Source organism: Pseudomonas sp. TZ252 (assembly GCF_056110345.1).
Genome location: NZ_CM148566.1, coordinates 1,455,001 through 1,510,996 on the forward strand (window position 1 = coordinate 1,455,001; position 55,996 = coordinate 1,510,996).

Genomic DNA, 55,996 nt, shown 5'->3' on the forward strand with positions numbered 1-55,996 from the left:
AAACTGGCGTCAACACTTATTTGAAACTTTTATTACGAAACACCGTGACGAGTTCGAAGCCTGGGCAGGCGGCGAGCGATCGAGGGTAGCCGCAGCAGCATGAGCGACGCACCAACCACAGCGTACAGGGTCCACTCCTCCAGGTCTGCCCGCACCACCCAGAGCATGTGCAACAAGCCGAGCCCAAGGATCAGGTAGACCAGGCGATGCAGCTTCTTCCAGCGGCTACCGAGCTTGCGCATGGCGAAGCGGTTGGAAGTGATCGCCAACAGGAACAGGCAGACGAATCCAAGCATTCCCACGATGATGTAGGGACGCTTGCTCAACTCGATGCCCAACTGCCCCCAGTCCAACCCCAGGATGAACACGCAGTAAGCGCTCAGGTGCAGCAGCACATAGGTGAAGCACCACAACCCCAACTGGCGGCGCACGGCGATCCAGCCCGGCCAGCCGCTCAGCTTCTGCAGTGGCGTCATCGCCAGGGTGAGTAGCAGCAATACCAAGGCACCCAGCCCCAGTCGATCGACCAGGGTCTTGCCCGGGTCAGGTCCGAGGGCAAAGATCCAGGCTTGGTACAACCACCAGGCCGGCACCGCCAACGCCCCCAGGAATACCGCAAGGCGCAGATACCAGTAGCGCATCAGTAGTACTTCCTCAGATCCATGCCGCTATAAAGGGAAGCGACCTCACTCCCGTAGCCATTGAACATCTGCGTATCCCGCACATTGGGACTGAACAACCCACTGGGCAGGCGCCGCTCCCGGGCCTGGGACCACCGCGGGTGGTCGACCTGCGGATTGACGTTGGCATAGAACCCGTACTCGTTGGCGGCAATGCTTTCCCAGGTGGTCTTCGGCTGCTCGCGGACCAGACTGATACGCACGATGGACTTGATGCTCTTGAAGCCATACTTCCACGGCACCACCAGGCGCAACGGCGCGCCATTCTGGTTGGGCAACAGCCGCCCGTACATGCCCACCGCCAGAATTGCCAGGGGATGCATCGCCTCGTCCATGCGCAAGCCTTCCATATAAGGCCAGTCGATCACCGAGAAACCGGAGCGTTGGCCGACCATCTGTTCCGGACGCTGCAGGGTTTCGAAACGGACGAACTTCGCCTGCCCATTGGGTTCGACCCGCTTGAGCAGGTCCGCCAGGGGAAAGCCCAGCCAAGGGATCACCATCGACCAGGCTTCCACGCAGCGCAGCCGATAGATGCGCTCTTCCAGTTGGTAGGGTTTGACGAAATCCTCGAGGGCATAGGTACCCGGCTTGCCGACCTCGCCGTCGATCACCACCGACCAGGGCTCGGTCTTCAGGGCCGAGGCGTTTTCCGCCGGGTCGCCCTTGTTCGGCCCGAACTCGTAGAAATTGTTGTAGTGGGTGGCGTCCTTGAATGGCGTGATCGCCTCCCCCTGGACATTCACCGCCTGCCAGTGGGTCTGCGGTAGCTTTTCGGCGAACCAGCCCGGCGCCGGTACCGACTCGACGCCGGCATAGCGCTGCTCGTCGGCAAAGCCCAGGCGTGGCAGGCCGCTGGCCAGCGCCAATCCGGCGAGGGAAGCGCCGAGCAGGCGCCGACGGGACAGGTAGAGGGTTTCGGACGTGACTTCCGACTCGGAACAGTCGGAACGGGAGGGAATCTTGATCAGCATGACGGGCTCCGCAATGACCAGCTTTGTGCCAGTAGACTACGGAGCCCGTTGGAAATTACATCAGCTCGGCTGCTTCCGGCGACGCAGTTGCAGCAGGTATTGCACAGGACCGGAGGCCGCGTAGGCAAGGAACAGCAACAGGAGGATGCGCGGCGGGTCGGTAAAGACCACGGCGAAGGCCAGCACCACGATAAGGATCGCCACGAACGGCACCCGGCCGCGCAGGTCGAGATCCTTGAAGCTGTGGTACTTGATGTTGCTGACCATCAGCACACCGGCGGCGGCGACCAGCAGGGCGACGAGGAAGGCAACCTTGGCGCCCTGGATCTCGAAATCGCTGAACGCCCATACCGTGCCCGCCACCAGCGCCGCGGCGGCCGGACTGGCCAGGCCGATGAAATAGCGCTTGTCGGCCTTGCCGACCTGGGTGTTGAAACGAGCCAGACGCAGGGCTGCGCCCGCAACGTAGATGAAGGCGACCATCCAGCCGACCTTGCCGAGGCTGCCAAGCGCCCATTCGAAGGCGACCAGCGCCGGCGCCACACCGAAGGCGACCATGTCGGACAGCGAGTCATACTCGGCGCCGAAGGCGCTCTGGGTGTTGGTCAGGCGAGCCACGCGGCCGTCCAGTCCATCGAGGACCATGGCCACGAAGATAGCGATGGCGGCGTTGGCGAACTGGCCGCTCATGCCATTGATGATGGCGTAGAAGCCGGAAAACAGGGCCGCCGTGGTGAACAGGTTGGGCAGCAGGTAGATACCGCGGTGACGAACCTTCCGCCCTTCGGCGTCGTGCCCTTCTTCTATATGTTCGTCGATGGGCAGCAGGCTTTCTTCGTCGGAGGCCTTGTTCGGCTCCTCGGGACGTTCACTCATGGACAATTCCTTGGGAACTGATGGGGTACGAATATGCCGACAGCACTTCTGACTAGGAAGACAACTCCGCCGGCCCAGGCTTTATACCAGATCGCCAGGCAAGAACGAAAAAACGCGGCCGGGGCCGCGTTTCTTCGTCTGTCGCCGGAGCCGCTTAGTTCTTGCTCTTGTCGACGATCTTGTTGGCTGCGATCCACGGCATCATCGCGCGCAGCTTCTCGCCGATCTGCTCGATCGGGTGAGCGGCGTTGTTGCGGCGGTAGGCAGTCATCGACGGGTAGTTGGCCGCACCTTCGGTAATGAACATTTTCGCGTACTCGCCGTCCTGGATGCGCTTCAGGGCGTTGCGCATGGCAGCACGGGACTCGGCGTTGATCACCTCCGGACCGGTTACGTACTCACCGTATTCGGCATTGTTGGAGATGGAGTAGTTCATGTTGGCGATGCCGCCTTCGTACATCAGGTCGACGATCAGCTTCAGCTCGTGCAGGCACTCGAAGTAGGCCATTTCCGGCGCGTAACCGGCTTCGACCAGGGTTTCGAAACCGGCCTTGACCAGCTCGACGCAACCACCGCAGAGAACGGCCTGCTCACCGAACAGGTCGGTTTCGGTCTCGTCCTTGAAGGTGGTTTCGATGATACCGGTACGACCGCCGCCGACGCCGCAGGCGTAGGACAGGGCGACGTTCTTGGCGTTGCCGGAAGCGTCCTGGTAGATGGCGATCAGGTCAGGGATGCCACCGCCCTTGACGAACTCGGAACGCACGGTGTGACCCGGTGCCTTCGGCGCGATCATGATCACGTCGAGGTCGGCGCGCGGGACGACCTGGTTGTAGTGGATGGAGAAGCCGTGAGCGAAGGCCAGGGTGGCGCCCTTCTTCAGGTTCGGCTCGATCTCTTCCTTGTACAGGCGGCCCTGGAACTCGTCCGGGGTGAGGATCATGACCACGTCGGCTGCGGCGACGGCGGTCTTCACGTCGGCAACCTTCAGACCGTGCGCTTCGGCCTTGGCCACGGTGGCGGAGCCGCTACGCAGGCCCACGGTGACGTCGACGCCGGAGTCCTTCAGGTTGCAGGCATGGGCGTGGCCCTGGGAGCCGTAGCCGATGATGGCAACTTTCTTGCCCTGGATGATCGAGAGGTCACAGTCTTTATCGTAGAAAACGCGCATGGGAATTCCCCTTCAGTAAGGCCTCGCGGGCCTGCTTTCAGTTCAGATGCTCAGAGTCTTGTCGCCACGGGCGATGCCGGTGACGCCACTGCGGACCACTTCCAGGATCGACGCAGTGCCGATGGCCTGGATGAAGCTGTCCAGTTTGTCGCTGGTACCCGCCAGTTGCACGGTATAGACGCTACTGGTGACGTCGACGATCTGCCCACGGAAGATATCGGTGGTGCGCTTGACCTCGGCGCGCTGGGCGCCCGTGGCCTTGACCTTCACCAGCATCAGCTCGCGCTCGATATGGGCGCTTTCCGACAGATCCACCAGCTTGACCACTTCGATCAGCTTGTTGAGGTTCTTGGTGATCTGCTCGATCACCTCATCGTGCCCCACGGTGGTCAGCGTCAGACGCGACAGGGTCGGGTCCTCGGTCGGCGCCACGGTCAGGCTTTCGATGTTGTAGTTGCGTTGGGAGAACAGGCCGACCACGCGGGACAATGCGCCTGGCTCGTTTTCCAGCAGCAGGGAAATGATGTGTCGCATGATCAGGTACGCTCCGTCTTGCTCAGCCACATGTCGCGCATCGCGCCGTCACGGATCTGCATCGGATAGACGTGTTCGCTGGCGTCCACCTGGATGTCGAGGAAGACCAGGCGATTCTTCATGGCGAACGCCTCCTCCATCTTCGGCTTCAGATCCTTCAGGTCGGTGATGCGCATGCCGACATGCCCGTAGGCTTCGGCAAGCTTGACGAAGTCCGGCAGGGATTCCATGTAGGAATGCGAATAACGGCTGTTGTACTGCATGTCCTGCCACTGGCGGACCATGCCCAGGGCACCATTGTTCAGGTTGACGATCTTCACCGGCAGGTCGTACTGCAGGCAGGTAGACAGTTCCTGGATATTCATCTGGATACTGCCCTCGCCGGTCACGCAGGCGACATCGTCGTCCGGGAAGTTGAGCTTGATGCCCATCGCCGCCGGGAAGCCGAAGCCCATGGTGCCGAGACCGCCGGAGTTGATCCAGCGATTGGGCTTGTTGAACTTGTAGTACTGCGAGGCGAACATCTGGTGCTGGCCGACATCGGAGGTGATGAAGGCATCGCCATGGGTAACCTCGTAGAGCGTCTCGATGACGGTCTGCGGCTTGATGATGCTGCCGTCGCCCTTGTCGTACGGGAACAACCCACGGTTACCACGCCACTCGTCGATCTGCTTCCACCAGGCAGCCTGGGCATCCTGGTTCGGGGTCTCGCCGATTTCCCTGACGATCGCGACCATTTCGGTGAGAACGCTGTCCACCGGGCCGACGATCGGGATGTCGGCCTTGATGGTCTTGGAAATCGACGCCGGATCGATGTCGATGTGGATGATCTTGGCGTTCGGGCAGAACTTCGCCGCACCGTTGATGACCCGGTCGTCGAAACGCGCGCCGACCGCGAGGATCACGTCGCTGTGATGCATCGCCAGGTTGGCGGTGAAGCTGCCATGCATCCCGAGCATGCCGAGGAACTGGCGGTCCGCGCCGGGATACCCGCCGAGGCCCATCAGGGTGTTGGTCACCGGCAGGTTGAGCATCTGCGCCAGCTCGGTCAGCGGCGCCGCGGCATTGCCCATGATCACGCCGCCGCCGGAATAGACCACCGGGCGCTTGGCGGCCAGGAGCATCTCGGCGGCCTTGCGGATCTGTCCCGAGTGACCGCGAACGGCCGGGCTGTACGAACGCAACTTGACCTTCTTCGGATAGGAATATTCGAATTTCTGCGTCGGGTCGCCCATGTCCTTCGGAATATCCACGACCACCGGCCCCGGACGACCGGACTGCGCCAGGTAGAAGGCCTTCTTGATCACCTCGGGAATTTCCGAGGGATGCTTGATGATGAAGCTGTGCTTCACGATCGGCCGGGAGATCCCGACCATGTCGGTTTCCTGGAACGCATCGGTACCGACCATGTTGCTCGGCACCTGGCCCGACAGGATCACCATCGGGATGGAGTCCATGTATGCGGTGGCGATACCGGTGATGGCGTTGGTCGCGCCCGGGCCGGAAGTCACCAGCACGACACCGGGCTTGCCGGTGGCGCGGGCGTAGCCGTCGGCCATATGGGTAGCCGCCTGTTCGTGGCGCACCAGGATGTGGGTCACGTCGTGCTCCTTGAAGAGCGCGTCGTAGATATGCAGGAGGGCACCACCCGGGTACCCGTAGATGTACTTAACGCCTTCGTCGCGCAACGAGCGGACGACCATTTCAGCGCCAGATAAAAGCTCCACGTTTTCACCTCTAGAACGCTATACGGCCACCCAGGGGCGGGCGACCGAAATTCGGTTGGCTGCCCGGCAGAGCATGGGTGACGGTAGTCACCGGCTACGTCAACTGCCGATTGAGCAAACTTGGAAGGGCGCCTGGTGTTACGGAGCTCTTCCACCCAGCGCGAGGTAACGCGAAGCAGGGTGTAACTTTCGGCGCGGGTAGGCACCTCATGGTCTGCCGGAGAGGGGACTGGGTTGCAGACGGCCCGCTACAGCGAGCTTGGATTCTTCGCATTCGTCGAACGCAAGTCAAGCTTTATTCTGAAAATTATCAAAAAAAATTCCAAGGAAGCTGCCATACCCTTCCATAAAAAAGCTGATCAATGACCAAAAACAGATTTTATGGCTAGAAAATTCCGATTTAGAGCAAACTTTTCCAAAATGCCCATGATTCCCGCGAGGACTTGCCACGGCGAGGCCGTCTCCGGCGGCGGTTGTGATGCCGTGCAGCATGCCGCGCTGGCGGATTTGGTTATAGTTAGCCGCAGTTAGCGCATTCCAAGGACTCCGCATGCGACGCATGATCCTCCCGGCCAGCTTGTTGCTCGCCCTCTCCTCTTTCGCCATGGCCGCCCCGATCTACAAATGGGTCGACGCCGAGGGCGTCACCCACTTCGGCGCACAACCGCCGCAAGGTGCGCAAGCGACCACGGTGAATACCCAGACCGCCCCGCCGCCGGACAACTTCCCCCTGCCCCCCTCGACTCCGGCACCGACCATCCAGCAGAAACCGGCCGATCCCGAGCAGAAGGCGATCGACGACAAGGTGAAGCAGCAAGTGGCGAAGGAAGAGGCCGAGCGCAAGCAGTTCTGCGAAGAGACCCGCAACAACCTCGCGCAACTGAAGAACAACCCGCGCGTAAGGGTCGACGAAGGCAAGGGCGAACTCCGTCGCCTCGGCGAGGAAGAACGCCAGGAGCGAATCGCCAAGGCCGAAAAGGCGATCCAGGAGAATTGCCGCTGAGGCGAACACAGCCCCGTCCCGCAGCTGGGGGCTGACCCGGCTCTCCGCCTTGCTTGAAGCAAAGAAAAACCCGGCCTGTAGCCGGGTTTTTCTTTACTGCCGAAGCTTCATGACGGCCCGCCGATCAGCCGGTCGAACTCGCCAAGCGCCGCCAGCAGACCGGCGACTTCCTCGCCACGCTGCGCATAGGCCACCTCGGCCATGGCCAGGATACCCGAGGCTTGCGGCAAGGCGCTGTCGCTTTCGAGAATCAGCTTCATCCGTGGCAGGAAGATCCATTGCAGCCATTGCTCGAGCGCCAGCGTATCCACGCAGAACGGCTCGGGGCTGGCCAGCGCTTCCGGGGCGGGGCTGCTTTCGCTCCACCAGCCGAGGGCACGCAACTCACGCTCGATCAGCAACAACTGGTCGGCCAGCGCATAGACCCGTCGATCCATCAGGAGCTGACCTTGGCCTTCTGCCGGGCCAGCGCAGCGCCGGCGGAGTCTCCCTGCTTCTCCCGCGCCTGGGCGATCAGTTCCCAGAGCCCGGCCTGCAAGGCCGGCCGGCCATTGGCGTAGCTCAAGCCACGGCGCGCGACCTGCTCGGCCTGGGCCGCATCGCCCTGGGCCAGGCGCACCTGGGCCAGGCGATAGAGCACCTGCGGCTCGCGCGGAGCGATGCGCTGGGCTCGCTCGAGGCTGGCGGCGGCGCTGTTCAGGTCGCCACTGCCCTGCTGTTGCTGGGCGGTTGTGAGCATCGCCAGGACCGGCCCGTCCAACTGCTCGTCGGCCGCCAGGCTGCCGGCCGAGCCGGAGGCCGGAATGCCGGTGGGCGCGGAACGACTGGCGCCGCTGGGCGGCATGTTGTAGCTGCCACCCAGCGGTGGCGTGGAGGCGCTGCTGGGCGGAGCCTGGTACTGGGTGCCGGTGCCGAGCGGAGCGCTGCTGATCGGCGCGGCGCCGGACTGCGCCGGGAAAGTCTGGATCGGTGCGGAATTGGCGCCCTGCGGCACCATCACCACCACGCCGGAGTCGCCGCCCTGGGGAATGCCCTGGGTGGCGGCGCCTTGCTGGGTACGCGGTACCTGGGTACGGGTGATGCGGAAACCGCCGCTTTCCTGGTTGGAAACCGGAGTGCCGGAATCCACCACCGGGATCGCCCCATGCTGCGGGCTGGCACAGCCCGCGAGCAGGGCACTGCCGGCAAGCGCGGCGAATACGAAAATCTTCTTCACGTCAGGTCCTCTCGGATCAATTCAGCCAGCCACGTACCCAGTCCATCACCTCGCCGGCGGGGTTCTGGCTCCCGCAGCCTGGGCCCTGGGCGGGCTCGCTGCCACGAATATAGGGCATCTGTACGGCATTCGGGCAATCCGCCGCCGAGCCCTGCCCGGTCTGCGCGTCGACCCAGGCCATCACCACGTTCTCCGGCATCGGCATTTCCAGCGATTGCGGATGCGCCTTGCGCATGAAGCTGGCCCACACCTGCAAGGCACCGGTGGCGCCGGTAAGCGGCGTCTTGCCGTTGTCGTCGCGACCGAGCCAGACCACAGCCTGGAGGTCGCCGCCGAAACCGGAGAACCAGCTATCGCGCGAGTCGTTGCTGGTGCCGGTCTTGCCGGCGAGGGTCAGCGACGACGGCAATTGACTGTACACCGAACGCCCGGTGCCTTCGCGCATGACCCGTTGCATGGCGTTCTGCACCAGGTAGACGGCGCCCGAGTCGAAGCGCTGTTCGACCTGGAACGGATAGCGCTTGAGCGGCTGGCCGTCGGCAGTGAGGACGCTGCGGATCCCCCGCAACGGCGTGTTGAAGCCGCCGCTGGCGATGGTCTGGTACATGGTGGCGACCTCCATCGGACTGAGCGAACCGGCGCCCAGCAGCATCGACGGATAGGCCGGCCAGTCACGGTTGATACCCAGCCGGGCGACGGTCTGCAGCACGTTGGGCACACCGACGTCGAGGCCGAGCTTGGCGGTGGACAGGTTGTAGGAGTTTGCCAGGCCCTGGTACAGGAAGATCGTGCCATGCGAGCGCCGGTCGTAGTTCTGCGGTCGCCAGACCTGGCCGTCCTGGCCTTTCACCGCGAAGGGCTCGTCCTGTACCCAGGTGGTCAGGGTGTACTTGCTCGGCCGCTCGAGAGCGGTCAGGTAGACCGCCGGCTTGATCAGCGAACCGATCGGCCGCACCGCGTCCAGGGCCCGGTTGAAGCCGGCGAAGCGCGGGTCGCGACTGCCGATCAGGGCCTGGATCTCACCGGTTTCCGGATTGGTCACGACCATCGCCGCCTCGACCTGGTCGACCCCCTTGCGCCCACTGAGACGCTTGAGCGTTTCGTTGACGGAGGTCTCGGCCTTCTCCTGCAGGATCGGATCGAAGCTGGTGAAGATGCGCAGCCCTTCCTCGGTCAGGTCCTCGTCGCGGTAGTCCTGGCGCAACTGGCGCTTGACCAGGTCGAGGAAGGCCGGATAGGAGCTGTCGGCCATGCTGCCCTGCCGGGTCACGCCGAGCGGGCGCTGCTTGGCGGCGTCGACTTCCTGCTGGGTCGCCACGCCCTGCTCGGCGAGCACGTCGAGCACCAGGTTGCGCCGCGCCAGCGCACGATCCGGGTAACGCCGCGGGTTGAAGTAGGACGGTCCCTTGACCATGCCGACCAGCAGCGCCACCTGGTCGAGCTTGAGCTCGGCCAGCGGCTGGCTGAAGAAATACTGGCTGGCCAGGCCGAAGCCATGGATCGCTCGTTGCCCATCCTGGCCGAGGAACACCTCGTTGAGATAGGACTCGAGGATGTCGCGCTTGTCGTAGTGCAGCTCCAGCAGCACCGCCATCATCGCTTCGTTGATCTTGCGGCTCAGGCTGCGTTCGTTGCTCAGGAAGAAGTTCTTCACCAACTGCTGGGTCAGGGTGCTGCCGCCCTGGCGCAACTGGCCGGCCGTGGTGTTGACCCACACCGCCCGCGCCACGGACTTCAGCGACACACCATGGTGGTTCCAGAAGTCGCGATCCTCGACCGCGACCAGGGTGTCGATCAGGTAGGTCGGCACCTGGTCGAGCTTGACCAGGATGCGATCCTCATGGTGCGCCGGATACAAGCCGCCGATCAGCAGCGGCTCAAGGCGCGCCACCGCCAGTTCCTTGCCGTTGGCCTGGCTCAGCCCGCTGACGTAGTTGCCGTTGAAGCGCACGCGCACGCGCTGGGCCGGTTCCGCGCCTTCGTAGAACTGGAAGCCACGGGTATTGAGTTCGACCGCGCTGGCCGCCACCGATACGGTTCCAGGGCCGCTCACGCTGGGCTCGCGACGGTAGCCGAGGGCGTCGAGTTCGCGCAGGAAGTCTTCCCTGCTCAGCTTCAGGCCGTTGAACAGCTCCAGCGGGCGGGCATAGACCTTCGCCGGGATGGTCCAGCGCCGGCCGGAGAATTTCTCCTGCACCACGGCATCGAGATAGATGGCGAAGCCGGCGAGGAGCACCAGGCCGACGAGGCCGAGCTTGAGAGCCCAGCCGAGCCATTTGTTCAGGCCGGGTGCCGGGCGTGCTTTGCTGTTACGGGAACGGGGGGATCGGGGACGCGTCATGGCGGCGCATTATACGTACTTTATCCACAGCGGACAGACACCGCATCGGCGGCATCCACGGTCTGCGCGGCCCCGGTGGATAGACGCGGCGGCAGCGCGGCGCATTCGACCGGCGATCCGGCAAATGGTTGCTATCCGCCAGCGAGGTTTGCACTGTCACCCCTTCCCGCCATAATGCGGGTTTTCGCATATTTCAGAGGCAAGGATATCCCGTGAGCCAGACCCTGATCGCCGCCCTGCAGAACCCGGCCCTCTACCCCCACCCGGTGGAGCGCTTCGAGGTCATCGAGACGCACATCTCCTGGGTCCTGTTGACCGGTCCCTACGCCTACAAGATCAAGAAGCCGATGGATTTCGGCTTTCTCGATTTCACCAGCCTGGACAAGCGCCGCTTCTATTGCAACGAAGAGCTGCGCCTGAACCAGCGCCTCACCGACGATCTCTACCTGGAGGTCCTGCCGATCACCGGCAGCGAAGAGGCGCCGCGGATCGGCGGCGACGGCGAGGCAATCGAATACCTGCTGAAGATGCGCCAGTTCCCGCAGGACAACCTGCTGGCGGCAATCCAGGGCCGCGGCGAACTGTCCAACCAGCATATTGACGAACTGGCCGAGCAGATCGCGCACTTCCACCAGAACACTCCGAAGGTGCCGCTGGAGCACCCGCTGGGCACCGCCGAGTCCTGCATGGCGCCGGTGCGGCAGAATTTCGAGCAGGTTCGCCCGCTGCTCAAGGACAAGGCCGACCTGCAACAGCTGGATGCCCTCGAAGCCTGGGCGGAAAGCAGCTTCGAACGCCTGCTGCCGGTGCTCCAGGAGCGCAAGGCGAAGGGCTTCATCCGCGAATGCCACGGCGACATCCACCTGGGCAACGCCGCGCTGATCGACGGCAAGGTAGTGCTGTTCGACTGCATCGAATTCAACGAACCGTTCCGCTTCACCGATGTCTGCGCCGACTTCGCCTTCCTCGCGATGGACCTGGAAGATCGCGGCCTGAAGTGCCACGCTCGACGCTTCGTCAGCCTCTATCTGGAACACACCGGCGACTACCAGGCCCTGGAACTGCTGAACTTCTACAAGGCCTACCGCGCCATGGTCCGCGCCAAGGTCGCGCTGTTCAGCCTCGGCTACCAGACCGATGCCGTGCAGCGCGCCGCGACCCTGCGCCAGTACCGCAACTACGCCAACCTGGCGGAAAGCTACAGCGCCATTCCCTCGCGCTTCCTGGCGGTCACCCATGGTGTCTCCGCGGTCGGCAAGAGCCAGGTGGCCATGCGTCTGGTGGAGGCTCTGGGCGCCGTGCGCCTGCGCTCGGATATCGAACGCAAGCGTCTGTTCGGCGAGCAGCCGGAACACGACAGGGGCCAGTTCGCCGCCGGCATCTATAGCAGCCAGGCCAGCGAAGCGACCTATGCGCACCTTCACCAGTTGGCCGCGAAGATCCTCCAGGCCGGCTATCCGGTGGTGATCGATGCCGCCTACCTGAAGCAGAATCAGCGCCAGGCCGCTTGCCACATCGCGGAAGAAACCGGCGTGCCGTTCCTGATCCTCGACTGCCAGGCGCCCGAAGCGGTGATCGCCGGCTGGCTTGCGCAACGCCAGGCGGAAGGCAAGGATCCGTCCGACGCGACTCTCGACGTGATCCGCACCCAGCAGGCTACCCGCGAGCCGCTGACAGCGGCGGAGACGGTCCAGAGCAAGCGCGTAGACACCCACGACGCGGCCAGCCTCGACGGGCTGGTCGACGGCATTCGCCAGCGCCTGCCCGGTCTCTGAACGAACTGCCATGCCGCCCGCCCCTCCAGGGCGGGCGCCGTGCCGCTGCTCTTCTATACTCACGGCGAGCCTTCTGCACAGGACGCCGCCCATGAACTCGCCCCGTCAGCTCGACTCGCCGCTCTACCAACTGCTCCACGCCGAAGACATCGAAGGCTTCAACCGACAGAAGCCGGCCGACGGCTGGATCGACCTGGCCGGCGGCGACTTCCGCGGCCTCGACCTGCGTCTGCTGGATGCCGCCCGCGTCGACTTCAGCGATGCCTATTTCCGCGGCGCCGACCTGCGCGGCGTGGATCTGCGCGAGGCGCGCCTGGAGGGCGCCAGCCTGGCCCATGCGCAGATATCCGGTACGTATTTCCCGTTGCGCCTGGCGCCGGACGAGATCCGCATGTCGGTGAACTTCGGCACCCGCCTGCGCTACCTGCCGGAGCCCTGAGAAGCGGAAGGACCACGCCAGGCCACGTTTTGCCGGGAGGCCGCTACACTTCTGGCAGGTACCCGGCCGGCTGAGGATCGGTCCCGGACCGCCTACGCCGGATCGTAAGGGCGAAGGTCGCTCGCGTCGGCCATCTCGCTCCATCGCGCCGGCCCTGTCGGCTCCGGACCGGTTCCAGGCAGTTCCGCGCCATCACGCTTCTGAGCGGCATCGCAAGGACCGACGATGAACGACGAACTGCTGAACCTGAAAAACCTCGGGAAAACCTCGACCCAATGGTTGCATGCCGTGGGTATCCACAGCGCCACCGATCTGCGTCGGCTCGGCTCGGTGGGAGCCTATCGCGCGGTCCGCGCGCGCGGCTTCCGAGCCTCGAAAGTCTTGCTCTATGCCATCGAAGGCGCACTCCTCGACGTTCACTGGAACGAGCTGTCCCCAGACCACAAGGCCGCACTGCTCGGCGAGCTGGAGACTTTCCCCGTGCGAAACAAGAGCTAGCTCACACCTGCCACGGGAAGATATTTACTCCCCCCGGGCGCCCACCTATCGTCTCGTGGACGTTCGTACCTCCTCTCCCGACCAGGCAGCTCAAGGAAATGGCCATGTATCTACTCGGCGAGCAACCGGCTTATGCCGACCAATTGATCAATCGCCTGCAGGGAATCCCTCACCGCTTGCTCGAAGGCCTGGCACCCAGCGGCCCCGCCCTGGAACTGGAACGTAGCGACGACCTGGAACGCGAGCTGCCCGCCGACCAGGTATTCCTGGTGGAAAGCGGCCTGCTGCATGCGCTGGTCGACGAACGCCCACTGTTCTACCTCCAGGAAGGCGACCTCCTCGGCCTTCGACGCGGACTCGAGCTCCCCGCCTGCCGGCATGCCAACGAAGAGCCGATCCGCCTGCTGCCCTATTCGCGCGATGCGCTGCTCCAGCACATCCATGCTGACCAGGAACGTCAGGAACTGCTATTGCAGTACCTGATCGGACAGACTGCCCTGCTCGGCGATGCGCTGGCGCACCTGAAGCAGCCGGAAGTCCGCCCGGCCACCGGCTTCCGCCACTTCGCCGCGGGCGAGGCGCTGATCCGCCAGGGCGACGATGCGGATCATGTGTTCATCATCATCGAGGGGCATGCCGAAGCGCTGGTGGACGGCCAGAAAGTCGGCGATGTGCAGAAGGACGAGATCTTCGGCGCCATGGCCGTGTTCACTCGCGAGAAACGCAGCGCCACGGTGGTCGCCAGCGAACCCTGCACGGTGATGGTGATTCCCAAGGAGCAGTTCCTCGGCCTTATGCAGAACAACCCGCGAATCGCCCATAGCCTGATCGAAGGCATGGCCCGGCGGATAGACCTGCTTAACCGGGAAGTGACCCAGCTGCGCCTGCGCCGCAGCGCCTGAGGCCCATTCCAGAGGGCTCGCGACTAGCTAGCAGAAAAGTTTGGCGAAAGCGTTTGACATGGAAATGAGAATCATTATTATGTCACTCAACTGGTCGCGAGATCAGCCGGTAAGCTGAGAGACCCACGCAGTCGGACTCTTCAGATTATCTCCTCATCAGGCTAATCACGGTTTTTGACCCGGCACTTTGCCGGGTCTTTTTTTGCCTGCGATTCGGCCGGAGACGACCGTTCATCGGCTGGCGATGGAATGAATGAGAATCGGCTTGACCTGATAATGAGAATAGTTATTATTACATCAACTGGTCGCGAGGCCAGCAGGTAAGCTGAGAGACCAAGCAGTCGGACTCTTCAGATTATCTCCTCATCAGGCTAATCACGGTTTCGACCCGGCACTTTGCCGGGTCTTTTTTTGCCCGCGAAAACGTAGCGCGATACGCGGCTCCAGGCCTCGCGCCCTTCCTTCAACGTGCCTTCTTCATCTCCGCGCAATAGTCCTTGTCCGGCTGTGCCGGCGTGTACCAGGCGTAGTCGGCCTCACGCGTCGTTACCGCCTGCCCGGCCTCGACCAGCATCAGTACCTGCGCGCCCTTCTCCGCACCAAGGTCGCGCAGGTGGACCGGTACGCCGAGGTCGCGTCGGGCGTGGAAGCTGCCGGCGACGAGCATCGCCGGCAGTGGCGCATCGCGAAGACGCTCGGCCATGCGGCGGTCGCGTTGCTGCTGGACGGCGAGCATCGCCGGCAATTGATCGTCGGGAAGCATGCCGCAGTGGGATTCGCGAATCTGCGCAAGCAGCGGCAGGCGCACGCTGTCACGCCTGGAGGCCGTTCCGGGAAGCGGCGGTCGCTCCCTGTAGATGCGCATGATCTCGCTCCGCTGGAGGTTCGCCGCCAGCAACGGCGCGGGTTGCGCAACCGCCCAGGACACCAGGGGTCCGTACTGCGTCCAGTCCCAACCTTTCTGCCAGTCCAGGGCCTCCTCCAGGTTCGCCACCGGCTTGCCGTTCCCGAGTTGTGCGCGGACCGCATCCACCCGTGGTTGCTGGCCGGGATCGAGCATTTCCAGCAGCAGGCTGCCCTGCGCCCGGTATTCGCCCAGGGCCTGCGCCAGCCACAGCTCCACGGCATGATGATCGGGATTGTCGTGCTTCTCGCCGACGATCACTCGCGGCGCGGCCGCCAGGCGTGCGACCAGTTGCTGCGGGCTCAGCGTCACGCCGCTGCGCAATTCGACGATTCGTCCCGTCTGCGGATCGTCGCGCCCTTCCGCGCTCTGCCAATCAGGCAGCGGCGGCAGTTGGGACTGGCAGCCGCCCAGCAGCAGACAGAAAGCGAACAGGCGAATGCGCATGGCGACTCCTTCAACGGGCGACGATCAGCGGATGACCTCGCTCGGGATGACGCTGGACCAGGACCTCGAGGCCGAACACCGCGCGCAACGGCTCGGGGCGCAGGACTTCCTCGGGCGTACCGAGCAGGTGCGGGCGACCATTCTGCAACAGCAGCAGGCGGTCGCAATAGCGCGCGGCCAGGTTGAGATCGTGGAGGATCACCAGCACCGAGGCACCGCGGCGGGCGAAATCATGCACCGCCTGCAGGGTGGTGTGCTGGTGCAGCGGGTCGAGCGCCGAGGTCGGTTCGTCGAGCAGCAGCACCTGCCCCGGCTCGCCCGGCCACAGCTGCGCCAGCACCCGCGCCAGGTGCACGCGCTGGCGTTCGCCGCCGGACAGCGCCAGGTAGCTGCGCCCGGCCAGATGGCTGGCGTCGGCCGCCGCCAAGGCCTCGGCGACGATCTGCACATCGCGCTCGCGGCCGCTGGAATGGGGCAGCCGACCGAAGCCGACCACCGCCTCCACCGGAAAGGCGAAGCCCAGCGACGAACTCTGCGGCAGCACCGCCAGGCGCTGCGCGCGAGCGACGCCCGGCCAGTCGTCGAGGCCGCGCTCGTCGAGCAGCACCAGCCCTTCGGCCGGCTCCAGTTCGCCACAGAGAGCGCCAAGCAAGGTGCTCTTGCCAGCGCCGTTGGGGCCGAGTACGCCGAGCATCTCGCCAGGCCGCAGCTCCAGTTCGAGGCCTTCCAGTACAGTCTTTCCGCCACGGCGGATGGACAGGTTCTCCACGCGCAGCATCAGGCCCGCCCCCGCAATAGCAGATAAAGGAAGAACGGCGCGCCGATCAGTGCCGTGACGATGCCGATCGGCAACTCCGCCGGAGCCAGCGCCAGGCGCGCCAGCAGGTCGGCAAGCAGCAGGAGAATGGCGCCGGCCATCATCGAGGCCGGCAGCAACGTCCGATGATCCGGACCGGCAACCAGACGGATCAGGTGCGGCACCACCAGGCCGATGAAGCCGATCATCCCCGCCGCCGCCACTGCGGCGCCGACGCCAAGGGCAGTGCAAAGCACCAGTTCGGCCTTCAATCGCTCGACGTCGAAGCCCAGGTGACGGGCCTCGGACTCGCCGAGCAGCAGTGCGTTCAGCGCATCTGCCCGGCGCGGTAGCCAGCAGGCCACCAGCAGCGCCACCAGCAGCAGCGGCCAGAGTCGTGGGTAGCTGGCGCCGTTCAGGCTGCCCAGGTTCCAGAAGGTCAGGGTACGCAAGGTGGCGTCATCGGCGAGATAGGTAAACAGTCCGATCACCGCGCCGGACAGCGCGGTCAAGGCGATCCCTGCCAGCAACATGGTGGCCACGCTGGTCTGGCCATCGCGGCGGCCAAGTCGATAGACCAGCCAGGTCACCCCCAGGCCGCCGCCGAAGGCGCACAGCGACAGCAGGTAGGGCGCGAGGAACGCCGGCAAGCCACCCAGCGAGGCGCCGAACACGATGGCCAGCGCCGCGCCGAGGGCCGCGCCGCTGGACACCCCGACCAGCCCTGGATCGGCCAGCGGGTTGCGGAACAGGCCCTGCATCGCCACCCCGGACAGCGCCAGCACCGCGCCCACGGCCAGGCCGAGCAGGGTCCGCGGCAGGCGGATCTGGCCGAGGATCATTTCCGCCTGGGCCAGGCCCGTTCCATCGAGCGGCAGCCCGGCCAGGCGCAGCGCGGCGCGCAGGGTATCGCCCAGCGGCAGGCTGACGGGACCGAGGGCGAGGGACAACCAGAGGACCAACACGAGCGAAATCCCCAGCGCACCGAACAGCGCGCGGGGGCGAACAACCGATTTCAATGGGCGGCTTCCGTACTCAGCGGTTTCGCGGAAGGATAAAAGGCTGCGGAGAGAGCCGCCAGGCCATCCGGCAGGCGCGGACCGAGGCCGCCCACCAGGAGCGTCGGGTCAAGCACCAGCAGACGCCCGTCACGCGCCGCGCGGGTCGCGGCGAGGCCGGGGTTCTGCTTGAGCAGCGCGGCACGCGCCGCATCACCTTCGAGGCTGCGGTCGGCGATCACCACCGCGACCGGATCGAGCGCTGCCAGGGCTTCCACCGAGATCGGCTTGTAACCCTCATGGGTAGCCAGGTTGCGTGCTCCGGCCCGGTTCAGGACCCAATCGCCGCCGGTATTGCGCCCGGCTACCAGCAACTGACCGCCGGCGTTGCCGATCACCAGCAGGACGCCCGGGGCCGGCTGGCTCTTCTGCGCGGCCGCGATCCAGTCCGCCTGGCGCCGCAGCCGCTGACGATAGTCAAGTTCGGCGGCCTCGGCGCGCTGGGGCACGCCGAGCCAGTCGCCGAGCTTCTTCAGGTTGCTTTCCAGTGCCTCCAGATCCGGCTTGGCGGAGAGGGTCTCGACCCGCACGCCGGCGCCTTCGAGCTGCTTGAGTACCGGCGGAGGCCCCATTTCCTCGGTGCCGATGAGGATATCCGGACGTAACGCCAGCACGCCCTCGGCAGCCAGTTGGCGCTGGTAGCCGACGCTCGGCAACTGTTTCAGCGCCTGCGGATGCTGGCTGGTGGTGTCCACCCCGACCAGCTTGCTCTCGCCGCCCAGCGCCACCACCCATTCGCTCAGCGAGCCGCCCGCGCTCACCCAGCGTTGCGGCAGCTCGGCGGCCTGGGCCATGCCGGTGCCGAGCAGGATGCCCAGCGCCAACCCGTTGAATAGTCGATCGATACGCATGATCTCTCCTCAGAGCGCCTTGAAGGATTCGGCCAGTTCGCGCCAGTCGTCGCGCTCGGGCTCGCCGGGCTTGCGCGCGCCGAACAGTTGCACGATCAGTTCGCCGTCGGCGTCGAAGGCCTCCCAGCTGGTTACGATGCCATCGGTGCTCGGCTTGCGCACCCGCCAAAGCTCGGCGATGCCGGTGGTCTTCAGGTGCAGGTTGAATTCCGGATCGAGCACGTTGAACCAGTCGTCCAGCCACTTCAGGTTGCACACAGGCCCGGTATGGATCTGGATGCAGTGGGCGTTGCCGACGAACACCATGATCGGCAATCCGCTTTCGGCCGCCGCTTCGAAGAGTTTCGCCAGGTCGCCATTATCCAGGCGCTCGGCCCATTCGCCGCCAGCCAGGCGCAGCGCCTGGGTGCGCTGCGCGCCATGCTTCTTCAGCAGGGCGTGGAAATGATGGGTGTCCTTCAACGCGGCCCAGCCTTCGCGCAAGGCGGCGGCATCGATCTGCGCATCGACGAGCGTCGCAGCCGGTGCGCGGGGTTCGCGCAGGGCCAGCGCGGCATCCTGCTCGGCAGCCCGCAGGCGCTCGACCAGCGGTTCCCAGGCGCGGACGTCGCTGGCCTCGGTAAGGAACACCTTGTGCACCGCCACGCCCTGCTGGTCGAACACCTGGATGCTGCGCTGGGTACCCCGCGTTGTCTCCTCGGCAATGGCGAAGACGGCGTTCCAACCCCCCAGGAACAGGCGCAGGTCGATATCCGGCGAGACCACCAGGCCCATCTGCCCATTGGCAGAGACCGTCACTTCGCGATACGGCCCCTTGCGTTCGTGGACGCAATGCTCGTTGCGGGTCAGCGCCATGATCGGCCCCAGTTCGCCGAGCGCCGGCAGCAAGGCGGCCCAGTCCGGCCGCAGGCGCACGGCATCGATGCCGACCCGGCTGGCGACCAGCTCGCCTTCGCTGACCTGCAACAGCGCGGCGGCGTCGCGCGCGCGTAGCTGCGGTCGCTCGGCGCGCAGGTCCTGCCAGGCGCGGTAAAGCTCGGCAGGGGAATGGGAAAGGCTGGGAGTGCTGCTCATCGACGGTTCCTCGGGCATATCCGGTTCGGTCGCGCTACGCGCAAAAACAGGTGAACTTTGCCATAAAACGCACATCTGAATCCATTTGATAATTATTTGCATTAGCGTTTTTCTGGCAGTACCTTGTGCGCCCGACGTCCCCCTGGCTATTCGCCACCGGCCCGACCCAAGGAGTCCCACATGCCGCTCTCCCCGCCCTTCGCCCTGCGCCCCTGCCTGGCCCTGCTGTTGCTCAGCCCTTCCCTGGCCCTGGCGGGGAACGCCGTCCCGCTGACCCCGACCACCATCACCGCCACCCGTACCGAGCAGGCAGTGGATTCGGTGCCAAGCACCGTCAGCGTGCAGACCCGCGAACAACTGGACCGGCAGAACGTCAACAACATCAAGGAACTGGTGCGCTACGAACCGGGAGTCTCGGTCGGCGGCGCCGGCCAGCGTGCCGGGATCACCGGCTACAACATCCGCGGCATCGACGGGAACCGCATCCTTACGCAGATCGACGGGGTCGAACTGCCCAACGACTTCTTCAGCGGCCCCTACGCGCAGACCCACCGCAACTACGTCGATCCGGACATCGTAAAGCGCGTGGAAATCCTTCGCGGCCCGGCCTCGGCGCTGTACGGCAGCAACGCCATCGGCGGCGCGGTGAGCTACTTCACCCTCGACCCGTCGGACATCATCAAGGACGGCAAGGACGTCGGCGCCCGGCTGAAGGCCGGCTACGAGTCGGCAAGCCACTCCTGGCTGACCTCGGCCACCGTCGCCGGCCGCGCCGACGACTTCGACGGCCTGCTGCATTATGGCTACCGCCAGGGCCACGAGACCGAATCCAACGGCGGCCACGGCGGTACCGGGCTCTCGCGCAGCGAAGCCAACCCGGAAGACGCCGACAGCTACAGCCTGCTCGGCAAGCTGGGCTGGAACTACGCCGAGGGCAGCCGCTTCGGGCTGGTCTTCGAGAAGTACAAGAGCGACGTCGATACCGACCAGAAGAGCGCCTATGGCGGCCCGTACGACAAGGGCAAGCCGGCCATCCCACCGAGCATGCTTCCGGGCGGCATGTACCAGTGGCGCAAGGGCAACGACACCCTGACTCGCGAGCGCTACGGCCTGGAGCACCATTTCCTGCTCGACAGCCCGGTCGCCGATCGCATCCAGTGGAGCCTGAACTACCAGTTGGCGAAGACCGACCAGGCGACCCGCGAGTTCTACTACCCGATCACCCGCAAGGTCCTGCGTACCCGCGACACTACCTACAAGGAACGCCTGTGGGTCTTCGACAGCCAGTTGGACAAGAGCTTCGCCATCGGCGAGACCGAGCACCTGCTGAGCTACGGGATCAATCTCAAGCACCAGAAGGTCACCGGCATGCGCAGCGGCACCGGCACCAACCTGGACACCGGCGCGGACAGCCCGCGCGATGCCCTGGAACGCAGCAGCGACTTTCCCGATCCGACGGTGAAGACCTACGCCCTGTTCGCCCAGGACAGCATCAGCTGGAACGACTGGACCTTCACTCCCGGCCTGCGTTACGACTACACGCGCATGGAGCCGCACATCACCGACGAGTTCCTGCGCACCATGAAGCAGAGCCAGAACACCGCGGTCGACGAGTCGGACAAGAAATGGCACCGGGTTTCGCCCAAGTTCGGCGTGACCTACGACTTCGCCCAGCACTACACCTGGTACGGCCAATACGCCCAGGGCTTCCGCACGCCCACTGCCAAGGCGCTGTACGGTCGATTCGAGAACCTGCAGGCGGGCTACCACATCGAGCCTAACCCCAACCTCAAGCCGGAAAAGAGCCAGAGCTTCGAGACCGGGTTGCGCGGCAAGTTCGACGAAGGCAGCTTCGGCGTAGCGGTGTTCTACAACAAATATCGCGACTTCATCGACGAAGACGCCCTGAATACCGATAGCACCGGCGGCAACGGCCAGACCTTCCAGTCCAACAACATCGAGCGTGCGGTGATCAAGGGCGTCGAACTCAAGGGCCGCCTGGAGCTGGGCGCCTTCGGCGCGCCGCAGGGACTCTACACCCAGGGCAGCGTGGCCTACGCCTACGGTCGCAACAAGGACAACGGCGAGCCGATCAACAGCGTCAACCCACTCACCGGAGTGTTCGGCCTGGGCTACGACGAAGCAGACGGCAACTACGGCGGACTGCTCAGCTGGACCCTGGTCAAACGCAAGGACCGCGTCGACGACAGCACCTTCCACACCCCAGATGGCACCGCCAGCCAGTTCAAGACCCCGGGCTTCGGCGTCCTCGACCTCAGCGCCTACTACAGGCTGAGCAAGGACCTGACCCTCAACGCCGGTCTCTACAATCTGACCGACAAGAAATACTGGCTGTGGGATGACGTGCGCGGCTACGACAGCGTCGGCGAGGCTTCGGCGCTGGCCCCGGCCAACATCGACCGGCTGTCCCAGCCAGGCCGTAATTTCGCGGTCAACCTGGTCTGGGACATCTGACCCGTTACCCCTTCGCACACGGAAGTGCCCCCATACCCAGCGCCTGGCCATGCCGGGCGCTTTCCATGCCACAGGTGAAAGCCGTCCTCCGGATCAGGGATAATGATCCCGGCAAACGGAGCGCCCATGATCCACCTGTGTCCCTCTTCCCATCTCGCCGAAGGCAACAGCCGCGGCTTCCTCGTCGATGAGCGGCGGCTGTTCGCGGTGCGTCGCGACGGCCGCGCCTACATCTACCTGAACCGCTGCCCGCATCGCGGCATCCCGTTGGAGTGGCAGCCCGATGCCTTCCTCGACGACAGCGCCAGCCTGATCCGTTGCGCCAGCCACGGCGCGCTGTTCCTCATCGAGTCCGGCGAGTGCGTCGCCGGCCCCTGCGCTGGCGAGCGCTTGCGCGCCCTGCCCTGCCGGGAAGACGCCGAAGGCCTCTGGGTGGAGCTGGACGACTGACCCAACGGGGGATGGGCGGCAAGCCGCGAGGCAACGGCTAGGCTTGCGGCACAAAGATAAAAAAGAGGAAGGAACGCGCCATGCGCCGATTCAGCCTGCGCTTCGTCCTGCTGCTCCTGTTCGGCCTGCTGCTCTATGCCTGCCGCAATGAACCGGGCCCCGTACGGCTCGCCCCTGGCGTAACAGCGGCGGATTACCGGACTTTCTTCATCCAGGCGGTACGCGCCGAGGGGCACCGCATCGACTTCGAGGAGCGTTTCGATACGGCCGTGCGCCGCGCCCTGGAGGCCAAGGGCTATCGCTACCAGGCGGAACACGGCGACCTGCGGGTGATCTACGCCCTCGGCCTGCAACGCCAGCCGGGCCTGGAAATGCGACCGGTGATCACCCAGGATGGCGTCTTCACCCAGACCCAACTGACCGAAGACACCGAGGCCAGGCTGGCGCTGCGCATCCTTGACGAAAGCAACGGCAGGGTCCTTCTGGAAAGCGTGCTGAGCCGCCAGCTGCACGATCCGGCGCTGACCCAGGAAGCGTTCGACCGCGGCGTCGCGCAATTGCTGAAGGACTTCCTGAGTCGCAGTCAACCTTGAATGTCACAGGCCGTCGAAGTCGTCCTCGCGGCGCTCGGTGTTCTCGCCGGGCGTCGACAGCCGGGGCGGCCGCCGTTGCAGCCACCACAGGGCGGCGATCCCCAGGGCAGCCATTGCGCCGCGGAACAGCAAGCCGAACAGGTTGCCGTCGGCCTCCATCCCGCCCTCGATCCAGGCAATCAATAGCCGCGACAGAGTCAGGATCGATTGCAGCAGCACTACCAGGATCAACGCCGGCTGCACCAGCGAAGCCCGGCGCAGGGCGAACAGCAGGAACAACGCCAGGGCGAACTGATGGCCGCCATAGAACACCCGCGCATCGCTGACCGCCGAAGGCTCCATCAGCAGCATGCCACTGAGATTGGCCATCTCGTAGGGACGCACCCAGTACAGCACTCCCAGCGCGCCCCATACCAGCGCCTGAACCAGCAAAACCAAACGGGCGAAGAGCATCCCCTTTCTCCTCGGGCCTGTTGCCCCCAGCGGTCAGTTCGACACCGGCGGCGAACGCCCCGGCAACCCTAAGGACAGCAGACCCAAACCGCGCCGACGAGTTCGCTGCGACAATCCGTCCCTGCCCAACGGCAACCCGGCGCGGCGGGCAGCGCATCGCTTCGTCACAAGTGGATACAGCTCACCGGCTGGGTGGCGGCGGGTGCCAGCGGTATGCTCCCGGCATTCGCTCGCAGCAAGGAGAATCCCATGCGCCGCTTCGCACCCCTGGCCGTCCTGGCCGCCACCCTGCTCCACGGTTCCCTGGTCCAGGCCGCCGAACCGCTGGCCATCGACGTCCACCGCGACGCCAACTGCGGCTGCTGCAAGGACTGGATCAAGCACCTCGAAGCCAACGGTTTCGAGGTCACCGACCATGTGGAAGCAGACATGAGCGCAGTCAAGAGCCGTCTCGGCGTGCCCTACAGCATGGGCTCCTGTCATACCGGAGTGATCGACGGCAAGTTCGTCGAAGGCCACGTGCCGGCAGCCGACATCCTCAAGCTGCGCGAACGCGCCGACCTGGTCGGCGCCGCCGTACCGGGCATGCGGGTCGGCTCGCCGGGCATGGAAATGGGCGACCGCCAGGACGCCTACCAGGTCGTCGGCCTGACCAGGAGCGGCCAGGCCTCGGTACTGGCGGAGTACCCGGGACGCTAACGAAAACGCCGTTTTCCCCAGGGAAAACGGCGTTTTTCCTTGTAGCAGGACGTGAGGATCACTCCGCCAGGCTATCGACCTTCCTCTGCGGCGACAGCAGCCCGTCGGCGCGGAACATCGCCTTGATCCCGCGCACCGCCTGGCGCAGGCGGTCGCGGTTCTCGATCAGGGCGAAACGCACATGATCGTCGCCGTAGTCGCCGAAGCCGATCCCCGGCGACACCGAGACCTTGGCGTCCTGCAACAGCTTCTTGGCGAACTCCAGCGAGCCCAGATGCGCGTAGGGCTCGGGGATCTTCGCCCAGACGTACATCGAGGCCTTCGGGTTCTCCACCATCCAGCCGGCCTCGCGCAGCCCCTTCACCAGGACGTCGCGGCGCTGCTGGTACTGCCGGGCGATATCGCGGACGCACTGCTGGTCGCCTTCCAGAGCGGCAATGGCCGCCACCTGCAGGGGCGTGAAGGTGCCGTAGTCGTGGTAGCTCTTGATCCGCGCCAGGGCCGAGACCAGCTCGGGATTGCCGACCATGAAGCCGATCCGCCAGCCGGCCATGTTGTAGCTCTTCGACAGGGTGAAGAACTCCACGGCGATATCCTTGGCACCCGGTACCTGCATGATTGACGGCGCTTTCCAGCCGTCGTAGACGATGTCTGCATAGGCCAGGTCGTGCACGACCATCACGTCGTACTGCTTGGCCAGCGCCACCACGCGCTCGAAGAAGTCCAGCTCGACGCACTGCGCGGTAGGGTTGGAGGGGAAGCCGAGAATCATCATGCGCGGCTTGGGAATCGATTCGCGGATCGCCCGTTCCAGCTCGTTGAAGAAATCGATGCCCGGCACCAGCGGCACCGAGCGCACCTGAGCGCCGGCGATCACCGCACCGTAGATGTGGATCGGATAGCTCGGGTTGGGCACGAGGATGGTGTCGCCATGGTCGAGGGTCGCCAGCATCAGGTGCGCGAGGCCTTCCTTGGAGCCGATGGTGACGATGGCTTCGCTTTCCGGGTCGATCTGCACGTCGTAGCGGTCACGGTACCAGTGCGAGATGGCCCGGCGCAGGCGCGGGATGCCACGCGAGGTGGAGTAGCCATGGGTGTCTTCGCGCTGGGCGACGGTGCAGAGCTTCTCGACGATATGCGGCGGGGTCGGCCCGTCGGGATTGCCCATGCTCAGGTCGATGATGTCCTCGCCACGGCGACGAGCGGCCATCTTCAGTTCGGCGGTGATATTGAAAACGTAGGGGGGAAGGCGGTCGATGCGCGCGAAACGGCGCGCAGGGCGTGATTCAGCCATGCTGTCCTCGGAGTAACGTAAGCGCCCGGAACCGTCCGAGCGACGCCGACCGCTGCGGCGGCCTGGAAAGCGCCAGCCAGGCGCTTTCTTGTCGGCGAACATAAAGGCCGATAGGCTGCTTGTCGAGTCCCCCCTCGCGTTTTTCATTCCATTTCACAGGAAAAGGCCCATGTCCCGACGCTACTGGCAACTCGATGTGTTCGCCGAGCGTCCGCTCACCGGCAACGGCCTGGCCGTATTCGACGACGCCAGCGCCCTCGATGACGCCGCCATGCAGGCCTGGACCCGCGAACTGCGCCAGTTCGAGTCGATCTTCCTGCTGCCGGGCGACGACCCACGGGCCTTCCGCGCACGGATCTTCACCCTGGAGGAAGAACTGCCGTTCGCCGGCCACCCGCTGCTCGGCGCCGCCGCCCTGCTTCATCACCTGCGCGGCGGCGACAACGAACAGCACTGGACGCTGCACCTGGCCAGCAAGTCGGTGGCCCTGCGCAGCGTGCGGGCGGGCAGCGGTTTCTACGCCGAGATGGACCAGGGCCGCGCCGAATTCGGCGCCACCCCGGACGCCGGGACCTGCCGCTGGTTCGCCGAAGCCTTCTCGCTATCGGCCAACGACCTGTCCGGGCATCCGCCGCGGGTGGTGAGCACCGGCCTGCCCTACCTGCTCCTGCCGGTGACCGCCGAGGCACTGGGTCGAGCCCGTCAGGTCAACGATTTGCAAGAAGCCCTGGATAAACTCGGCGCGGCGTTTGTCTATCTGCTCGACGTCGACGGGCGCGAGGGCCGCACCTGGGACAACCTGGGGCTGGTGGAAGACGTGGCTACCGGCAGCGCTGCCGGTCCGGTCGCCGCCTACCTGGTGGAATACGGGCTTGCCGCGCGCGGCGAACCCTTCGTCCTGCACCAGGGACGCTTCCTCGACCGGCCGAGCCGGCTCGACGTCCAGGTCGCGACAGACGGCGGCGTCAGGGTCGGCGGCCACGTCCAACTGCTCGCCCGCGCCGAGCTGCTGACCTCGGCCTGACGGTCGGGGTGGCGCTGGCGGCGGACGACGACAACACTGAAGAAGCGAAACGTACAGGAGAACCGCCATGCTCTGGCGCAAAGGACGACGCAGTGACAACGTGATTGATGCCCGGGGCGAAGGAGGCGCAGGCGGCGGTGGCGGCATGCGCATCGGCGGCAAGGGCCTCAGCCTGGGTGGGGTGGCCATCGTGGTGGTGGTCGGCCTGCTGATGGGCCAGGATCCGATGCAGATCCTCGGGTCGCTGCTCGGCCAGATGGACAGCCCGGCGCCGGCCACCCAGCAGCAGGCCGGCGGTCGGGCCCCGGCGGCCAACGACGAGCAGAGCGAGTTCGTCCGCTCGATCCTCGGCGACACCGAGGACACCTGGGAACAGATCTTCGCCAGCGGCCAGGCACAATACCAACAGCCCAAGCTGGTGCTGTTCAGCAATGGGGTGAATTCCGCCTGCGGCTTCGCCTCGTCGGCCACCGGGCCGTTCTACTGTCCGGCCGACCACCGGGTCTACCTCGACCTGGAGTTCTTCCGCGAGATGGAACAGCGCTTCTCCGCCGCCGGCGACTTCGCCCAGGCCTATGTGATCGCCCACGAGGTCGGCCACCACGTGCAGAACCTGATGGGCATCTCGGCCAAGATCAACGCAGCCCGCCAGCGCGGCGCGCGCATGGAGGGCGCCAACGGCCTGTCGGTACGCCAGGAACTGCAGGCGGACTGCTTCGCCGGGGTCTGGGCCAACCGTGCACAGCAGCGGCTGAACTGGCTGGAGCCGGGCGACATCGAGGAAGCCCTGAACGCCGCCAACGCCATCGGCGACGATCGCCTGCAACGCCAGGGCCGCGGCATGGTGGTGCCGGACTCCTTCACCCATGGCTCCTCGGCGCAACGCATGCGCTGGTTCAAGACCGGCTTCGAGAGCGGCTCGCCGGCCAGTTGCGATACCTTCAAGGCCCAGACGCTCTGAGCCTCGCCGCCAGCCGGGCGCTTAGCGCCCCGGCTGGCTTCCCAACGCATTCAACTGATCGGCCAGTTCCCTGGCCTCGTAGGCCGAAGCCAACCCGTTGAGATAGACCTTGCCGTTGCGGATCGGCTCGCGCACCCGCGGCGCCAGGCGCAGGCGCCCGTCCACCAGTACCGCTAGAGTACGCCCCCGGGCCTCGCCGGTCAGCGCGGCCAGGCGGCGGGCGGCCGGTTCGGTGAAGGTGACTTCGACGCCGGGTCGACCGTTCTGGTCGTACAGGACCTCGGCGCGGAGTACGTCAGCCTGGGTCAGGCTGGGCTTCAGCGCCACCAGCATGGCCTTGCCCTGCGGGTCGGCCAGGGTGCGGAACGCGGCGGAAGGCGTGCTGGCGGTGGCATAGACCCCGAAGCTGTGCTGCGGGATCGGCAGCGGATCGCTGGCGCAGGCGGCCAGCAGCAGCGCCAGGCCCAGCGGAAGGAATGCGAGTTTCGAGCGTTTCATGATGAGGTACTGCAGAAAACCTGGGCGGAGCGTCCGTCCGGACGCCAACGCCTATGTTAACGCCGCCCGCGCCGGGCGGGCGAGCAGGCCCTTCCGCGAGGCGACGATCGACTAGACTGGCGGAAATTCACCCCTCTCCCGCGAACTGGTATGATGCGCGCCTTTTCGAGCCGTATGAACCCCACGCAGGCCGCCGCGAGGCCCCTGGCGTGCGTGGGTCGTTTCATGCGGCTCGCGCATTTTCGGGACTCAGCCGTCTGCCGGGATCGTTCGCGATACCGCGCCGACGAGACAGCGATGCAACGCCCGCCACGCGGAAATTCGGTTTTCCCTGGTCGGCGGCTGGCGCCATGGGGATCGTTGCAGAGCACATTCAGGGGAATCCAACATGCTGGAAAAGCTGTTTCAACTAAAGGCGCACAACACCACGGTGCGCACCGAGATCCTGGCGGGGATCACCACCTTCCTGACCATGGCCTACATCCTCTTCGTCAACCCGAGCATCCTCGGCGAGACCGGCATGGACAAGGGCGCGGTGTTCGTCGCCACCTGCCTGGCAGCGGCCATCGGCTCGACCATCATGGGCCTGATCGCCAACTACCCGATCGCCCTGGCCCCCGGCATGGGCCTCAACGCCTTCTTCACCTACACCGTGGTGCTGCACATGGGCCACAGCTGGCAGGTCGCGCTGGGCGCAGTGTTCATTTCCGCCACCATGTTCTTCCTGCTGTCGATCTTTCGCATCCGCGAATGGATCATCAACAGCATCCCCCTGCCGCTGCGCTCGGCGATCGCCGCCGGCATCGGCCTGTTCCTCGCACTGATTGCCCTGCAGAACGCCGGCATCGTGGTGGACAACCCGGCAACCCTGATCGGCATGGGCGACCTGACCAAGCCGGCACCGATCCTCGCCACCCTCGGCTTCATCCTGATCGTCGCCCTGGAGGCGCGTAGCGTCACCGGCGCGGTGCTGATCGGTATCCTGGTGGTCACCGCCATCGCCATCCTGCTCGGCGTGACCCAGTTCGGCGGCGTGGTCTCGATGCCGCCGTCGCTGGCGCCGACCTTCCTCCAACTGGACATCAAGGGCGCGCTGGACATCGGCCTGGTCAGCGTGATCTTCGCCTTCCTCTTCGTCGACCTGTTCGACAACTCCGGCACCCTGATCGGCGTCGCCAAGCGCGCCGGACTGATGGGCAAGGACGGCCACATGCCGAAGATGGGCCGCGCGCTGATCGCCGACAGTACCGCCGCCATGGGCGGCTCGCTGCTGGGCACCTCGACCACCACCAGCTACATCGAGTCCGCCGCGGGCGTCAGCGCCGGCGGCCGCACCGGCCTGACCGCCATCGTCGTCGCCATCCTGTTCCTCCTCGCGCTGTTCTTCGCCCCGCTGGCCGGCAGCGTACCGGCCTTCGCCACCGCCCCGGCGCTGCTCTTCGTCGCCGTGCTGATGGCCTCGGGCCTGGCAGAGATCGACTGGGAAGACATCACCGTCGCCGCGCCGGTGGTCGTCACCGCGCTGGCCATGCCGTTCACCTATTCGATCGCCACCGGCATCGCCTTCGGCTTCATTTCCTGGACCGCGATCAAGGTGCTGTCCGGGCGCTGGCGCGAACTGAACCCGGCGCTGGTGATCCTCTCCGTCCTGTTCGTGATCAAGCTGGGCTTCTTCAACGCATGAGCCGTCCACAGTTCGACCCCAGCGCCTACGCCGCGCAACTGGAAGACAAGAAGTCCCGCCTCGCCGGTTTGCTGGCCCCGTTCGCGGCACCCGCGCCGGAGGTCTTCGAGTCGCCGCGCGAGCATTACCGGCTGCGCGCCGAATTCCGCCTGTGGCGGGAAACCGGCAACGAGAAGCGTCACTACGCGATGTTCGAGCAGGGCGACAAGCACACGCCGATCCTGATCGAGGATTTCCCCATCGCCAGCCGCCGCATCAACGAACTGATGCCGCGCCTGAAGGCGGCCTGGGCCGACCCGGCGCTGGGCTTCAAGCTGTTCCAGGTGGAGTTTCTCACCACCCTGGCCGGCGACGCGCTGATCACCCTCTGCTACCACCGGCCGATCGACGACGCCTGGCGACAGGCAGCGGAAAAGCTCGCGGCGGAACTGGGCGTGAACTTGGTCGGGCGTTCGCGCGGCAAGCGCATCGTCGTCGGACGCGACTATGTGGAGGAGGAACTGTCGGTCGCCGGCCGGCGCTTCCGCTACCGCCAGCCCGAGGGGGCTTTCACCCAGCCCAACGGCGAGGTCAACCAGAAGATGCTCGGCTGGGCCTACGAGGCGCTCGGCCAGCGCGACGACGACCTGCTCGAACTGTACTGCGGCAACGGCAACTTCACCCTGCCCCTGGCCACCCGGGTACGCAAGGTGCTGGCCACCGAGATCAGCAAGTCCTCGGTCAATGCGGCGCTGGCCAACCTGGCCGACAACGCGGTGGACAACGTCAGCCTGGTGCGCCTGTCGGCCGAAGAGCTGACCCAGGCGCTGAACGAGGTTCGCCCGTTCCGCCGCCTGGCCGACATCGACCTGAAGAGCTACGCCTTCGGCAGTGTCTTCGTCGATCCGCCACGAGCCGGCATGGATCCGGACACCTGCGAGCTGACCCGGCGCGTCGAGCGCATCCTGTACATTTCGTGCAACCCGGAAACCCTGGCGCAGAACATCGCTCAACTGCACGACACGCACCGGATCAGCCGCTGCGCGCTGTTCGACCAGTTCCCCTACACCCACCACATGGAAAGCGGCGTCCTGCTCGAACGCCGCTGAGCGAGTGGCCGCGCCCCACGGCGCGGCCATGCCTCAGAGTCGCACCGGGAGGCGCCGCGCCAGGTGCAATCCTTCCGTCGTCACCTCGGCGCCATAGGCCAGCACCTCGACGCCCGCTTGCGCCGCCTCGCGCAACGCCTTGCCATAGGCTGGATCGATCTCGTCGGCGGGGCGCACCGCCTCGACCCCGGAAAGGTTCACGCAGTACAGCTGCACCGCGCGGATCCCCTCCCGCGCCAGCGCCGCCAGTTCGCGCAGGTGCTTGGCGCCGCGCAGCGTCACCGCGTCGGGAAAGGCCGCCACGGCGGTTTCGTCGAAGCCCAGGGTGACGCTCTTCACCTCGATGAACAGTGCGCCCGTGGGGTATTCCAGGCGAAAGTCGGCGCGACTGTTCTCCACGCCGTAGGCCACTTCCCGGCGCAGAGCGGTGAAACCGGCAAGCTCCGCGATGTCCCCGGCCAGCAGCGCCTCCTCTACCAGGCGATTGGCCCGCGCCGTGTTGACGCAGGCCAGGCGGCCCTGCGGGGTCTCGCTCAGCTCCCAGGTCCCCGGCAGCTTGCGCTTGGGGTCGTTGGAGCGGCTGAACCAGACCCGGCAGCCTTCGCTCATGCAATTGAGCATCGAACCGGTATTCGGACAGTGGATAGTCAGGCGCTCGCCGCCGGCGCTCTCGATATCGGCGAGGAAACGCTTGTAGCGACGCAGCAGGCGGCCTTCTTCCAGTGGCTGCTCGAAACGCATCAGGGCCGCCAGTTCTTCAGGCCGCGGGCGATCCGCTCCACCGCTTCCTGCAGGCGCGGCAGGTTCTGGGTATAGGCGAAACGCACGTGGTGGCCGGCCTGGTGGCGGCCGAAATCCAGCCCCGGAGTGAAGGCCACGTGCTCGGTCTCGATGAAGTGCTTGCAGAAGGCGTAGGCATCGCCGCCGAACGCACTGATATCGGCGTAGAGATAGAAGGCGCCTTCCGGCTCCACGGCGATTCCGAAACCCAGCTCGCGCAGGGCCGGCAGGAGGAAGTCGCGACGGCGGGCGAACTCTTCGCGACGCTCTTCGAGAATGGCAATGGTGGTCGGCTCGAAACAGGCCAGCGCGGCCTGCTGGGCCATGCTCGGCGCGCTGATGTAGAGGTTCTGCGCCAGCTTCTCCAGTTCAGGCACCGCCGCTGTCGGCGCCACCAGCCAGCCCAGGCGCCAGCCGGTCATGCCGAAATACTTGGAAAAACTATTCAGGACGAAAGCGTCGTCGTCGACTTCCAGCACCGACGCGGCGTCCACGCCATAGGTCAGGCCGTGATAGATCTCGTCCACCACCAGGTGCCCGCCGCGGGCCTTCAAGGCGCCCGACAGGCCGGCCAGTTCGTCGCGATCGAGCAGGGTCCCGGTCGGATTCGCCGGCGTCGCCACCAGAGCGCCTACACTGTCTGAATCCCAGTGCCGCTCGATGAGATCCGGTGTCAGTTGGTAACGGCTGTCCGGCCCCACCGGCACCAGTTGCGCGGCGCCTTCCACCAGGCGCAGGAAATGCCTGTTGCACGGGTAGCCCGGGTCGGCGAGCAACCAGTGGCGGCCGGGGTCGACCAGCAAGCTGCTGGCCAGCAGCAGGGCTCCGGAACCGCCCGGAGTGACCAGCACGCGCTGTGGGTCGAGGTCGACCCCGTAGCGTTCGCCGTAGAATTTCGCGATCGCCTCGCGCAGCGCCGGCAGGCCGCGGGCGGCGGTGTAGCGGGTATGCCCGGCGGCCAGGGCGGCGCGCCCGGCCTCGACGATCGGCTCGGCCGTGGTGAAGTCCGGCTCGCCGATCTCCAGGTGGATCACATCGTGGCCGGCGGCCTGCAACTCGTTGGCCCGCGCCAGCAGGGCCATGACATGGAAAGGCTCGATGGCCCGACTGCGCGCGCTATAGGAGGTAGCCATGGATATTCCGAACTTTGCGAGGAAAAACCGATTCTAACCAAGCCATTACGCGGGCGACACCAGCCTCGACAACCGGGAGTAGCGCCAAGGTTATCGTTCTGGTAAGTTCGCCCGCTTGCGACCGCGGGGCCGGAGAGCCGGCGAGGGAACCCTGCCGCGGACAGGATTAGCGAAAGTGAGAGGCGGCCATTCATGTCCACCAAAGCAAAACAACAGAGCAGCCAGCAGATGACCCGCGGCTTCGAACCCTATCAGGAAACCAAGGGCGAGGAGTACATGAGCGAGCGCATGCGCGCGCACTTCACCGCGATCCTGAACAAATGGAAACAGGAGCTGATGGAAGAAGTCGACCGTACCGTGCATCACATGCAGGACGAAGCGGCCAACTTCCCCGATCCGGCCGACCGCGCCAGCCAGGAAGAAGAATTCAGCCTGGAACTGCGCGCCCGCGACCGCGAGCGCAAGCTGATCAAGAAGATCGACGAGACCCTGCAACTGATCGAAGACGAAGAGTACGGCTGGTGCGACTCCTGCGGCGTCGAGATCGGCATCCGTCGCCTGGAGGCGCGCCCCACCGCGACCCTCTGCATCGACTGCAAGACCCTCGCGGAAATCCGCGAGAAGCAACTCGGCTCCTGAGCCGGACCGACGGGGCGCCAAGGCGCCCCGTTTCGTTTCCGCCGTTCCCCGCCGCACCGCTCGCGCCATGACCTCTTCCTATGTAGGCCGCTTCGCCCCGACGCCCAGCGGCTACCTGCACTTCGGTTCCCTGGTGGCGGCCGTCGCCTCCTACCTGGACGCGCGTGCCGTCGGCGGCCGCTGGCTGGTGCGCATGGAGGACCTCGACCCGCCCCGCGAAGTCCCGGGCGCCCAGCAGGCGATCCTGGAAACCCTGGAGCGCTACGGCTTCGAATGGGACGGCGCGGTGGAGCGGCAGAGCGAACGCCTCCCGGCCTACGCCGCAGTGGTCGAGCAACTGCTGCGCAGCGGACTGGCCTACGCCTGCACTTGCTCGCGCAAGCAGCTTGAGGGATTCGCCGGGATCTACCCGGGCTTCTGCCGCGATGCCGGGCACGCCCGCGAGGATGCGGCGATCCGCCTGCGCGTGCCGGAGCTGGAATATCGCTTCGTCGACCGCGTGCAGGGCGAAGTCCGCCAGCATCTCGGCCGCGAGGTCGGCGATTTCGTCATCCAGCGCCGCGATGGCTTCTACGCCTACCAACTGGCGGTGGTGCTGGACGACGCCTGGCAGGGCATCACCGACATCGTCCGCGGCGCCGACCTGCTCGACTCGACCCCGCGCCAGCTTTACCTCCAGGAATTGCTGGGGTTGAGCCAGCCGCGCTACCTGCACGTGCCGCTGATCGTCCAGCCGGACGGGCACAAGCTCGGCAAGTCCTACCGCTCCCCGCCACTGCCCGCCGAGCAGGCCGCCGCGCCGCTGACCCGCGCCCTGCGCGCGCTCGGCCAGCGGCCGCCGGCCGAACTGGCCCAGGCCAGCGCCAGCGAGGCGCTGGCCTGGGGCGTCGCGCACTGGGACGCCACGCGCATCCCGCGCTGCGCTACCCTTCCCGAGGAACGCCTGTAGCCCGCCCGGCGGCTTGCCGGCACCCACCCGCAGCCTGTAGCCTGCCGGCCCAAGCATGAGGGAAGCGGCATGTACATCTACCGACTGGTCCTGCTCCTGGTCGTGGGCATCTATCTCTTTTCCCCCGCCATCATGGACTGGTGGATCGATCCCAACGGCGCCTGGTACCGCCCGTACCTGCTGTGGCTGATCCTCATCGTGGTCACTTTCATCCTGCAGAGCCAGCGCGATGCTGACGAGCTTTAGCCTGACCCAGCTGATCCTGATCAGCGTCGCCTACCTCTCCACCCTCTTCGGCATCGCCTGGATCACCGAGCGCGGCTACGTGCCGCGCCGGCTGGTACGCCACCCGCTGGTCTACACCCTGTCGCTGGGCGTCTACGCCAGTGCCTGGGCGTTCTACGGCACGGTAGGCCTGGCCTACCAGTACGGCTACGGGTTCCTCGCCATCTACCTGGGGATTTCCGGGGCCTTCCTGCTCGCCCCGGTGCTGCTCTATCCGATCCTCCGGGTGACACGCGCCTACCAGCTGTCCTCGCTGGCCGACCTCTTCGCCTTCCGTTTCCGCAGTACCTGGGCCGGCGCCCTGACCACGCTGTTCATGCTGATCGGCGTGCTGCCGATGCTGGCCCTGCAGATCCAGGCGGTCACCGATTCGATCAGCATTCTCACCCGCGACCCGGCCCAGGAGCGGGTCGCGTTCGTCTTCTGCACCCTGATCACCCTGTTCGCGATCCTCTTCGGCGCTCGCCACATCGCCACCCGCGAACGCCACGAGGGACTGGTGTTCGCCATCGCCTTCGAGTCGCTGGTCAAGCTGGTGATGCTCGGCAGTATCGGCCTCTACGCCCTGTACGGCGTCTTCGGCGGGCCGGAAGGCCTGGAAGTCTGGCTGCTGCAGAACCAGACCGCGCTGACCACCCTGCACACGCCGCTGGCCGAGGGTCCATGGCGAACGCTGCTGCTGGTGTTCTTCGCCGCGGCCATCGTGATGCCGCACATGTTCCACATGATCTTCACCGAGAACCTCAACCCGCGCGCGCTGATTTCCGCCAGTTGGGGCCTGCCGCTGTTCCTGCTGCTGATGAGCCTTGCGGTACCGCCGATCCTCTGGGCCGGGCTGCGCCTCGGCGCCTCGACCACACCGGAGTACTACACCATCGGCCTCGGCCTGGCGGTGGACAGCCCGGCCCTGGCCCTGGCCGCCTTCATCGGCGGCATCTCCGCCGCCAGCGGGCTGACTATCGTGATGACCCTGGCGCTCTCGGGAATGGTCCTCAACCACCTGGTGCTGCCGCTCTACCAGCCGCCGGCGCAGGGCAACATCTACCGCTGGCTGAAATGGACCCGGCGCCTGCTGATCGTCGCCATCATCATGGCCAGCTACGCCTTCTACCTGCTGCTGGGCGCCGAACAGGACCTCTCCAACCTGGGCATAGTGTCCTTCGTCGCCACCCTGCAATTCCTTCCCGGCGCCCTCTCGGTGCTGTACTGGCCGACCGCCAACCGCCGTGGCTTCATCTCCGGGCTGATCGCCGGCATGCTGGTCTGGGCGATCACCATGCTGCTGCCCCTGATGGGGAACGTACAGGGCCTGTACCTGCCGCTGTTCGACGTGATCTACGTGCTGGACGATTCGAACTGGCACCTGGCGGCGCTGTCCTCGCTGGCGGCCAACGTGCTGGTATTCACCCTGGTGTCGCTGTTCACCGAGGCCAGCGACGAGGAAAAAGGCGCCGCCGAGGCCTGCGCGGTGGACAACGTACGCCGTCCGCAACGCCGCGAACTGTTCGCCGGTTCGCCGCAGGAGTTCGCCAGCCAGTTGGCCAAGCCGCTGGGCGCCAAGACCGCGCAGAAGGAGGTCGAGCAGGCCCTGCGCGATCTCCACCTGCCCTTCGACGAACGTCGCCCCTATGCCCTGCGTCGCTTGCGCGACCGCATCGAGGCGAACCTTTCCGGGCTGATGGGACCCAGTGTCGCCCAGGACATCGTGGAGACCTTCCTTCCCTACAAGACCAGCGAAGAAAGCTACGTCACCGAGGACATCCACTTCATCGAGAGCCGCCTGGAGGACTATCACTCCCGGCTGACTGGCCTGGCTGCCGAACTCGACACCTTGCGCCGCTACCACCGGCAGACCCTGCAAGACCTGCCGATGGGAGTCTGCTCCCTGGCCAAGGACCAGGAAGTGCTGATGTGGAACCGCGCCATCGAGGAACTCACCGGGGTCGGCGCGCAGAAGGTCGTCGGTTCGCGCCTGTCGGCCTTGCCCGAACCCTGGAAGGGCCTGCTGGAACGTTTCATCGACGCCCCCGACGAGCACCTGCACAAGCAGCGCCTGGTCTACGACGGCCACACCCGCTGGCTGAACCTGCACAAGGCGGCCATCGAGGAACCCCTGGCGCCGGGCAACAGCGGCCTGGTGCTACTGGTGGAAGACCTCACCGAAACCCAACTGTTGGAAGACAAGCTGGTCCACTCCGAGCGCCTGGCTTCCATCGGCCGCCTTGCCGCCGGGGTGGCCCACGAGATCGGCAATCCGATCACCGGCATCGCCTGCCTGGCGCAGAACCTGCGCGAGGAACGCGAAGGCGACGGCGAGCTGACCGAGATCAGCGAGCAGATCCTCGACCAGACCAAGCGCGTATCGCGCATCGTCCAGTCGTTGATGAGCTTCGCCCACTCCGGCAGCCACCTGCAGGCCCTGGAACCGGTGTGCCTGAGCGAAGTCGCCCAGGAGGCCATCGGACTGCTGTCGCTGAACCGGCGTAGCGTCGAAGTAGAGTTCTTCAACCTCTGCGATCCGGCGCACTGGGTCGAGGGCGACTCGCAGCGCCTGGCCCAGGTGCTGATCAACCTGCTCTCCAATGCTCGCGACGCCAGCCCGCCGGGCGGCGCGATCCGGGTCCGCAGCGAAGCCTCGGAACATACCGTGGACCTGGTCGTCGAGGACGAGGGCAGCGGCATTCCGAAGGCGATCATGGACCAGTTGTTCGAACCGTTCTTCACCACCAAGGACCCCGGCAAGGGGACCGGGCTCGGCCTCGCACTGGTCTATTCGATCGTGGAAGAGCATTATGGACAGATAACCATCGAGAGCCCGACGGATCACCAGCGAGAAGGCGGCACCCGCTTCCGCGTGACCCTGCCGCGGCACCCTGGCCCGACGGCCGAGCTGTAGACGAGCACGTCGAGAGAGCTGAATACATGGCACATATTCTGATCGTCGAAGACGAAACCATTATCCGATCTGCATTGCGACGCCTGCTGGAGCGCAACCAGTACCAGGTCAGCGAAGCCGGCTCGGTGCAGGAAGCCCAGGAGCGCTACACCATCCCCTCCTTCGACATGGTGGTCAGCGACCTGCGCCTGCCGGGCGCCCCCGGCACCGAACTGATCAAGCTCGCCGAAGGCATTCCGGTGCTGATCATGACCAGCTACGCCAGCCTGCGTTCGGCGGTGGATTCGATGAAGATGGGCGCGGTGGACTACATCGCCAAGCCTTTCGACCACGACGAAATGCTCCAGGCCGTGGCGCGCATCCTCAAGGACCGCCAGGAGAACCGCAGCGCGGCCCCGGTCTCCGCCAACGGCGGCAAGGCCGGCGGCGAGCGCGGCGCCAGCCCGGCGGCAGCCGACGGCGAGATAGGCATCATCGGCTCCTGTGCGCCGATGCAAGAGCTGTACAGCAAGATTCGCAAGGTCGCGCCGACCGACTCCACGGTACTGATCCAGGGCGAGTCCGGCACCGGCAAGGAACTGGTCGCCCGCGCCCTGCACAACCTGTCGAAGCGCGCCAAGGCGCCGCTGATCTCGGTGAACTGTGCGGCGATTCCGGAAACCCTGATCGAATCCGAGCTGTTCGGCCATGAAAAAGGCGCCTTCACCGGTGCCAGCGCCGGGCGCGCCGGGCTGGTCGAAGCGGCCGACGGCGGCACCCTGTTCCTCGACGAGATCGGCGAACTGCCGCTGGAGGCCCAGGCCCGCCTGCTGCGCGTATTGCAGGAAGGCGAGATCCGCCGGGTCGGCTCGGTGCAATCGCAGAAGGTCGACGTGCGCCTGATCGCCGCCACCCACCGCGACCTGAAAACCCTGGCCAAGACCGGGCAATTCCGCGAAGACCTCTATTACCGCCTGCATGTGATCTCGCTGAAGCTGCCCGCCCTGCGCGAGCGTGGCAACGACGTGATGGAGATCGCCCGCGCCTTTCTGGCTCGCCAGTGCACCCGGATGGGGCGCGCGCCGCTCAGCTTCGCCCACGACGCCGAACAGGCGATCCGCCATTACCCATGGCCGGGCAACGTGCGCGAACTGGAAAACGCCATCGAGCGGGCGGTGATCCTCAGCGAGAGCCAGGAAATCCACGCCGACCTGCTGGGTATCGATATCGAGCTGGACGACCTCGAGGACGACTTCGCCGCCGACCTCGGCCTCGGCCCGGCGGGCGCCGCGGCCAGCAACCACGAGCCCACCGAGGACCTTTCGCTGGAAGACTACTTCCAGCACTTCGTCCTCGAGCACCAGGACCACATGACCGAGACCGAGCTGGCCCGCAAGCTGGGCATCAGCCGCAAATGCCTGTGGGAACGCCGCCAGCGCCTGGGCATTCCGCGACGCAAATCAGGGGCCTCGGCCGACTCGTAACACCCTGCAACCTGTTACCGCAGACGTACCGCGTAACAGAAACCGGGTTCATCGGTAACGGGAACCCGGTTTTTTTGTGCCCTTCGCCGACCCACCGAAAACCTCAACCCCTTGATTTTACTGGGTTTCGAAAAACTGGCACGGCATCTGCTTATGTATTGGCACAACAACAATAACAAGCAACGACGAAGACAATAAAAACAACACGTAACGACTCCAGCACAACAAAAACAAAATCGCGGAGGCGCAGCTAACTGATTCTTTTGGAGAGGAGTTGCTGTCGGGACCCGTCCCGCAGCCAGTCGGAAGAAGAATAAAACTGCCTTGAGGCAGCGCACAGACTGGTTGGATCGCTCGACGATCATGGCAGCATCAGCGACCAAAGCAATCCGTTTGCTATTGAACTCCCAGCCTGGGAGATATCCCTGAAGCGACTGGCTCAAGGGACGGGTCGACAAACAAAAACAACAAGCCCGAAATCATAATAAAAACAAAGCACGCACCTACTTGGGGGGGAGCTTCGGCTCCCCCAGTAGCTTCACCCCCTCCCTCCGTTTTCCCCGTTTTTCCTTCGCCTTACACCATTTCCCCATCCAATGCTAGAATCCGCGCAGACTATGCGGCCATCCGCATGCCTTGCCAGATTCACCGCAGCCTTCCCGGCCCTCTCCCGCTTCGCGGGAACAGGATGTACGGCCCCTGTTCGTTTCTGTCAGGATGCATGGCGCAGTCGGTTCCGGCGCCCGGGACGCCCTGTGCGTCGCGGGGCCAAACATTCAACGGGTACAGAACACGCCTCGCCCGAGAGGTCCTGATAATGCCGCAGCATTACCCGACGTCCGTCCTGTTTGAGCAACGCAGGCGTGCAATCACCCACATCGTGCTCCCGATAACACATCCATGCTGAAAAAGCTGATCCAGACCATTCGTTCCCCCCTGCGCCGTCCGCGCGCCGTCCGTACAACCCCGGAAGTCATCGGTAACAACCAGCACTCCCTGCGCCGGGACCAGTTCAGCCGGAACGCCGTCAAGGTCGTCGAGATCCTCCAGCGGGCCGGCTACCAGGCCTACGTGGTCGGGGGCTGCGTACGCGACCAGATGCTCGGCATCGCTCCCAAGGACTTCGATGTCGCCACCAGCGCCACGCCGGAGCAGGTCCGCGCCGAATTCCGCAACGCGCGGATCATCGGCCGCCGCTTCAAACTGGTACACGTGCACTTCGGCCGCGAGATCATCGAGGTCGCCACCTTCCGCGCCCATCATCCGGAAGGCCAGGACGATGGCGATAGCCGCGCGTCCAGCAACGAAAGCGGCCGCATCCTGCGCGACAACGTCTATGGCAGCCTGGAAGACGACGCCCAGCGCCGCGACTTCACCATCAATGCCCTGTACTTCGACGTCACCAGCGAGCGGCTGCTGGACTACGCCAATGGCGTTCACGACATCCGCAATCGCCTGATCCGCCTGATCGGCGATCCGGAGCAGCGTTATCTGGAAGACCCGGTGCGGATGCTGCGGGCGGTACGTTTCGCCGCCAAGCTCGACTTCGAGATCGAGAAGCACAGCGCCGCGCCGATTCGCCGGCTGGCCCCGCTGCTGCGGGAAATCCCTTCGGCGCGCCTGTTCGACGAGGTGCTCAAGCTGTTCCTCGCCGGCCGGGCCGAGCGCACTTTCGAGCTGCTGGTCGAGTACGAACTGTTCGCGCCGCTGTTCCCGGCCAGCGCCAAGGCACTGCAGGCCAACCCCGACTACACCGGCAAGCTGATCCGCCAGGCCCTGGCCAATACCGATGCGCGAATTCGCCAGGGCAAGCCGGTAACCCCGGCCTTCCTCTTCGCCGCACTGCTCTGGCCGGCCCTGCCGGCACGCGTCGCGCAGTTGCAGGAGAAAGGCATGCCGGCCATCCCGGCGATGCAGGAAGCCGCCCACGAACTGATCAGCGAACAGTGCCAGCGGATCGCCATTCCCAAGCGTTTCACCCTGCCGATCCGCGAGATCTGGGATATGCAGGAACGTCTGCCGCGACGCCAGGGCAAGCGCGCCGACCTGCTCCTGGAAAACCCGCGCTTCCGCGCCGGCTACGACTTCCTCCTGCTGCGCGAAAGTGCCGGCGAGGAAACCGAAGGACTCGGCCAATGGTGGACCGATTACCAGGAAGTCAGCGACAGCGAGCGGCGCAACATGATCCGCGACCTGGTCAGCCAGGAAGACGGCAGCGCCCCGCGCAAGCGTCGCCGCGGCGGCAACAGCGGCCGTCGGCGCCGCGGGCCGCGCAAGGAAGGCAGCGGCGGAAGCGGCGAATGATCCAGCGCGTCTACGTGGCGCTGGGCAGCAACCTGGCCGAACCGCGCGAGCAGATCCAGGCTGCCCTCGATGCCTTCGAGCAGCTTCCCGAGACCCGCCTGGTCGCCGTCTCGCCGCTCTACATCAGCGACCCGCTCGGCCCCGCCGACCAGCCGCGCTTCGTCAACGGCGTGGCGGCCCTCGACACCAACCTGGCGCCGCTCGACCTGCTCGACGCCCTGCAGGCCATCGAACTGGAACAGGGGCGCGTCCGCGACCTGCGCTGGGGTCCGCGCACGCTCGACCTGGACATCCTGCTGTTCGGCGAACAATTGCTCGACCTGCCGCGCCTGAAGGTGCCGCACTACCACATGCAGGCGCGCGCTTTCGTGCTCTATCCCCTCGCCGATCTCGCCCCCGACCTGCGCCTGCCCGATGGCCGCCACCTGCCGGAGCTGCTCGCGGCCTGTCCGTTCGAGGGCATCGAACGCCTTCCGGGCGCCTGACCCTGCCTGCCCGCCGCTGCGCGGATACCTCGCGGCGGGCTCTTCACACTGTTACCGAAAAGCTGACGAAGGACGTCGCGGATGGGCGTACACTGCGCGCGCAACCGCAGGCGGCGCGGCGTTCGGCAGTGGCAGTAACGCCGTAACAATGCGGTAACACCTGCAATTGACTTCGAGCCACCCCATCCGGACTATAAGTGGCCGTTTGCCCCGCGCCGGCTCATCACCGGCCCAACGAGGAGCCTTTCCATGCCTGATGTAACCCTGACCACCCTGCAAGGGTTGAAGCAGAGCGGCGAGAAGATCGCCATGCTGACCTGCTACGACGCCACCTTCGCCCACACCGCCAGCCAGGCCGGCGTGGACGTGCTTCTGGTCGGAGATTCGCTCGGAATGGTATTGCAGGGTCACGACAGCACCCTGCCGGTCAGCAACGAGGAAATGGCCTATCACACGGCCTGCGTGAAACGCGGTAACAAAGGTTCCCTGATCGTCACCGACCTGGCCTTCGAATCCAGCCATTCCGTGGCCCAGACCCTTGCCGACGCGGTCCGCCTGATGCAGGCCGGCGCACACATGGTCAAGCTGGAGGGTGGGGCCTGGCTGGCGGAGCCGATCGCCCGCCTGGCACAGATGGGCGTGCCGGTCTGCGCGCATCTCGGCCTGACCCCGCAGGCGGTCAACCTGTTCGGCGGCTTCAAGGTCCAGGGCCGCCAGGAAACCCAGGCGCGCCAGTTGCGCGCCGATGCCATCGCCCTGGAGCAGGCCGGCGCCGCCATGCTGCTGCTGGAGTGCGTGCCCAGCGTGCTGGCCGAAGAGATCACCCAGGCGGTGAAGATCCCGGTGATCGGGATTGGCGCCGGTGCGGCGACCGATGGCCAGGTGCTAGTCATGCACGACATGCTCGGTCTCTCGCTGACCGGCCGCTCGCCCAAGTTCGTCAAGGATTTCATGCAAGGCCAGGAGAGCATCCCGGCCGCCATCGCGGCCTATGTCCGCGCCGTCAAGGACGTGTCCTTCCCCGCCGCCGAACACGGATTCAACGCATGAACACCGTCAAGACCGTCCGTGAACTGCGCGCCGCGGTGGCGCGCGCCCGCAGCGAAGGCAAGCGCATCGGCTTCGTGCCGACCATGGGCAACCTCCACGCCGGCCATGCCGCGCTGGTAAAGAAAGCCGGCGAACGCGCCGACTTCGTGGTCGTCAGCATCTTCGTCAACCCGCTGCAATTCGGCCCCAGCGAAGACCTCGACACATACCCGCGGACCCTCGCAGCCGACCAGGAACGCCTGCTCGAAGCCGGCTGCCACCTGCTGTTCACCCCGACCGTCGAGGAAATGTACCCCGACGGCATGGACGGGCAGACCCGCATCCATGTTCCCGGCGTCTCCGAAGGTCTTTGCGGCGCCAGTCGTCCCGGCCATTTCGAAGGCGTGGCGACCGTGGTCAGCAAGCTGCTGAACATGGTCCAGCCGGACCTCGCGCTGTTCGGCGAAAAGGATTTCCAGCAGTTGGCGGTGATCCGCAAGCTGGTCCGCGACCTCAACCTGCCGGTGCAGATCTTCGGCGAGCCGACGGTGCGCGCCGCCGATGGCCTCGCGTTGTCCTCGCGCAACGGTTACCTCAACGAGCAGCAGCGCGCCGCCGCCCCGGCGATCTACCGCACCCTGCGGCAGCTCGGCGAACGCATCCGCGCCGGCGCCGAGGACTTCCCGGCATTGCTCGCCGACGCCCGCCAGGCCCTGGAACAGGCCGGGCTGCGCCCCGACTACCTGGAAATCCGCGAGCCGATCAGCCTGCGCCCCGGGGTACCCGGCGACCGCCAACTGGTGATCCTGGTCGCCGCCTACCTGGGCAGTACCCGGCTGATCGACAACCTCTCAGTCCACCTCGATTGACGCATGCCGAGCCCCCGGTTCCCGGGGGCTTGAGCGCTCACCACGGACTCGCCATACTCTGCCGCCCCGCGCGGACCCGATAGGAGTCGCCCCATGCACGCCATCATGCTCAAAGCCAAGTTGCATCGCGCCGAAGTCACCCATGCCGTCCTCGACTACGAAGGCTCCTGCGCCATCGACGGCGATTGGCTGGACCTCTCCGGAATCCGCGAGTACGAACAGATCCAGATCTACAACGTCGACAACGGCGAGCGCTTCACCACCTATGCGATCCGCGCCGAGAACGGCTCGAAGATGATCTCGGTGAACGGCGCCGCGGCACACAAGGCCAAGGTCGGCGACCGCGTGATCATCTGCGCCTACGCACACTACAGCGAAGCCGAACTGGCCAGCCACAAGCCGCGCATGCTGTACATGGCGCCGGGCAACCAGCTCAGCCATACCAGCGAGGCGATTCCGATACAGGTCGCCTGACCTCGCCCCCTCTGGATAAAGCCCGGTTTCATCCGGGCTTTTTCATGTTCAAATAAGTGCGCCATCGAATTCCAACCAGAAGGTCAGCCATGAAGCACCACCTCACTCCGCTGGATGCCACGCAACTCGACAGTTGGCGCGCCCTGGCCGCCCATCGCCAGGAACTGCAGGACTTCAGGATGCGCCAGGCGTTCATCGACGATCCGGAACGCTTCAAGCGGTTTTCCTTCAGCGCCTGTGGGCTGTTCCTCGACTTTTCGAAGAACCTGATTCGCCAGGACACCATCGACCTGCTGGTGAAGCTGGCCGAGGAAGCACGGCTGAGCGACGCGATCCGGGCGATGTTCGACGGCGAGGCGATCAATGCCTCCGAGCGCCGGCCGGTACTGCATACCGCGCTGCGTCGACCGATCGGCGACAAGGTGCTGGTCGATGGCGTCGACGTGATGCCGGAAGTCCACCGCGTCCTGCACCAGATGACCGAGCTGGTGGGCTACGTGCACAACGGCCTGTGGCGCGGCTATACCGAAAAGCCGATCACCGACGTGGTGAACATCGGCATCGGCGGCTCCTTCCTCGGCCCGCAACTGGTATCCGAAGCCTTGCTGCCGTTCGCCCAGAAAGGCGTGCGCTGCCACTACCTGGCGAACATCGACGGTAGCGAGTTCCATGAACTGGCCAGCCGCCTGAACGCCGAGACCACCCTGTTCATCGTTTCCTCCAAGTCCTTCGGGACCCTGGAAACCCTGAAGAACGCCCAGGCCGCACGCGCCTGGTACCTGGCCCAGGGCGGCACCGAGGAAGAGCTTTACCGCCATTTCATCGCCGTCTCCAGCAACAAGGAAGCCGCGATCGCCTTCGGCATCCGCGAGGAAAACATCTTCCCCATGTGGGACTGGGTCGGCGGCCGCTACTCGCTGTGGTCGGCCATCGGCCTGCCGATCGCCATGTCCATCGGCATCTCCAACTTCAAGGAACTGCTGTCCGGCGCCTACAACATGGACCAGCATTTCCAGACCGCGCCGTTCGAACGCAACATCCCGGTGCTGCTCGGCCTGCTCGGCGTCTGGTACGGCGACTTCTGGGGCGCGAACAGCCACGCGATCCTGCCCTACGACTACTATCTGCGGAATATCACCGACCACCTGCAACAACTGGACATGGAATCCAACGGCAAGAGCGTGCGCCAGGACGGCACGCCGGTCACCAGCGGCACCGGGCCGGTGATCTGGGGTGGTGTCGGCTGCAACGGCCAGCACGCCTACCATCAGTTGCTGCACCAAGGCACCCAGTTGATCCCGGCGGACTTCATCGTCCCGGTGAGCAGCTACAACCCGGTGGCCGACCATCACCAGTGGCTGTACGCCAACTGCCTGTCGCAGAGCCAGGCGCTGATGCTCGGCAAGAGCCGCGAGGAGGCCGAGGCCGAACTGCGCGCCAAGGGCCTGCCGGAAGCCGAAGTGCAGCGCCTGGCGCCGCACAAGGTGATTCCGGGCAACCGACCGAGCAACACCCTGGTGGTCGAGCGCATCAGCGCCCGCCGCCTCGGCGCGCTGATCGCCATGTACGAGCACAAGGTCTACGTACAGAGCATCCTCTGGGGCATCAACGCCTTCGACCAATGGGGCGTGGAGCTTGGCAAGGAACTCGGCAAGGGTGTCTATTCGCGCCTGGTCGGCAGCGAGGAAACCCCGGCCGAGGACGCCTCGACCCAAGGCCTGATCGACTTCTTCCGCGGCCGCCATCGCGGCTGATCCGCCTCTCCCCAAAGCCCGGCCCTAGGCCGGGCTTTTTCATTCCGTCCGGCGATTGACCCCGGCGCCTTCCCCGCTCGCGCCTTTGGCACTTGAACATGGCTCTCGCCTGGCCCACCCTTGGTCGAACCTGGAGAGGGGCCGCGTGCGGTCTCTCGACACCTTGCGGAGCAGAAAAACAAAGGAAACCGCCATGTTCGAGATCAGCGTCCACCCGGTGCCGGACGCCGTCCGCCAGCGTGCCTACCTGAACGACGACGACTACCAGCGCCTGTACCGCCAATCCGTCGAGAACCCCGACGAGTTCTGGGGCGAGCAGGCCAAGGCCTTCCTCGATTGGTTCAAGCCCTGGCACAGCGTCCACCACGGCGACCTGAGGAAAGGCCAGGCCACCTGGTTCAAGGGCGGCCAGTTGAACGTCGCCTACAACTGCATCGATCGCCACCTGGAACGCCGCGGAGAACAGATCGCGATCGTCTGGGAAGGCGACAACCCCAGCGAATCCGCGCACATTACCTACCGCAAGCTGCACCACAACGTCTGCCGCCTGGCTAACGTGCTGAAGAGCCGCGGCGTGGAAAAGGGCGACCGGGTCTGCATCTACATGCCGATGATTCCCGAGGCCGCCTACGCCATGCTCGCCTGCGCCCGTATCGGGGCGGTGCACTCGGTGGTGTTCGGCGGCTTCTCGCCGGACTCGCTGCGCGACCGCATCCTCGATGCCGACTGCCGCACCGTGATCACCGCCGACGAGGGCGTGCGCGGCGGCAAGTACATCCCGCTGAAGCAGAATGTGGAAAAGGCACTGAAGGACTGCCCAGACGTCTCTACCGTGGTGGTGGTCGAGCGCACCCAGGGCGACATACCCTGGGTCGAAGGCCGCGACATCTGGTACCACGAGGCGCTCCACGCGGCCTCAGCCGACTGCCCGGCGGAAGCGATGGACGCCGAGGACCCGCTGTTCATCCTCTATACCTCCGGCAGCACCGGCAAGCCGAAGGGCGTGTTGCACACCACCGGGGGCTACCTGCTCGGCGCGGCGATGACCCACAAGTACGTGTTCGACTACCACGATGGCGACGTCTACTGGTGCACCGCCGACGTCGGCTGGGTCACCGGACACAGCTATATCGTCTACGGCCCGCTGGCCAACGGCGCCACCACCCTCATGTTCGAGGGCGTGCCCAACTACCCGGACGCCTCGCGCTTCTGGCAGGTGATCGACAAGCACCAGGTGAATATCTTCTACACCGCGCCGACCGCGATCCGCGCGCTGATGCGCGAAGGCGACGCCCCGGTCCGCCAGACCTCGCGCAGCAGCCTGCGCCTGCTCGGCTCGGTGGGCGAGCCGATCAACCCGGAGGCCTGGGAGTGGTACTACCAGGTGGTCGGCGAGAAGCGCTGCCCCATCGTCGATACCTGGTGGCAGACCGAGACCGGCAGCATCCTGATCACCCCGTTGCCCGGCGCCACTGCGCTAAAGCCAGGCTCGGCTACCCGCCCGTTCTTCGGCGTGCAACCCGTGCTGCTCGACGAGAAAGGCAAGGAAATCGACGGCGCGGGCAGCGGCGTACTGGCGATCAAGGCCAGTTGGCCGAGTCAGATCCGCAGCGTCTACGGCGACCACCAGCGGATGATCGACACCTACTTCAAGCCCTACCCCGGGTATTACTTCAGCGGCGACGGCGCGCGCCGCGACGAAGACGGCTACTACTGGATCACCGGCCGGGTCGACGACGTGATCAATGTCTCCGGACACCGGATCGGCACCGCCGAGGTCGAGAGCGCGCTGGTCCTGCACGATGCGGTGGCCGAGGCGGCAGTGGTCGGCTGCCCGCATGACGTGAAGGGCCAGGCCATCTACGCGTTCGTCACCCTGATGGCCGGCAGTCAGCCCAGCGAGGCGCTACAACAGGAATTGCTGGCCCTGGTCGGCAAGGAGATCGGCAGCTTCGCCAAGCCGGATCACCTGCAATGGGCGCCCAGCCTGCCGAAGACCCGCTCCGGCAAGATCATGCGGCGTATCCTGCGCAAGATCGCCTGCAACGAGCTGGACAGTCTCGGCGATACCTCGACCCTGGCCGATCCGGGAGTGGTGCAGGGGTTGATCGACAACCGCCTCAACCGCTGACCCGCGCAACCGTCCCGCCGCCCTGCGGCGCGGGACGGTTCCAGTCTCTCCGGCGCCTGGGTTAAGCTCGTGCCTGCCCTGTCGTAGCGAGCCCCCCATGGAAAGCGTCCGTCGCCATATCGAAAGCCAGGTGCTGAGCCTTACCGGGCTCGCCGTCGGCGGTGTCGACTTCGAGTCGCCGAAAGGCGATCCGGGCCTGTTCGGCCCCGATGCCGCCTGCTGGAAGGTCCACGGCGACTTCAGCAGCATGATGATCGGCGGCATCGGCGCGCTGCTCCTGCAGATGCTCCATCCGCTGGCCCTGGCGGGGGTGTGGGACCACTCCAATTTCCGCGACGACCTGCTCGGGCGCCTGCGTCGCACCGGTCAGTTCATCTCGGCCACCACCTACGGCCCGCTGGCCGATGCCGAGCGACTGATCGAGCGGGTCCGGCGCATCCACGAAAGCGTCATCGGCCAGTTGCCCGACGGCACGCCCTACTCCGCCAGCGACCCGGACCTGCTGACCTGGGTGCATGTCGCCGAGGTCAGCAGCTTTCTCAAGTCCTACCTGCGCTATCTCAATCCCGACCTGCCGGGCAGCGAGCAGGACCGTTACTACTCGGAAATCGCCCTGGTCGCCGAACGCCTCGGCGCCCGCGCGGTACCGCGCGACCGCCAGCAGATCGCCGCCTACCTGGAGGCGATGCGTCCACGCCTGCGTTGCGACGAACGCACCCGCGAAGTGGTGCGGATTCTCTTCAACGCACCAGCGCCCAGCACCCTGGCCAGGCCGTTCGGCGCGCTGATGCTGCGCGCAGGCGCCGAGCTGTTGCCGGAATGGGCCGGATCGATGCTCGACCTCCCGTTCAGTCCGCTGCAACGCCGCCTGATCCGCGGCAGCGTCAGGCGCAGCGTACCCTTGCTGCGCTGGGCGGTGCGCAACGCTTCGATGCATCGAGCCTGCCGGCGCATGGGTCTGCCGCCGGTGGGCCACTGAACTTTCGTGCCGTGACAGCAAGAATACCCGTCCAAAGGCTCTGAAACGGCGCGAATCACGGTCGGAACCTTGAGGCCGTGCCATACTCCAACGCACCGCTTAGAACGGAAAACGAAAGAGAGCCATGCCCAAAGGACTGAAACGCGCTGTCAGCGCCCTGCTGATCACCTTCCTCGTCTATTGCCTGCTGGGCTTTCTGCTCATACCCGGCATCGGGCTGCGCGTCGCCAACCAGCAACTGGCGCAATACGCCACCGTCCCCGCACATCTCGAACGTATCGAATTCAACCCCTTCAGCCTGGAATTGACCCTCTGGGGTCTGCGCCTGGGCGAGGAGAAGAACCCCCAGCTCGCCTTCCGCCGGCTGTACGCCAACCTGCAGCTGGACAGCCTGTGGAAACGCCAGCTGCACCTGGCCGACGTCGAGCTGGAAGGTCCGCATACCGAACTGCTGTTCGACGAGAAGGGCCAGCTCAACCTGGCCAGCCTGTTCAGGATCCCGCCGAGCGAATCGCCCGAGCCTGAACAGCCGAGCGACCCGTTCCCGCTGCGCATCGACCGCATCCAACTGGCCGAGGGCAGCCTGCACTTCCAGGACCTGCGACCGAGCGAGCCGGTGGACTTCAGCTTCGATCCGCTGGGCTTCGAGCTGCACAACCTCAGCACCCTGCCCGACGACGGCGCGAAGATGACCCTGGTCGCCACCGGCCCGAACGGCGGCCGCCTCGACTGGGAAGGCGACCTGACCCTGGTGCCGATCACGTCCAGGGGCCACCTGAGCGTCAAGGATATCCAGCTCAAGGCCTGGTGGCCCTATGTCCGCGACAATGCCCCGCTGGTGCTGGAGAACGGCGTGGTCAGCCTCTCCAGCGACTATCGCCTGGACCTGTCCAAGGACACCCAACTGCTGCTCGACAAGGCCGCGCTGAAACTCGCCGACTTCAGCATCAATTCGCCCCAGGGCAAGCCGCTGGCCAAGCTCGCCAGCCTCGACGTGGCCGCTACCACCCTGGACCTGGCCAAGCAGGAAGTGGTGCTCGGCGAAGTCCGTAGCCAGGGCCTGGAGGCCTGGGCCGCGCGCGAGAAGGACGGCCAGCTCGACTGGCAGAAACTGTTCGCCGACTTCACTCCGCCGCCACGCAAGGCGCCTGCACCCAAGCCGGCGGAAAACACCGATCCCGCCGCTGCCCCGACCGACGCGGCGAAGACCACCAGCGAACCGGCAACCGACGGTGCCGCCAAGGCAGCCGCGATAGCCTCGGGCGAAGCGAGCAAGGACAGGCCGGCGGAGAAGGACGCCAGCGTCGCCGAGACGGAAAGGGCAACGGACGACAAAGAGTCCGCCAAGGCCGCGGAAGGTGCTGCCGACAAGGTAGCCAAGCAAGAAACGAGCAAGGCTCCGAAGACCGGCAAGGCAACCGGGCAGGAAACGACCAAGACTGCGGAAATCGACAAGGCGGCCAGCGACTCTCCGCAACAGCTCGCCGACACTGCAAAGACGCCTCCGCCGGAAAGTACGAAAGCCGCCGCGGAGACGCCTGCCAAGCCCTGGCACATCGTCCTGCGCGACGCCCAGTTGCGCGGCTACAAGGCGCACCTGGTGGATCGCCAGCCGGCCACCGAGGTCCCGCTGGAAGTCGGCCCGCTGGACCTCGACCTGCAGAACGTCGACAGCCTCGGCAAGACCCCCTTCGACCTCAAGCTCAAGACCGGCCTCGGCAACCGCGGCCAGGTCCAGGCCAGCGGCCAGGTGGTGCTCGACCCGGTCAGCGCCAGGCTCAAGGTCAGTACCCGCGACATCGACCTGCGCGTGGCCCAGGCCTACATCTCGCCGTTCATCCGCCTGGAACTGCGCAGCGGCTTCCTTGGCAGCGAGCTGGCGGTCGACCTGAAGAGCGTCGAGCCGCTGGCTTTCAGCGTCGACGGCAGCGCCGAAGTCAGCCAGTTGCATACCCTGGATACCATCAAGGACCGCGACTTCGTCAAATGGACCAAACTGACCCTCAACGGCCTCGCCTACCGGCACGAGGACAGCCTGTCGATCCAGAGCGTGTCCTTCGAGGAGCCCTACGCCCGCTTCATCATCAACGAAGATCGCAGCACCAACGTCAGCGAGCTGATCATCCCGCAACCGGCTAGTTCGTCCGGCAAGACCGCCGCCGAAAGCAAGAATGCGCCGGCGAGCAAGCCGCTGGGCATCCACATCGGCGGCGTACGGATCAACAACGGCTCGGCGAACTTCGCCGACCTGACCCTGATGCCGCCGTTCGGTACCGCCATCCAGCAGCTCAGCGGCGAAGTCGGCACCCTCGACACGCGCAACTCGCAGCCGGCCAAGGTGGACATCAAGGGCAAGGTCGACAAGTACGCACCGGTGACCATCGCCGGCGAACTGGACCCATTCGACCCGCTGAAGAAGCTCGACATCACCACCAGCTTCAAGCGCGTCGAGCTGACCACCCTGACGCCCTATTCCGGCAAGTTCGCCGGCTACCGCATCCGTAAGGGGCGACTCAACCTGGACCTGCACTACCAGATCGAACGTAGCCAACTGAAGGCGGAAAACAAGGTCCTGCTGGAAGGCCTGCAACTCGGCGAGAAGGTCGACAGCCCGGATGCTGTGGACCTGCCGGTGAAGCTGGCGGTAGCCCTGCTCAAGGACACCAAGGGCAACATCGATATCCAGTTGCCGGTGGCCGGTGATCTGAACAACCCGGAGTTCAGCGTCATGCCGATCGTCTGGCAGACCCTGCGCAACCTGGTCCTGCGCGCCGTGCAGGCGCCGTTCAAGTTCATCGCCGGCCTCGCCGCCGGCGGTAACGAGGATCTCGGCACGGTACCCTTCGCCGCGGGCAGCGACGAGCTGACGCCAGAAGCCCAGGCCAACCTCGACAAGCTCGCCGATGCGCTCAAGGAGCGGCCGGCGCTGCGCCTGGAAGTGGAAGGCGTGGCCTCCGCCGCGGCTGACGGTCCCTCGATCGGCGCCAAGCGTCTCGAACTGGAATACCAGAACACCTACTACCGCATGCTCCAGCGTCGCGGCGACAAGGTACCGAGCGACGCCAAGCAGCTCGAGGTGCCGGAGAACATGCAGGCACCGCTGCTCGAAGGCATCTACCGGACCCGCCTGAAGCAGCAGCCACCGGCCGAGTGGAAGGAACTGGACAGCGACGAACGCACCGCGAAGATGCGCGAAGCGGTGATCGCTTCCTGGGCCAAGAGCCAGGTGCTGCTGCGCCAGATCGGCCAGGCCCGGGCCACCCGGATCAAGGATTACCTGGTGGAGAAAGGCCAGTTGCCGGACGATCGCATCTACTTGATCGACGTCAGTTTCGCCGAAGGCGAAGACAAGGGTAATGTCGACACCCAACTGCACCTGGATAGCGAGTGATACCTTGCACAAGCGATTCGCCGCCCTCGCGGCCCCCCTGCTCTACCTTGCCTGCGCGAGCGCGCAGGCCGACACCATGCGTTGCGGCAGTGCGCTGGTCAGCGTCGGCGACCGGGCCTTCGAAGTACAGCAAAAGTGCGGCGATCCGGATCACCGCGACGACGTCGGCTATACCCTGGGCAGCTACGATCGGCGGGAATTCAAGGTCGAGGAGTGGGTGTACGGCCCGCGCAACGGCGTGACCTACATCCTGACCTTCGAAGCCAACAAGCTGAAACGCATCGAGTTCAAGCGTTGAATCGCTCGCTTCCGCGCACCGGGCTGGTGGCGTTGCTGTCCCTGCTGCCGTTGGCACATGCTCAGGCCGATTCGCTGCGTTGCGGCAGCCGCCTGGTGAGTACCGGCGACAGCAGCGCCGACGTCCTTGCGCGCTGCGGCGAGCCACGCAGCCGCGACAGCCTGGGTTATCGCGAGGTCGTCGGGGAATGGGGCAAGCGCTACGAGGTCGAGGTCCAGGAATGGGTCTATGGCCCATGGAACGGCATGCTGTATTTCGTCCGTTTCGAGGGCAACCGCCTCAGCGCCATCCAGAGCCGGCGCGGCGACTGAATCCAGCGCCCATGAAAAAGCCCCGCCGGGCAATCCCGGCGGGGCTTCTTTCTACCTGTTCACAGGCGGTCGCTGAAGTCGCGAACTTCCTGTTCAGCCCTTTCCTTGGACCAGCCATAGCGTTCCTGCAGCTTGCCGACCAGGTATTCGGCATGTCCGTCGGCAGCCTGGAGATCGTCGTCGGTCAGATCGCCCCAACGCTCCTTGATCTTGCCGGTGAGTTGCTTCCACTTACCTTTGATCACATCGGAATTCATCGGTCTTCCTCCTGGTGACGAGGGAAAAGGGATCGTTCGGCCCGGGCGCTTACTCGACCGATTTCAGGCCATCGGCGGAAACGGCTTTCACGCCCTTGATGCCCTTGGCGGTCTCGATCGCCAGGTCACGCTCGGCATCGCTCTTCACGTTGCCGGAAAGGGAAACCACACCTTTGTTGGTCTCGACCTTGATATCGACGCCACTGACATTCTTGTTGGCGATCAGGCTGGATTTCACCTTGCTGGTGATCCAGGTATCGGAAACCGCTTCTTCGGTTTTCTGCATAGTGTCGTTGGCCGCCAGGCTGATGGGTTGGGCAGCGAACGCATTGGCCATCGAGAAGCTCAGAGCAGTGGCAGTAGCAGCGGCAATAGCGAGTTTGCTGAATTTCATTGCGGTTTCTCCTATGGATTTCGAAAAACTGCAGCCATTCCTGGCGTCAGTTGCATAGTAGATATCGCAAGCGCTGTGCCAGTTTTCCTCTAAAATAAAATCTTTTAAAAACAATAAGTTAAAAAACAGGCTGGAAGCGAGACGGTTGCAGAATGCCGAATTGGCGATGACAGGGCTTGCAAAATGCAAGGATTCACCCCCTTCGCCGAGAAGCGTGTCGCGGAAACGAAAACAGGGCCCGAGGGCCCTGTTTTCATCGATCACGACTCGACTTACACGCCGGAAGCTTCGGCGGCAGCCACGTCCTTGATCGACAGCTTGATGCGGCCACGGTTGTCCACGTCGAGCACCAGGACCTTCACTTCCTGGCCTTCCTGCAGCACGTCGGTGACCTTGTCGATGCGCTTGTCGCTGATCTGCGAGATATGCACCAGGCCGTCCTTGCCCGGCAGGATGTTGACGAAGGCACCGAAGTCGACGATGCGCTCCACCTTGCCGACATAGATCTTGCCGATCTCGGCTTCCGCGGTGATCGCCAGGACGCGCAGCTTGGCGGCCTCGGCGGCTTCCTTGGTTTCGCCGTAGATCTTCACGCTGCCATCGTCCTCGATGTCGATCGAGGCCTTGGTCTCTTCGCAGATACCACGGATGGTCGCGCCGCCCTTGCCGATGACGTCGCGGATCTTGTCCGAGTCGATCTTCATCTGCAGCATGGTCGGGGCGTTCTCGGACAGCTCGGCGCGCGGCTTGGCGATGACCTGGTTCATCTGGCCGAGGATGTTCAGGCGAGCTTCCAGGGCCTGGCCCAGGGCGATCTCCATGATCTCTTCGGTGATACCGTTGATCTTGATGTCCATCTGCAGGGCGGTGACGCCCTTGTCGGTACCGGCAACCTTGAAGTCCATGTCGCCCAGGTGGTCTTCGTCACCGAGGATGTCGGTCAGGACGGCGAACTTCTCGCCTTCCTTGACCAGGCCCATGGCGATACCGGCGACCGGCGCCTTGACCGGCACACCGGCATCCATCAGCGCCAGGGAGGCGCCGCACACGGAGGCCATCGAGCTGGAACCGTTGGACTCGGTGATCTCGGAAACCACGCGAATGGTGTAGGGGAACTCGTCCTGGGTCGGCAGCATGGCGGCGACGCCACGACGGGCCAGACGGCCATGGCCGATTTCACGACGACCCGGGCTGCCCATGCGGCCGCACTCGCCTACCGAGAACGGCGGGAAGTTGTAGTGCAGCATGAAGGCGTCCTTGCGCTCGCCTTCCAGGGTATCCAGCAACTGGGCATCGCGCGCGGTGCCGAGGGTCGCGACGACCAGGGCCTGGGTTTCGCCACGGGTGAACAGCGCGGAACCGTGGGTCTTGCCGAGCACGCCGACTTCGATGCGCAGCGGACGCACGGTACGGGTGTCACGACCGTCGATACGCGGCTTGCCGTTGACGATGTTCTCGCGAACGGTGCGGTATTCCAGCAGGCCGAATACGTCCTTGACCTCGGAAGCCGGGAACTTGCCCTCTTCCTCGCCGGCGAACAGGGCCACGGCCTGATCGCGCAGCTCGCCCAGACGGTTGTAGCGGTCCTGCTTGATGGTGATGGTATAGGCCTGGGAGATCGCTTCGCCCAGCTCTGCCTTGATGGCGTTAACCAGCACGGTGTTTTCCGCCGGGGCTTTCCAGTCCCAGGCCGGCTTGCCAGCTTCGGCGGCCAGCTCCTTGACGGCACGGATCACCGCCTGGAACTCGTCGTGGGCGAACAGCACGGCACCGAGCATCTGGTCTTCGGTCAGTTCGTCGGCCTCGGACTCCACCATCAGCACGGCGTCTTCGGTACCGGCCACGACCATGTCGAGGCTGGAACTCTGCAGTTGCTCGTAGGTGGGGTTGAGGATGTAGCCGATTTCCGGGTGGAAACCGACGCGGGCGGCGCCGATCGGGCCGGCGAACGGAATGCCGGAGATCGCCAGGGCGGCGGAGGTACCGATCATCGCGGCGATGTCCGGATCGGACTTCTTGTTGGTGGAAACGACGGTGCAGACGACCTGCACTTCATTCATGAAACCTTCGGGGAACAGCGGACGGATCGGACGGTCGATCAGGCGCGAGGTCAGGGTTTCCTTCTCGGAAGGACGTCCTTCACGCTTGAAGAAACCGCCGGGGATACGGCCTGCGGCGTAGGTCTTTTCCTGGTAGTGCACGGACAGCGGGAAGAAGTCGCGGCCTTCGGCCGGCGACTTGGCGCCGACCACGGTGACCAGCACGCTGACGTCGTCCATGGTGACCAGTACGGCGCCGGTGGCCTGGCGAGCGATACGGCCGGTCTCGAGAGTGACGGTCGACTGACCGAACTGGAATTGCTTGGTTACCGGGTTCACGGTGTCTTTACCTTCTATGTTGCCTTGGGGGAAATCGGTGGAATGCCGGGAGTCGGACCCGAATCGATTCCTAGAAAGCGCGAAGCTGGAAGCCCGACGCCGATACCCGCCTCGTGTGCGGGTATCGACGCCAGACTTCCAGCTCCTTGCTTCAAGCTGCCGACCGGCGTCGCTTAGCGACGCAGACCCAGACGGCCGATCAGGGCAGTGTAGCGAGACACGTCTTTGCCCTTCAGGTAGTCCAGCAGCTTACGGCGCTGGTTAACCATACGGATCAGACCACGGCGGGAATGGTGATCCTTGCCGTTGGCC

General features: G+C 65.3%; 53 protein-coding genes (1 of these 53 cut by a window edge). 29 read left to right on the forward strand and 24 right to left on the reverse strand.

Annotated features, from left to right (window positions below):
• Positions 1–32: 32 nt before the first annotated feature.
• From msrQ to ACYAF3_RS06765, 7 genes are all read right to left on the reverse strand, one after another.
• Complete coding sequence (gene msrQ / locus ACYAF3_RS06735) at positions 33–641, reverse strand: protein-methionine-sulfoxide reductase heme-binding subunit MsrQ (protein WP_016253925.1); 609 nt, start codon at positions 639–641, stop codon at positions 33–35.
• Positions 641–1,654: a protein-methionine-sulfoxide reductase catalytic subunit MsrP gene (gene msrP, locus ACYAF3_RS06740; protein ID WP_031755652.1), complete on the reverse strand. Its 1,014-nt coding sequence runs from the start codon at positions 1,652–1,654 to the stop codon at positions 641–643. Before msrP ends, msrQ begins: the two co-directional genes overlap by 1 nt.
• A gap of 60 nt (positions 1,655–1,714) precedes the next feature.
• The gene (gene pssA, locus ACYAF3_RS06745; RefSeq protein ID WP_003095061.1) at positions 1,715–2,530 is read right to left on the reverse strand and encodes a CDP-diacylglycerol--serine O-phosphatidyltransferase; all 816 of its coding nucleotides are present in this window, start codon (positions 2,528–2,530) and stop codon (positions 1,715–1,717) included.
• 154 nt (positions 2,531–2,684) lie between these two features.
• Entirely contained in the window at positions 2,685–3,701 is a 1,017-nt protein-coding gene (gene ilvC / locus ACYAF3_RS06750) for a ketol-acid reductoisomerase (protein WP_003095066.1), read from the reverse strand.
• A gap of 42 nt (positions 3,702–3,743) precedes the next feature.
• Positions 3,744–4,235, reverse strand: coding sequence for an acetolactate synthase small subunit (ilvN, locus tag ACYAF3_RS06755; RefSeq protein ID WP_003095069.1), 492 nt, complete (start codon positions 4,233–4,235; stop codon positions 3,744–3,746).
• Between the two features lie 2 nt (positions 4,236–4,237).
• Positions 4,238–5,962 carry an acetolactate synthase 3 large subunit gene (locus ACYAF3_RS06760; RefSeq protein ID WP_003095071.1) on the reverse strand — a complete coding sequence of 575 codons (1,725 nt, stop codon included), beginning with the start codon at positions 5,960–5,962 and terminating at the stop codon, positions 4,238–4,240.
• A 288-nt stretch (positions 5,963–6,250) separates the two neighbouring features.
• Positions 6,251–6,523 carry a hypothetical protein gene (locus ACYAF3_RS06765; protein WP_152934532.1) on the reverse strand — a complete coding sequence of 91 codons (273 nt, stop codon included), beginning with the start codon at positions 6,521–6,523 and terminating at the stop codon, positions 6,251–6,253.
• Here ACYAF3_RS06765 and ACYAF3_RS06770 point away from each other — a divergent pair.
• Positions 6,513–6,965, forward strand: coding sequence for a DUF4124 domain-containing protein (locus ACYAF3_RS06770; protein ID WP_003095076.1), 453 nt, complete (start codon positions 6,513–6,515; stop codon positions 6,963–6,965). The two genes, ACYAF3_RS06765 and ACYAF3_RS06770, sit on opposite strands and share 11 nt — an antisense overlap.
• 107 nt (positions 6,966–7,072) lie before the next feature.
• Here ACYAF3_RS06770 and ACYAF3_RS06775 read toward each other — a convergent pair whose 3' ends face one another.
• The 3 genes from ACYAF3_RS06775 to mrcB are packed head-to-tail and all read right to left on the reverse strand — an operon-like array spanning position 7,073 to position 10,522.
• Positions 7,073–7,402 carry a YqcC family protein gene (locus ACYAF3_RS06775; protein ID WP_003111351.1) on the reverse strand — a complete coding sequence of 110 codons (330 nt, stop codon included), beginning with the start codon at positions 7,400–7,402 and terminating at the stop codon, positions 7,073–7,075.
• A complete protein-coding gene (lpoP, locus tag ACYAF3_RS06780; protein ID WP_003116066.1) occupies positions 7,402–8,181 on the reverse strand; it encodes a penicillin-binding protein activator LpoP in 780 nt (259 codons plus the stop codon). The genes ACYAF3_RS06775 and lpoP overlap by 1 nt, the downstream gene beginning before the upstream one ends.
• 16 nt (positions 8,182–8,197) lie before the next feature.
• Complete coding sequence (gene mrcB / locus ACYAF3_RS06785) at positions 8,198–10,522, reverse strand: penicillin-binding protein 1B (protein WP_003111352.1); 2,325 nt, start codon at positions 10,520–10,522, stop codon at positions 8,198–8,200.
• Between the two features lie 212 nt (positions 10,523–10,734).
• Here mrcB and ACYAF3_RS06790 point away from each other — a divergent pair, with 212 nt between their 5' ends.
• The 4 genes from ACYAF3_RS06790 to cbpA all read left to right on the forward strand — a co-directional run bounded on the left by ACYAF3_RS06790 (position 10,735) and on the right by cbpA (position 14,136).
• Positions 10,735–12,297, forward strand: coding sequence for a bifunctional aminoglycoside phosphotransferase/ATP-binding protein (locus tag ACYAF3_RS06790; RefSeq protein WP_010793748.1), 1,563 nt, complete (start codon positions 10,735–10,737; stop codon positions 12,295–12,297).
• Positions 12,298–12,388: 91 nt separating this feature from the next.
• The gene (locus ACYAF3_RS06795; protein ID WP_003095090.1) at positions 12,389–12,736 is read left to right on the forward strand and encodes a pentapeptide repeat-containing protein; all 348 of its coding nucleotides are present in this window, start codon (positions 12,389–12,391) and stop codon (positions 12,734–12,736) included.
• Positions 12,737–12,961: 225 nt separating this feature from the next.
• On the forward strand, positions 12,962–13,234 hold the full coding sequence (locus ACYAF3_RS06800; protein ID WP_003095094.1) for a TfoX/Sxy family protein: 273 nt from the start codon (positions 12,962–12,964) through the stop codon (positions 13,232–13,234).
• 104 nt (positions 13,235–13,338) lie between these two features.
• Positions 13,339–14,136 (forward strand): cAMP-binding protein CbpA, encoded by a 798-nt coding sequence (cbpA, locus tag ACYAF3_RS06805; protein WP_003095096.1) that lies wholly within the window; start codon positions 13,339–13,341, stop codon positions 14,134–14,136.
• Positions 14,137–14,599: 463 nt separating this feature from the next.
• Here the strand turns inward: cbpA and ACYAF3_RS06810 are convergent, their stop codons facing one another.
• The 5 genes from ACYAF3_RS06810 to ACYAF3_RS06830 are packed head-to-tail and all read right to left on the reverse strand — an operon-like array spanning position 14,600 to position 19,266.
• Positions 14,600–15,487: a ChaN family lipoprotein gene (locus ACYAF3_RS06810; RefSeq protein ID WP_023114869.1), complete on the reverse strand. Its 888-nt coding sequence runs from the start codon at positions 15,485–15,487 to the stop codon at positions 14,600–14,602.
• A 10-nt stretch (positions 15,488–15,497) separates the two neighbouring features.
• Positions 15,498–16,265 (reverse strand): heme ABC transporter ATP-binding protein, encoded by a 768-nt coding sequence (locus ACYAF3_RS06815; protein WP_003095098.1) that lies wholly within the window; start codon positions 16,263–16,265, stop codon positions 15,498–15,500.
• Positions 16,265–17,248 (reverse strand): FecCD family ABC transporter permease, encoded by a 984-nt coding sequence (locus ACYAF3_RS06820; RefSeq protein ID WP_003121063.1) that lies wholly within the window; start codon positions 17,246–17,248, stop codon positions 16,265–16,267. The genes ACYAF3_RS06815 and ACYAF3_RS06820 overlap by 1 nt, the downstream gene beginning before the upstream one ends.
• A gap of 50 nt (positions 17,249–17,298) precedes the next feature.
• The gene (locus tag ACYAF3_RS06825) at positions 17,299–18,192 is read right to left on the reverse strand and encodes a hemin ABC transporter substrate-binding protein (protein ID WP_003095100.1); all 894 of its coding nucleotides are present in this window, start codon (positions 18,190–18,192) and stop codon (positions 17,299–17,301) included.
• Between the two features lie 9 nt (positions 18,193–18,201).
• The gene (locus ACYAF3_RS06830; RefSeq protein ID WP_105579149.1) at positions 18,202–19,266 is read right to left on the reverse strand and encodes a hemin-degrading factor; all 1,065 of its coding nucleotides are present in this window, start codon (positions 19,264–19,266) and stop codon (positions 18,202–18,204) included.
• A 180-nt stretch (positions 19,267–19,446) separates the two neighbouring features.
• Between ACYAF3_RS06830 and phuR the strand changes: the two genes are divergently transcribed.
• The 3 genes from phuR (at position 19,447) to ACYAF3_RS06845 (ending at position 22,784) form a co-directional block, all read left to right on the forward strand.
• Positions 19,447–21,741, forward strand: a complete 2,295-nt coding sequence (gene phuR, locus ACYAF3_RS06835) for a heme/hemoglobin uptake receptor PhuR (protein ID WP_003095102.1) — start codon at positions 19,447–19,449, stop codon at positions 21,739–21,741.
• A 102-nt stretch (positions 21,742–21,843) separates the two neighbouring features.
• Positions 21,844–22,191, forward strand: a complete 348-nt coding sequence (locus ACYAF3_RS06840) for a Rieske (2Fe-2S) protein (RefSeq protein ID WP_003121065.1) — start codon at positions 21,844–21,846, stop codon at positions 22,189–22,191.
• Positions 22,192–22,271: 80 nt separating this feature from the next.
• The gene (locus ACYAF3_RS06845) at positions 22,272–22,784 is read left to right on the forward strand and encodes a DUF4136 domain-containing protein (protein WP_016264157.1); all 513 of its coding nucleotides are present in this window, start codon (positions 22,272–22,274) and stop codon (positions 22,782–22,784) included.
• Positions 22,785–22,787: 3 nt separating this feature from the next.
• Here the strand turns inward: ACYAF3_RS06845 and ACYAF3_RS06850 are convergent, their stop codons facing one another.
• Complete coding sequence (locus ACYAF3_RS06850; RefSeq protein ID WP_004365359.1) at positions 22,788–23,237, reverse strand: DUF4345 family protein; 450 nt, start codon at positions 23,235–23,237, stop codon at positions 22,788–22,790.
• Between the two features lie 249 nt (positions 23,238–23,486).
• On the opposite strand from ACYAF3_RS06850, the gene ACYAF3_RS06855 reads away from it, so the two are divergent.
• Positions 23,487–23,936 carry a DUF411 domain-containing protein gene (locus ACYAF3_RS06855; protein ID WP_073658326.1) on the forward strand — a complete coding sequence of 150 codons (450 nt, stop codon included), beginning with the start codon at positions 23,487–23,489 and terminating at the stop codon, positions 23,934–23,936.
• Positions 23,937–23,994: 58 nt separating this feature from the next.
• On the opposite strand, the gene alaC is transcribed toward ACYAF3_RS06855, so the two are convergent.
• Positions 23,995–25,230 carry an alanine transaminase gene (gene alaC, locus ACYAF3_RS06860; RefSeq protein WP_003100170.1) on the reverse strand — a complete coding sequence of 412 codons (1,236 nt, stop codon included), beginning with the start codon at positions 25,228–25,230 and terminating at the stop codon, positions 23,995–23,997.
• 169 nt (positions 25,231–25,399) lie between these two features.
• On the opposite strand from alaC, the gene ACYAF3_RS06865 reads away from it, so the two are divergent.
• Together ACYAF3_RS06865 and ypfJ are read left to right on the forward strand one after the other, a co-directional pair.
• Positions 25,400–26,254, forward strand: coding sequence for a PhzF family phenazine biosynthesis protein (locus tag ACYAF3_RS06865; protein ID WP_003161370.1), 855 nt, complete (start codon positions 25,400–25,402; stop codon positions 26,252–26,254).
• A gap of 67 nt (positions 26,255–26,321) precedes the next feature.
• The gene (ypfJ, locus tag ACYAF3_RS06870; protein ID WP_034053510.1) at positions 26,322–27,215 is read left to right on the forward strand and encodes a KPN_02809 family neutral zinc metallopeptidase; all 894 of its coding nucleotides are present in this window, start codon (positions 26,322–26,324) and stop codon (positions 27,213–27,215) included.
• Positions 27,216–27,236: 21 nt separating this feature from the next.
• On the opposite strand, the gene ACYAF3_RS06875 is transcribed toward ypfJ, so the two are convergent.
• Entirely contained in the window at positions 27,237–27,713 is a 477-nt protein-coding gene (locus tag ACYAF3_RS06875; protein ID WP_034053512.1) for a SecDF P1 head subdomain-containing protein, read from the reverse strand.
• A gap of 388 nt (positions 27,714–28,101) precedes the next feature.
• Here ACYAF3_RS06875 and ACYAF3_RS06880 point away from each other — a divergent pair, with 388 nt between their 5' ends.
• Both ACYAF3_RS06880 and trmA read left to right on the forward strand, forming a co-directional pair.
• Positions 28,102–29,397: an NCS2 family permease gene (locus tag ACYAF3_RS06880; RefSeq protein ID WP_003095114.1), complete on the forward strand. Its 1,296-nt coding sequence runs from the start codon at positions 28,102–28,104 to the stop codon at positions 29,395–29,397.
• Positions 29,394–30,485, forward strand: a complete 1,092-nt coding sequence (gene trmA / locus ACYAF3_RS06885) for a tRNA (uridine(54)-C5)-methyltransferase TrmA (RefSeq protein ID WP_073658327.1) — start codon at positions 29,394–29,396, stop codon at positions 30,483–30,485. Before ACYAF3_RS06880 ends, trmA begins: the two co-directional genes overlap by 4 nt.
• A 33-nt stretch (positions 30,486–30,518) precedes the next feature.
• On the opposite strand, the gene sfsA is transcribed toward trmA, so the two are convergent.
• Together sfsA and ACYAF3_RS06895 are read right to left on the reverse strand one after the other, a co-directional pair.
• Positions 30,519–31,226, reverse strand: coding sequence for a DNA/RNA nuclease SfsA (gene sfsA, locus ACYAF3_RS06890; RefSeq protein ID WP_003100180.1), 708 nt, complete (start codon positions 31,224–31,226; stop codon positions 30,519–30,521).
• On the reverse strand, positions 31,226–32,398 hold the full coding sequence (locus tag ACYAF3_RS06895) for a pyridoxal phosphate-dependent aminotransferase (RefSeq protein ID WP_003113459.1): 1,173 nt from the start codon (positions 32,396–32,398) through the stop codon (positions 31,226–31,228). The genes sfsA and ACYAF3_RS06895 overlap by 1 nt, the downstream gene beginning before the upstream one ends.
• Positions 32,399–32,590: 192 nt before the next feature.
• Here ACYAF3_RS06895 and dksA point away from each other — a divergent pair, with 192 nt between their 5' ends.
• The 16 genes from dksA (at position 32,591) to ACYAF3_RS06975 (ending at position 52,655) form a co-directional block, all read left to right on the forward strand.
• A complete protein-coding gene (dksA, locus tag ACYAF3_RS06900) occupies positions 32,591–33,037 on the forward strand; it encodes an RNA polymerase-binding protein DksA (protein ID WP_003095122.1) in 447 nt (148 codons plus the stop codon).
• A gap of 67 nt (positions 33,038–33,104) precedes the next feature.
• Positions 33,105–33,986 carry a tRNA glutamyl-Q(34) synthetase GluQRS gene (gene gluQRS, locus ACYAF3_RS06905; protein WP_128669353.1) on the forward strand — a complete coding sequence of 294 codons (882 nt, stop codon included), beginning with the start codon at positions 33,105–33,107 and terminating at the stop codon, positions 33,984–33,986.
• Positions 33,987–34,055: 69 nt separating this feature from the next.
• A complete protein-coding gene (locus ACYAF3_RS06910) occupies positions 34,056–34,232 on the forward strand; it encodes a hypothetical protein (RefSeq protein WP_003095129.1) in 177 nt (58 codons plus the stop codon).
• Positions 34,216–37,167, forward strand: a complete 2,952-nt coding sequence (cbrA, locus tag ACYAF3_RS06915; protein WP_003095132.1) for a two-component system sensor histidine kinase CbrA — start codon at positions 34,216–34,218, stop codon at positions 37,165–37,167. The genes ACYAF3_RS06910 and cbrA overlap by 17 nt, the downstream gene beginning before the upstream one ends.
• A 26-nt stretch (positions 37,168–37,193) precedes the next feature.
• Complete coding sequence (cbrB, locus tag ACYAF3_RS06920; RefSeq protein WP_003095138.1) at positions 37,194–38,630, forward strand: two-component system response regulator CbrB; 1,437 nt, start codon at positions 37,194–37,196, stop codon at positions 38,628–38,630.
• 900 nt (positions 38,631–39,530) lie between these two features.
• Positions 39,531–40,934, forward strand: a complete 1,404-nt coding sequence (locus ACYAF3_RS06925) for a polynucleotide adenylyltransferase PcnB (RefSeq protein WP_003095142.1) — start codon at positions 39,531–39,533, stop codon at positions 40,932–40,934.
• Positions 40,931–41,419: a 2-amino-4-hydroxy-6-hydroxymethyldihydropteridine diphosphokinase gene (folK, locus tag ACYAF3_RS06930; protein WP_031755643.1), complete on the forward strand. Its 489-nt coding sequence runs from the start codon at positions 40,931–40,933 to the stop codon at positions 41,417–41,419. Before ACYAF3_RS06925 ends, folK begins: the two co-directional genes overlap by 4 nt.
• Positions 41,420–41,668: 249 nt before the next feature.
• Positions 41,669–42,469: a 3-methyl-2-oxobutanoate hydroxymethyltransferase gene (panB, locus tag ACYAF3_RS06935; protein ID WP_003095147.1), complete on the forward strand. Its 801-nt coding sequence runs from the start codon at positions 41,669–41,671 to the stop codon at positions 42,467–42,469.
• Positions 42,466–43,317: a pantoate--beta-alanine ligase gene (gene panC, locus ACYAF3_RS06940; RefSeq protein WP_003123503.1), complete on the forward strand. Its 852-nt coding sequence runs from the start codon at positions 42,466–42,468 to the stop codon at positions 43,315–43,317. The genes panB and panC overlap by 4 nt, the downstream gene beginning before the upstream one ends.
• Before the next feature lie 93 nt (positions 43,318–43,410).
• On the forward strand, positions 43,411–43,791 hold the full coding sequence (gene panD / locus ACYAF3_RS06945; protein ID WP_003095150.1) for an aspartate 1-decarboxylase: 381 nt from the start codon (positions 43,411–43,413) through the stop codon (positions 43,789–43,791).
• Between the two features lie 89 nt (positions 43,792–43,880).
• The gene (gene pgi, locus ACYAF3_RS06950) at positions 43,881–45,545 is read left to right on the forward strand and encodes a glucose-6-phosphate isomerase (RefSeq protein ID WP_003100194.1); all 1,665 of its coding nucleotides are present in this window, start codon (positions 43,881–43,883) and stop codon (positions 45,543–45,545) included.
• 193 nt (positions 45,546–45,738) lie between these two features.
• Positions 45,739–47,676, forward strand: coding sequence for an acetate--CoA ligase (gene acs, locus ACYAF3_RS06955; RefSeq protein ID WP_003095161.1), 1,938 nt, complete (start codon positions 45,739–45,741; stop codon positions 47,674–47,676).
• A gap of 97 nt (positions 47,677–47,773) precedes the next feature.
• On the forward strand, positions 47,774–48,655 hold the full coding sequence (locus ACYAF3_RS06960) for an oxygenase MpaB family protein (RefSeq protein WP_073658292.1): 882 nt from the start codon (positions 47,774–47,776) through the stop codon (positions 48,653–48,655).
• Between the two features lie 124 nt (positions 48,656–48,779).
• Positions 48,780–52,046, forward strand: a complete 3,267-nt coding sequence (locus tag ACYAF3_RS06965; protein WP_033945171.1) for a DUF748 domain-containing protein — start codon at positions 48,780–48,782, stop codon at positions 52,044–52,046.
• A 4-nt stretch (positions 52,047–52,050) separates the two neighbouring features.
• Positions 52,051–52,344 carry a DUF2845 domain-containing protein gene (locus ACYAF3_RS06970; RefSeq protein ID WP_003100541.1) on the forward strand — a complete coding sequence of 98 codons (294 nt, stop codon included), beginning with the start codon at positions 52,051–52,053 and terminating at the stop codon, positions 52,342–52,344.
• Positions 52,341–52,655, forward strand: a complete 315-nt coding sequence (locus ACYAF3_RS06975) for a DUF2845 domain-containing protein (RefSeq protein WP_003100526.1) — start codon at positions 52,341–52,343, stop codon at positions 52,653–52,655. The genes ACYAF3_RS06970 and ACYAF3_RS06975 overlap by 4 nt, the downstream gene beginning before the upstream one ends.
• 59 nt (positions 52,656–52,714) lie before the next feature.
• Here ACYAF3_RS06975 and ACYAF3_RS06980 read toward each other — a convergent pair whose 3' ends face one another.
• The 4 genes from ACYAF3_RS06980 to rpsO all read right to left on the reverse strand — a co-directional run.
• Complete coding sequence (locus tag ACYAF3_RS06980) at positions 52,715–52,912, reverse strand: CsbD family protein (protein ID WP_003095174.1); 198 nt, start codon at positions 52,910–52,912, stop codon at positions 52,715–52,717.
• Positions 52,913–52,961: 49 nt separating this feature from the next.
• Entirely contained in the window at positions 52,962–53,306 is a 345-nt protein-coding gene (locus ACYAF3_RS06985) for a BON domain-containing protein (RefSeq protein WP_003095177.1), read from the reverse strand.
• Between the two features lie 272 nt (positions 53,307–53,578).
• The gene (gene pnp, locus ACYAF3_RS06990; protein WP_003095181.1) at positions 53,579–55,684 is read right to left on the reverse strand and encodes a polyribonucleotide nucleotidyltransferase; all 2,106 of its coding nucleotides are present in this window, start codon (positions 55,682–55,684) and stop codon (positions 53,579–53,581) included.
• A gap of 173 nt (positions 55,685–55,857) precedes the next feature.
• Positions 55,858–55,996 carry the 3' portion of a 30S ribosomal protein S15 gene (gene rpsO / locus ACYAF3_RS06995; protein WP_003095184.1) on the reverse strand. It continues 131 nt past the right edge of the window, so only the last 139 of its 270 coding nucleotides appear in the window; its start codon lies off the right edge, out of view; it ends in the stop codon at positions 55,858–55,860.

What these genes read in the sequence shown, in the direction of transcription:
- msrQ (WP_016253925.1), bottom strand. Translation starts at nt 641, where the DNA reads ATGCGCTACTGGTATCTGCGCCTTGCGGTATTCCTGGGGGCGTTGGCG.
- msrP (WP_031755652.1), bottom strand. Translation starts at nt 1,654, where the DNA reads ATGCTGATCAAGATTCCCTCCCGTTCCGACTGTTCCGAGTCGGAAGTC.
- pssA (WP_003095061.1), bottom strand. Translation starts at nt 2,530, where the DNA reads ATGAGTGAACGTCCCGAGGAGCCGAACAAGGCCTCCGACGAAGAAAGC.
- ilvC (WP_003095066.1), bottom strand. Translation starts at nt 3,701, where the DNA reads ATGCGCGTTTTCTACGATAAAGACTGTGACCTCTCGATCATCCAGGGC.
- ilvN (WP_003095069.1), bottom strand. Translation starts at nt 4,235, where the DNA reads ATGCGACACATCATTTCCCTGCTGCTGGAAAACGAGCCAGGCGCATTG.
- ACYAF3_RS06770 (WP_003095076.1), top strand. Translation starts at nt 6,513, where the DNA reads ATGCGACGCATGATCCTCCCGGCCAGCTTGTTGCTCGCCCTCTCCTCT.
- ACYAF3_RS06765 (WP_152934532.1), bottom strand. Translation starts at nt 6,523, where the DNA reads ATGCGTCGCATGCGGAGTCCTTGGAATGCGCTAACTGCGGCTAACTAT.
- ACYAF3_RS06775 (WP_003111351.1), bottom strand. Translation starts at nt 7,402, where the DNA reads ATGGATCGACGGGTCTATGCGCTGGCCGACCAGTTGTTGCTGATCGAG.
- mrcB (WP_003111352.1), bottom strand. Translation starts at nt 10,522, where the DNA reads ATGACGCGTCCCCGATCCCCCCGTTCCCGTAACAGCAAAGCACGCCCG.
- ACYAF3_RS06795 (WP_003095090.1), top strand. Translation starts at nt 12,389, where the DNA reads ATGAACTCGCCCCGTCAGCTCGACTCGCCGCTCTACCAACTGCTCCAC.
- ACYAF3_RS06800 (WP_003095094.1), top strand. Translation starts at nt 12,962, where the DNA reads ATGAACGACGAACTGCTGAACCTGAAAAACCTCGGGAAAACCTCGACC.
- cbpA (WP_003095096.1), top strand. Translation starts at nt 13,339, where the DNA reads ATGTATCTACTCGGCGAGCAACCGGCTTATGCCGACCAATTGATCAAT.
- ACYAF3_RS06810 (WP_023114869.1), bottom strand. Translation starts at nt 15,487, where the DNA reads ATGCGCATTCGCCTGTTCGCTTTCTGTCTGCTGCTGGGCGGCTGCCAG.
- ACYAF3_RS06815 (WP_003095098.1), bottom strand. Translation starts at nt 16,265, where the DNA reads ATGCTGCGCGTGGAGAACCTGTCCATCCGCCGTGGCGGAAAGACTGTA.
- ACYAF3_RS06825 (WP_003095100.1), bottom strand. Translation starts at nt 18,192, where the DNA reads ATGCGTATCGATCGACTATTCAACGGGTTGGCGCTGGGCATCCTGCTC.
- ACYAF3_RS06830 (WP_105579149.1), bottom strand. Translation starts at nt 19,266, where the DNA reads ATGAGCAGCACTCCCAGCCTTTCCCATTCCCCTGCCGAGCTTTACCGC.
- phuR (WP_003095102.1), top strand. Translation starts at nt 19,447, where the DNA reads ATGCCGCTCTCCCCGCCCTTCGCCCTGCGCCCCTGCCTGGCCCTGCTG.
- ACYAF3_RS06840 (WP_003121065.1), top strand. Translation starts at nt 21,844, where the DNA reads ATGATCCCGGCAAACGGAGCGCCCATGATCCACCTGTGTCCCTCTTCC.
- ACYAF3_RS06845 (WP_016264157.1), top strand. Translation starts at nt 22,272, where the DNA reads ATGCGCCGATTCAGCCTGCGCTTCGTCCTGCTGCTCCTGTTCGGCCTG.
- ACYAF3_RS06850 (WP_004365359.1), bottom strand. Translation starts at nt 23,237, where the DNA reads ATGCTCTTCGCCCGTTTGGTTTTGCTGGTTCAGGCGCTGGTATGGGGC.
- ACYAF3_RS06855 (WP_073658326.1), top strand. Translation starts at nt 23,487, where the DNA reads ATGCGCCGCTTCGCACCCCTGGCCGTCCTGGCCGCCACCCTGCTCCAC.
- alaC (WP_003100170.1), bottom strand. Translation starts at nt 25,230, where the DNA reads ATGGCTGAATCACGCCCTGCGCGCCGTTTCGCGCGCATCGACCGCCTT.
- ACYAF3_RS06865 (WP_003161370.1), top strand. Translation starts at nt 25,400, where the DNA reads ATGTCCCGACGCTACTGGCAACTCGATGTGTTCGCCGAGCGTCCGCTC.
- ypfJ (WP_034053510.1), top strand. Translation starts at nt 26,322, where the DNA reads ATGCTCTGGCGCAAAGGACGACGCAGTGACAACGTGATTGATGCCCGG.
- ACYAF3_RS06875 (WP_034053512.1), bottom strand. Translation starts at nt 27,713, where the DNA reads ATGAAACGCTCGAAACTCGCATTCCTTCCGCTGGGCCTGGCGCTGCTG.
- ACYAF3_RS06880 (WP_003095114.1), top strand. Translation starts at nt 28,102, where the DNA reads ATGCTGGAAAAGCTGTTTCAACTAAAGGCGCACAACACCACGGTGCGC.
- trmA (WP_073658327.1), top strand. Translation starts at nt 29,394, where the DNA reads ATGAGCCGTCCACAGTTCGACCCCAGCGCCTACGCCGCGCAACTGGAA.
- sfsA (WP_003100180.1), bottom strand. Translation starts at nt 31,226, where the DNA reads ATGCGTTTCGAGCAGCCACTGGAAGAAGGCCGCCTGCTGCGTCGCTAC.
- ACYAF3_RS06895 (WP_003113459.1), bottom strand. Translation starts at nt 32,398, where the DNA reads ATGGCTACCTCCTATAGCGCGCGCAGTCGGGCCATCGAGCCTTTCCAT.
- dksA (WP_003095122.1), top strand. Translation starts at nt 32,591, where the DNA reads ATGTCCACCAAAGCAAAACAACAGAGCAGCCAGCAGATGACCCGCGGC.
- gluQRS (WP_128669353.1), top strand. Translation starts at nt 33,105, where the DNA reads ATGACCTCTTCCTATGTAGGCCGCTTCGCCCCGACGCCCAGCGGCTAC.
- ACYAF3_RS06910 (WP_003095129.1), top strand. Translation starts at nt 34,056, where the DNA reads ATGTACATCTACCGACTGGTCCTGCTCCTGGTCGTGGGCATCTATCTC.
- cbrA (WP_003095132.1), top strand. Translation starts at nt 34,216, where the DNA reads ATGCTGACGAGCTTTAGCCTGACCCAGCTGATCCTGATCAGCGTCGCC.
- cbrB (WP_003095138.1), top strand. Translation starts at nt 37,194, where the DNA reads ATGGCACATATTCTGATCGTCGAAGACGAAACCATTATCCGATCTGCA.
- ACYAF3_RS06925 (WP_003095142.1), top strand. Translation starts at nt 39,531, where the DNA reads ATGCTGAAAAAGCTGATCCAGACCATTCGTTCCCCCCTGCGCCGTCCG.
- folK (WP_031755643.1), top strand. Translation starts at nt 40,931, where the DNA reads ATGATCCAGCGCGTCTACGTGGCGCTGGGCAGCAACCTGGCCGAACCG.
- panB (WP_003095147.1), top strand. Translation starts at nt 41,669, where the DNA reads ATGCCTGATGTAACCCTGACCACCCTGCAAGGGTTGAAGCAGAGCGGC.
- panC (WP_003123503.1), top strand. Translation starts at nt 42,466, where the DNA reads ATGAACACCGTCAAGACCGTCCGTGAACTGCGCGCCGCGGTGGCGCGC.
- panD (WP_003095150.1), top strand. Translation starts at nt 43,411, where the DNA reads ATGCACGCCATCATGCTCAAAGCCAAGTTGCATCGCGCCGAAGTCACC.
- pgi (WP_003100194.1), top strand. Translation starts at nt 43,881, where the DNA reads ATGAAGCACCACCTCACTCCGCTGGATGCCACGCAACTCGACAGTTGG.
- acs (WP_003095161.1), top strand. Translation starts at nt 45,739, where the DNA reads ATGTTCGAGATCAGCGTCCACCCGGTGCCGGACGCCGTCCGCCAGCGT.
- ACYAF3_RS06960 (WP_073658292.1), top strand. Translation starts at nt 47,774, where the DNA reads ATGGAAAGCGTCCGTCGCCATATCGAAAGCCAGGTGCTGAGCCTTACC.
- ACYAF3_RS06965 (WP_033945171.1), top strand. Translation starts at nt 48,780, where the DNA reads ATGCCCAAAGGACTGAAACGCGCTGTCAGCGCCCTGCTGATCACCTTC.
- ACYAF3_RS06980 (WP_003095174.1), bottom strand. Translation starts at nt 52,912, where the DNA reads ATGAATTCCGATGTGATCAAAGGTAAGTGGAAGCAACTCACCGGCAAG.
- ACYAF3_RS06985 (WP_003095177.1), bottom strand. Translation starts at nt 53,306, where the DNA reads ATGAAATTCAGCAAACTCGCTATTGCCGCTGCTACTGCCACTGCTCTG.